We start from the raw sequence: 57,671 nt of genomic DNA on the forward strand, positions 1-57,671 counted from the left end.
CGCCCCGGACGACCCGCTCGACCAGCAGACACCGGTCGGCGGCACCGGCGCCCCGTCCGCGAGCCACTGGATGGGGCAGGACAGCCTCGGCCGGGACATCATGAGCCGGCTGATGTACGGCGCCCGCTGGTCGCTGGCCATCGGCCTGGGCGCCACCGCGCTCGCCCTCGTCGTGGGAGCGCTCCTCGGTGCGGTCGCCGCGACCTCGCGCAAGGCGGTCGACGAGACGCTGATGCGCTGCCTGGACGTCGTCATGGCGTTTCCGGGCATCGCGCTGGCCGCCGTCCTGGTCGCCGTGTTCGGCGGCGGGATCACGGTGCTGATCTGCGCGATCGCCTTCCTGTTCACGCCGTCGGTGGCGAGGATCGTACGGGCGAACGTCCTCGCCCAGTACGGCGAGGACTACGTCACCGCCGAGCACGTCATCGGTGCCCGCACCCCGCACATCGTCATCAGGCACGTGGCCGTCAACTGCGCCGCGCCGATCCTGGTGTTCTGCACCGTGCAGGTCGCCGAGGCCATCGTGTTCGAGGCCTCGCTGTCCTTCATCGGCGCGGGCGTCCGGCCCCCGGACCCGTCCTGGGGCAGCGTCATCGCGGACGGCAAGAACATGGTGCTGACCGGCGGCTGGTGGGCCACGGTCTTCCCGGGCCTGCTGATGCTGGTCACCGTACTGTCGCTGAACATCCTCTCCGAGGGCGTCTCGGACGCGTGGGCCGCGCCCGCCGCGCGAGACGTGCCGGCACGAGAGGCGAAGGACCGTCTTGAGGCCCCCGAGCCCGGCAGCGGCAAGGTCCTGGACCTGCCGGGGCTCTCGGAGGCCGCCGGGCGGCTGCGCAGCCGGGCCCGCCCCCTTCCCGAGGGTGCCCTGCCCGTCCTGGCCGTCGAGAACCTGGCCATCGGCTTCGATGCCCGCCACGGGGGTGTGGACATCGTCGACGGCATCAGTTTCGAGGTGCGGCCGGGTGAGGTGCTCGGGCTGGTGGGCGAGTCCGGCTGCGGCAAGTCGCTGACGGCGTTGACGGTGATGGGCCTGGAGCCGAAGGGTGCCCGGGTCCGGGGCCATGTGCGTTTCAACCAGCGGCAGTTGGTCGGCGAGCCGATGCGCGTGCGGCGCAAGCTGCTCGGCCACGAGATGGCGATGATCTACCAGGACGCGCTGTCGTCCCTGAACCCGGCGATGACGATCAGGTCCCAGCTGAAACAGGTCGTACGACGGGGCGGCCGACGCACTCCCGCCGAGCTCCTCGAACTGGTCGGCCTCGACCCCGAACGCACCCTGCGCAGCTACCCTCACGAGCTCTCCGGCGGCCAGCGCCAGCGCGTCCTGATCGCCATGGCGCTGTCCCGCGACCCCAAGCTCATCGTCGCCGACGAACCGACGACGGCCCTCGACGTGACCGTCCAGGCGCAGGTCATGGAGCTGCTGCTGCGACTGCGCGCCGAGCTGGACTTCGCGCTGATCCTCGTCTCGCACGACCTGGCGCTGATCTCGGCGGTCACCGACCGGGTGGTCGTCATGTACGGCGGCCAGATCGTCGAGGTCGGCGTGACCGCCGACCTGGTGGAGGAGCCGGCCCACCACTACACGCGCGGCCTCCTCGGCAGCGTCCTGTCCCTGGAGACGGCGGCCGAACGGATGACGCAGATCAAGGGCGTCGTCCCCTCCCCCGCGGACTTCCCGGCGGGCTGCCGCTTCGCCGACCGCTGCCCGATGGCGAGCGAACGGTGCCGCGACACCCCGCCCGACCTGCTGGGCAGCCGCTACCACCTGGCGGCCTGCCACCACCCGGCGATCGACCTGACGCCGGATCCGACCGAAAGCGAGGTCGTGAATTGAACGCGTCGGCTGGGGAAGGCGGAACCGTACGGTGAACGCGCTGGCTGGGGAAGGCGGGACCCTACGGTGAACGCGCCGACCGTCGAAGGCGGGGATGCCCCCGCGACGAACGCCTTGCTGACGCTCTCCGACGCCCATGTCGTCCACAAGGCCCGCACCGGTGGGCTGTTCTCGCGCGACCGGGTGTACGCCCTCACCGGCGCCGACCTCACCATCGCGCCCGGCGAGACGGTCGGCGTCGTCGGCGAGTCCGGCTGCGGCAAGTCGACGCTCGCCAAGGTGCTGGTGGGGGTGCAGCAGCCGACGTACGGGACGGTGACGTTCGGTGGCCGGGACCTGTGGTCGTTGAACCCCGCCGAGCGGCGCAAGGCCGTCGGCAGCAGCACCGGCATGATCTTCCAGGACCCGTCCACCGCCCTGAACCGGCGCCTGACGATCCGGCGGATCCTGCGGGACCCGCTGGACGTCCACAAGCGCGGTACGCCGGCCCAGCGCGAGGAGCGGGTCAAGGAGCTGATGGAGCTGGTCGGCCTGCCCCGCGTGCTGGCCGACGGCCTGCCGGGGCAGCTCTCCGGCGGCCAGCGCCAGCGCGTGGCCATCGCCCGCGCACTGGCTCTGGACCCCGACCTCGTCGTGGCCGACGAACCGACGAGCGCCCTGGACGTGTCGGTCCGCGCCCAGATCCTGAACCTCCTCCTGGACCTGAAGGAGCGCCTGGGCCTGGCCCTCGTCTTCGTCTCGCACGACATCCAGACGGTCCGCAGGATGAGCGACCGGGTGATCACGATGTACCTCGGCCGGATCGTCGAGGAGTCCCCGGCCCACGAGGTCACCGACAGCTCCCGGCACCCGTACACCCGGGCCCTCTTCTCGGCCACGCCCAGCCTCCTCGACCCCATCGACCCGATCCCCCTGGTGGGCCCCGTCCCCTCGGCGACCCGTCCGCCGTCCGGCTGCCCGTTCCGTACCCGGTGCTGGAAGGCGGACGAGGTGTGCGCGAGTGGCATGCCGGACTTCACGGCCGCGTCACGCCCCGATCACCGCTACCGGTGCCACCATCCTGTGGAGGAGGGCCAGTCCACGCGCGACCTGGTCGCGCAGGCGCTGTCCGCCTCGCCGGCCGCCGTCATGGCCGACGTCCCGTTCGAGCACCATCCCAGGGAGCCCTCATGACGATCCCCGCCCCGCTGACCGGTGTCGTTCCGCCCGTCTGCACGCCTCTGACACCGGCCCGCGAGGTGGACGTCCCCTCGCTCATCCGGCTCGTGGACCATCTGGTGGAGGGCGGGGTGCACGGTCTGTTCGTGCTCGGTTCGTCGGCCGAGGCCGCGTACCTCACGGACGCGCAGCGGCGGCTCGTCGTCTCCACGGTCGTCTCGCACGTCGGCGGACAGCTTCCCGTCCTTGCCGGGGCGATCGACATGACGACTCCGCGCGTACTCGACCACATCGGGTACGCGACCGCGGCGGGCGCCGACGCGGTCGTCGTGACCGCCCCCTTCTACACCCGTACTCATCCCGCCGAGATCGCCCGCCACTTCCGCGTCCTCGCCGCGCGGTCCTCCGTGCCCGTCTTCGCGTACGACATGCCGGTGTCCGTCCACACCAAGCTGAGCCCGGAGCTCGTCCTCGAACTCGCCGCCGACGGCGCCCTCGCCGGCCTGAAGGACTCCAGCGGCGACCTCGCCGGCTTCCGCTCCGTCGTCATGGGCGCCCGCTCGCACCCCGGCATCACCGGTTTCAGCGTCCTCACCGGCTCCGAACTCGTCGTCGACTCCGCGCTCGCGCTCGGGGCGGACGGGGTCGTGCCCGGGCTGGCGAACGTCGACCCCGAGGGGTACGTACGGCTGTACCAGCTCTGCCGGGAGGGCGACTGGGGGCGGGCTCGGGCCGAGCAGGAGCGGTTGTGTGCGTTGTTCGGGATCGTGGGGGTCGGCGATCCCGCCCGGATGGGGGGTAGTTCCGCCGGGCTCGGAGCCTTCAAGGCGGGGCTGTACCTACGGGGGATCATCGACTGCCCGGTCACGGCGGAGCCGCAGGCCGCGTTGTCGGAGGGGGAGATCGAGCGGGTGGGGAAGTACTTGGCGACGGCGGGGTTGCTGTAGGGGGTTTTTCGCCCCCTCCGCCCCTGCCCATTCCCGTCCCTTGGGGGCTCCGCCCCCAAAGCCCCGCTCCTCAAACGCCGGAGGGGCTGACCTCCAGCCCGTCCGGCGTTTGAGGACGAGGCCGTCCAGGCCGATGCGGGGGTCTGGGGGCGGCAGCCCCCAGAACGGGACGGGCAGGGGCGGAGGGGGCGAAACAAATCGCCCTCACCCCCGCAGGTCGGCGACCCGCACTCGCCGGAACTCGATCCCCTCGTACGTCCCCGCCGAACCCGTCTCGTAGAGAACCCCCACCCGGCTGGTCCCGAGCTGCACCAGGTCGGAGTACGCGGCCTGCCGCTGCGACAGCGTGATCGCCTTGGTGAAGGTCGAACCCCCGTTCGCGCTACGCCAGAGCGCCATCGCCCGCCGGGCGGTGGGCACGGAAGGCGCGGAGAAGAGCAGCACAGCCCCCGCCCCCCGGAGCTGAAGGACGCTGCCCTGGACGACGGGCGCGTCGTTCAGCGTGGGCTGGACGGCATACGGACGGTCCAGGGTCTCGCCGCCGTCGCTGGAGTAGGAGTCGAGCCGGTTGCCGGCACTCGTGCCGTTCTGGTCGCGGGAGCTGAAGTACACCCGCCCGTCGGGGAGTTCGGCCGCGACGCTCTCGTTCGCGTTGTCGACCCCGTCGTACGAGTCGTCGACGAACCCGAGCCGCCAGCTCACCCCACCGTCGTCGCTGTAGATGGCGTGCGCGCCGTAGTACTTGGGCTCCTGCCCGGTGTCGGCGGACCCGGCCGGCGGCGCGGCGGAGTGGTTGGCGGCGACCACAAGGCGCCCGGCATGCGGACCGTGCCGAAGGGCGACCGCGTGCCCGGGACCGGTGGCGTACCACCGCCAGTCCGGCAGCTTCACCTCTGCCGTGATGTCACGGGGGGCGGAGAAGCTGAGGCCGTCGTCCCGGCTCGTCTGGACGAAGACGCGCCGGCTCTGCGCCGCCGTGACCTCGCCGCGCATGATCTGCCCCTCGGTCACCGCCCCGCTGTTGTACGACGTGACAAGGACGATCCGGCCGCTACGAGGGTCCACGACCGGCGCCGGGTTGCCCCGGGTGTCGCCGTCCCCGGAAGCGACGACCCGCAGCGCGCCCCACGTACAGCCGTTGTCGTAGGAACGCCTCACGACGACGTCGATGTTGCCGGTGTCACCGGCGCCGCTGTGCCTCCCCTCGGCGAAGGCGAGCAGCGTGCGGGCCGGAGTCTTGACCGTGGCCGGGATGCGGTAGGTGTCGTAGCCGCCCTGGCCCGCGGTGTACGGCACGGAGGAGGTGCAGTCGGGCGAGGCCGGCGGGACGGTGGAGTCCCTGCCGGGGTCGGCGGCGGCCGTGAGGAGTGCGGTGGCTGCCGCGAACGCGGCCGTGCGGCTCATGACGGTCATGACACTCCCTGGACTGCGACGGACTGCGGCGGACGGTTGGCCATCGAGCGGACATGGGACATGAGACGTGGGACGTGGGATGTCCGGCAGAACCTAATCTGCCCGTTGGGACACCGTGATACGCACACCGCCGCGGCGTGTTGACGTGCCGTCAGCTCACAGCGCGCGCGGAGCGACCAGCCCCGACTCGTACGCCACGATCACCAGCTGGGCCCGGTCGCGGGCGCGCAGTTTGCCCATGATGCGGCTCACGTGGGTCTTCGCGGTGAGCGGGCTCAGCCCCAACGACCCTGCTATCTCCGTGTTGTTGAGGCCCCGCGCGACCAGCGTCAGCACCTCGCGCTCACGCTCGGAAAGCGCCTCGGGCCCGCCCGTCGCGGGGACCGAGGAGCTGCGCAGGAAACGGGCGATGAGCCGGGCGGTCGGGCCCGGCGAGAGCAGGGACTCGCCGGCGGCCACCGTGCGGATCGCGTCGAGGAGCTCGGCGGGCCTGGTGTCCTTCACCAGGAAGCCGGAGGCGCCCGCGCGCAGCGCCTCCGCGACGTGCTCGTCGGTGTCGTACGTGGTCAGGACCAGGACTCTGACCCCGGCCAGGTCCGCGTCGGCGGCGATGAGCCGGGTGGCCTCGATGCCGTCGAGGTCGGGCATGCGGATGTCCATGACGATCAGATCCGCCCGTGCGCTGCGGGCCAGCTCCACCGCCTCCCGGCCCGTGGCCGCCTGCCCGACGACCACCATGTCCCGCGCCGACTCGACGAGCATCGCGAACGCCGCCCGCACGAGGGTCTGGTCATCGGCGAGGACCACCCGGATGGTCATCGGGGCTCACCCGACCCGAGCTCGGCGACACGAACGGGTCCTGCTCCTCCCCTTGTGGGTTGCCCAGGCACCGCACCCCCCACCGGCTCCACCGACTCCACCGGCAACACCGCCACCACCTCGAATCCACCTCCCACCCGCATCCCCGCCTCCACCGTCCCGCCCACACTGCGCGCCCTCTCCCGCATCCCCACGAGCCCGAACCCGGGTGTGCTGCCCGCGTCGCCCACCCCGTCGTCCGTGACCGCGAGCCGCAGCGCGCCGCCCTCGGCACGCAGGTCCACGCGGACCGTCACACCGGGGCCCCCGTGCCGTACCGCGTTGGTGAGGGCCTCCTGGACGATCCGGTAGGCGGCGGCGCCGACCGCGGAGGGGACGCCGTCCGCGTGGACGGCGAGCTCGACCTCGGCGCCGGAGAGCCGGGCCGCCGCTGCCAGGTCCGGCACTCCGTCGAGCCCAGGTAGCGGGCCGCGCCGGTCTCCTCCGTAGGGGGACTCGCGCAGCACCTCCAGTGTGGTGCGCAGTTCGCCGCGGGCGCTGCGGCAGGTGCCGGAGATGTCGTCGAGGGCCTTGGCGACCGCCTCCCGGTCCAGGCGGTCGGGGTCGGCGGCCAGGACGTGTGCGGCGACGGATGTCTGCACGCCGATCAGGGTGATGCTGTGGGCGAGCAGATCGTGCAGGTCGCGGGCGATGCGCAGGCGTTCCTCGGCGACGCGGCGGCGGGCCTCCTCCTCGCGGGTCCGTTCGGCGCGTTCGGCGCGCTCGACGATCGAGGTGACGTACTGGCGGTAGAAGCGGACGTCGACGCCGAAGAAGAGCACGGCGACGACCCAGCCGGAGATACGCAGCAGTTCGATGGCCTGGTGGGTGTTGACGGTGAGCATCACGCTGACGGAGATGCCGACGACGGCCATGCCCACCAGCACGGTGCGCAGCGGGCGGCCGGTGACGGCGACGGTGTAGAGCGCGACGTACGAGGCCGGCGTCACCGCGAGGTGGTTGTTGTCGAGGGCGTGATAGGGCGCCACCATCGCCACCACGGCGGCCAGGACGAGCAGCGGGTGGCGGCGGCGCCACACCAGGGGCATATGGGCGGCGAGCAGCAGTACCCAGCCGAGTGTGTCCGGTTCACGGGCGTCGTCGGTGAGGAGCGCGAAGGTCGTGCCGATGACGGCGACCGCCAGGGCCAGCAGCGCGTCGTTGCGGAGCGCGTGCGGGGAGTCTCCGGGATCGCGGTTGATCGCCGCCATGACCCGCTCGCTGCGGCGGGGCCGCGCCGCCGTGGTGGTTTCCTGCACGGGTTCATCCTCCGTCTGCCTGAACGGTTCATCTTCCGCCGGAAGGCGCCCCTCCGACAGGGAGGGGCGCCCACGCGGTACTCAGCCGACGACGACGGGTTCCTTCCGGCGCGGCTCGGGGGGCTGCCCCTGCGCCGGTTCCCGCGACAACTGCCCTGGCCACCACACCTTCCGGCCCAGCGCGACGCTCGCGCTCGTCACCAGATACGTCCGTACGAGGAAGGTGTCGAGCAGCACCCCCACCGCGATCACGAATCCCAGCTGGACCAGCTGCACGAGCCCCATGTTCGTCAGCACGGCGAACGTCGCCGCGAGGACGAGCCCGGCGGAGGCGATGACACCCCCGGTGGTCCGCAGCGCGGTGAGCGCGGCCTCGGCGGGTTCGGCACCGGACAGCGACTCCTCCCGCATCCGGTGCATGAGGAAGATGCCGTAGTCCACGCCGAGGGCGACGAGGAACACGAACGACAGCAGGCCAAGTCCTGGATCCGTCCCCGCGAAGCCGAGGACCGGTCCGAAGAGCAGGCCGCCGATTCCGAGCGCCGCGCCCCACACCGCGATCACGGCGGCGACGAGCAGCAGCGGGGCGACCAGGCTGCGCAGCAGCACGAACAGGATCAGCAGGACGGACACGACGACGATCGGTACGACGATGAGCTGGTCCCGGGCGTTGGTGTCCTTGAGGTCGAGCTGTTCGGCGCTGGGTCCGCCGATGTAGGAGCCCTTCAGGTCGTCCCGCAGGGACTTGATGGTGGCGGTCTCCGCCGCCGACTGGGGCGCGCCCTTCGCGGTGACGGAGATCTCCGTCCAGCCGTTCCCGGTGCGTCCCCGTTCGACGGCGGCGACGCCCTGGTGGCCGCGGGCCGCGGCGAGGGTGGCGTCGGCCCGGTCGGCGGGGGTGATCACGGTGATGGGCTGGGTGCCCTGTTCGGGGTAGGCGGCGGCGAGGGTCTCCATCGCGGCGACGGCGTCGGGCTTGTCGACGAAGGAGTCCTGCTGCTTGAGCGCGCCGGGCAGGTTCAGTGTGCCGAGCGCCAGCGCGCCGAGGAGTACGGCTCCGCCCGCCAGGACGGCGTACGGCCGGCGTCCGGCCGAACTCCCCATCGCGGTGAAGAGGCTTCGGCGTTCCTTGGGCCGGCTCCCGAAGGCGGGGACGAGCGGCCAGAACACCCGGCGCCCGAGCAGGACGAGGACGGCGGGCAGCAGGGTCAGCATGGCGACGAGCGCGCACAGCACGCCGAGTGCGCCCAACGGGCCCATCCCGCGGCTGCTGTTGAGGTCGGCGGCGAGCAGGCACAGCAGTCCTACGGCGACGGTGCCGGAGGAGGCGAGCACGGCGGGCCCGCAGCCGCGCAGGGCGACCACCATGGCGTCGTACGGCCGCTCCACGCGCCGCAGTTCCTCCCGGTAGCGGGAGATGAGCAGCAGCGCGTAGTCGGTCCCGGCACCGAACACCAGGATGGTCATCACGCCCGAGCTCTGTCCGGAGATGGTGGTGCCGAACGCCTGATGGAGTCCGTAGGCGACGCCCATCGACAGATAGTCCGCGATGCCCGCGACGGCGAGCGGGACGAGCCACAGCAGCGGGCTGCGGTAGATGACGATCAGCAGGAGGGCGACGACGGCGACGGTGGTGTAAAGGAGCGGCCCGCCAAGGGAGTTGTAGACCTCGGCGGCGTCGGTGGCGAGCGCCCCCGGCCCGCCCACGTCGACGCTCAGGCCGTCCTCTCCCCGGGCGACATCGCGTACGTCGTTGACGAACGCGTCCCGCAGTTCCTCGTCGATCCCTGGCTCGGTACTGGCCACCGGGTACATCAGGGTGGTCCCGTCCCCGGACGGCACGCCCCGCGGTGTTCCGGTCAGCCGGTTCGCGGCCGCGATCGCGTCGACCTGCTGCGCCGCCGTCGTACGGTCGGCGGCGGTCAGCCCGCCGTCGCGGTGGTAGACCAGCACCAGTTCGGTGGTCTCGCCGCCGGGCAGCTGTTCCTGGATCTTGGCGACCTGGGTGGAGTCCGCGCTCGCCGGGAGATAGTCCGTGGGCCGGTCGTGCTGTACGTCGGCCAACTTGGCCGCGAACGGCGCGACGAAGGCGAGCAGGGCCACCCAGAGTCCGAGCAGCGCCCAGGGCACGGCCCTTCTCCGGGTACGCGTGGTGGTGTTTCCGGGCCCCATGGCGGGGTCCCCCCTCCTGGACGGTTCGTCTGGACACACACCAGACTTCCGGCGCGGAGAGGCCAATTCGTCGCACGGGAGGGCGAGTTCACGGGTACCGCGGCGGGCGTCCCGACGGCCGGACTACTCCCTGGGGAGTACGGGGAGTCAGGGAGCACCGCGAGTACGGGGGGGGGGACGGGGAGTACGGGGAGTACGGGGAGTACGGGGAGTACGGGGAGTACGACGGCGTACGGGGTATTACGACGGCGTGCGCGCCGCCGCCAGCAGCCGCGTCACGTCGTCCGAGCAGATCGTCAGTGCCGCGCCCACCGTCGACAGGACATCCCGCTCGGCGGGCGTGTACGGGCCGTCGGCCAGGGCGATACGCGCGCCCTGGAGGAGGATCGCCTCCCGGCCGGTGGGGGCGAGGTGCGGGGCCAGCGGGTCCAGGGCCTCGTGCAGCTCTATGGCCAGACTCGCGCCGCACGGTTCGCCGAAGACGCGCCCGGTGTCCGCGGCGAGCGCCTCGACGAGGGCGCCGAGCTGGTCCTCCGTGCAGTCGTCGAAGCCGGCCGAGCGGACGGCCGAGGCGGCGGTCTCCAGGGACGTACGGGCGCAGTTGGCGTCCGCGGCGAGCACGGCGAGGGCGACCGTGTGGACGGCGTCGCGGAGCATCGCGGAGAAGCGGGTGGTGGTGGGGTGGTCCAGGACGTCGGCGCCGTAGTGGTGGCGGCAGGCGGCGCATTCGACGACGGGCCCGGTCTCGCCGCGCGGGAGAACGGGAACGCCGAGGCAGGTGATGCGGCGCCGGCCGGTGAGCCGCTGGTAGTTGCGGTCACCTCCGCAGCCCGGGCAGAAGAACTCACCGTCGCCGACGGTGGTCCACGCGGTACGGGTGCCCAGGATCCGGGAAACCGGAACTGCACGACCGTTTCGTCCCCATCCTGGCAGCACGTCGCACACCTCCGTAACGCCGCGGCAACATCGCCGCGCTGGCGTGATGTTAGCCACATTGTTGATGTCGAGTCAGTACCCAGGACGAGACCCACCCGTGACCTGCACATGGAATGGCCGGTAAACGACACGGCCCCGCCCGCCTCAAAAGGCGGACGGGGCCGGGAAATGCCAGGTGAACGAGGTCAGCGGCCCGCGCGGTTGACGGCGGAGACCACGGCCTTCAGCGAGGCACGTGTCGTATTCGAGTCGATCCCGATTCCCCACAGAACCTTGTCGCCGATAGCGCATTCGATGTACGAGGCGGCCTGCGCGGAGGCGCCCTCGCTCATCGTGTGCTCCTGGTAGTCGAGCAGGCGCGCGTCGACGCCGATGGACTGCAGGGCGTCGAAGAAGGCGGAGATCGGACCGTTGCCGGTACCGGTCAGGACCGTGTCCTGGCCGTCCACCGAGGCCTCGACGGTCAGCGAGTCGATGCCGTCGCGGTCCGTCGTCGACTGCCCCGTCTTGACCTGGATACGGCCCCACGGGTTTCCGGAGTTCGGCAGGTACTCGTCCTGGAAGATCGCCCAGATGTCCTTCGGGGTGACCTCGCCACCCTCGGCGTCCGTCTTCGCCTGGATGATCCTGGAGAACTCGATCTGCATCCGGCGCGGCAGGTCCAGCTTGTGCTCGTTCTTCAGGACGTACGCGATACCGCCCTTGCCCGACTGCGAGTTGACCCGGATGACCGCCTCGTAGGAGCGGCCGACGTCCTTCGGGTCGATCGGCAGGTAGGGGACCGCCCACTCGATGTCGTCGACGGTGACGCCCTGGGCGGCCGCGTCGGCCTCCATGGCGTCGAAGCCCTTCTTGATGGCGTCCTGGTGCGAGCCGGAGAAGGAGGTGTAGACGAGGTCGCCGACGTACGGGTGACGGGGGTGGACCTCCATCTGGTTGCAGTACTCGGCGGTGCGGCGGACCTCGTCGATGTTCGAGAAGTCGATCTGCGGGTCGACGCCCTGCGAGAACAGGTTCATGCCCAGGGTGACCAGGTCGACGTTGCCGGTGCGCTCACCCTGCCCGAACAGACAGCCCTCGATGCGGTCGGCGCCGGCCATCAGCGCCAGCTCGGCCGCCGCGACCGCCGTACCGCGGTCGTTGTGCGGGTGGACGGAGACGCACACGTACGCGCGGCGGGAGAGGTTCCGCGACATCCACTCGAAGCGGTCCGCGTGCGTGGACGGGGTCGAACGCTCCACCGTGGCGGGCAGGTTGAGGATGATCTCGCGGTCCGGGCCCGGCTGCCAGACGTCCATGACGGCCTCGCAGACCTCCAGGGCGAAGTCCAGCTCGGTGTCGGTGAAGATCTCGGGGCTGTACTGGTAGCCGAACGTCGTCCGCTCGTCCAGCAGCTTCTCGGCGTACTCCATGACCAGCCGGGTGCCGTCGACGGCGATCTGCTTGATCTGGTCCTTGGAGCCGCGGAAGACGACCCGGCGGAAGACGGGTGCGGTGGCGTTGTACAGGTGGACGTTGGCGCGATGCGCGCCGACCAGGGACTCCACGGTCCGCTCGATCAGGTCCTCGCGGGCCTGGGTCAGTACGGAGATCGTGACGTCGTCCGGGATCGCGCCCTCTTCCTCGATGATCGAGCGCACGAAGTCGAAGTCGGTCTGGCCGGAGGCCGGGAAGCCGACCTCGATCTCCTTGTAGCCCATCTTCACCAGCAGGTCGAACATCTCGCGCTTGCGGGCGGGCGACATGGGGTCGATCAGGGCCTGGTTGCCGTCACGCAGGTCGGTGGAGAGCCAGCGGGGGGCGACGGTGATCCGGTTGTCCGGCCACGTACGGTCGGGGATGTCGACCTGGTCGTACGGGCGGTACTTGTGGACCGGCATGGAGGTGGGCTGCTGGCGGTTCGGACGGTGCTGGCTGTTCGCCATGATGCGACGGCTCCTCGAAGGTGTCCTGAAGGACGGCCGACGGCGCAACGCCAGACTCCGCGGGGAGGGGGTCGGCCTCGACTTACAGGCCCTCGCCGCGGCAGCTAAGGAGGAGCAGCCCGAAACGCATGATGCTCCGCATGTTAGCCGAGCCGCACCGGATGCGGGGGTCCGTATCAGTATGCGGGACCGCCCACCCATATCAGGCAAAAGGTGCGCCATACCACTTGGGGCAGGTCCGGTCGGCCCTTATTGTCACATTTCACCAATCATGGTTGCCGGTAGTGACAGAGTCATGACTCAGTGCAAATGTGCCCGGCATGACCGCCAATCCGTCAGGCTTCGAGCCTGTCTTCTGCACCATCGTGCCGCCCCACGTCCTCGACCGGCTGGCTCGCGCCGAGGACCCCGCGCTCGCCGGGCCCGCCCGCCGCACCCTGGAGCGCGACGCTCTCGAACGCACCCACCGCCGGCTGACCACGGTCGTCGGAGCGCCCGCCGTGGCCCCGGCCAGGGAAGCCGCCGACGACAAGCCGCACCGCACGATCTTCGACGCCCGCCACCGCACGGACCTGCCCGGCAGGAAGGTCCGCGGCGAGGGCGACAAGCCCGGCAAGGACGCCACCGTCAACCGTGCGTACGCCGGTCTCGGCGCGACCTTCGAGCTGTACCGGAACGCCTACCGACGCAACTCGATCAACGGCGAGGGCCTGCCGCTCGACGCGACCGTGCACTACGACGAGAACTACAACAACGCCTTCTGGAACGGCGAGCAGATGGTGTTCGGCGACGGTGACGGCGAGATCTTCCTCGACTTCACCATCCCGGTCGACGTCATCGGCCACGAGCTGACCCACGGCGTCACCCAGTACACCGCGAACCTCACCTACTTCGGGCAGCCCGGCGCCCTCAACGAGTCCCTCTCGGACGTCTTCGGCTCGCTCATCAAGCAGTACACACTCGGCCAGACCGCTGCCGAGGCCGACTGGCTGATCGGCGCGGGCCTGCTCGCCCCGCGCGTCACCGGCACCGCGCTGCGCTCCATGAAGGAGCCGGGCACGGCGTACGACGACGACGTGCTCGGCAAGGACCCGCAGCCCGCGACGATGGACGACTTCGTGAACACGGGCCGCGACAACGGCGGAGTCCACATCAACTCCGGCATCCCCAACCACGCCTTCTACCTGGCCGCCACCGCCCTCGGCGGCAACGCCTGGGAGCGGGCGGGCCAGATCTGGTACGACGTCCTCACCGGCGGCGAACTGGGCCAGCAGGCCCTGTTCTCCGACTTCGCCCGGCTCACGATCGCCGCGGCGCGCGCCCGTTTCAACGACGGCGAGGAACTACAGGCCGTCCTGAAGTCATGGGAACAGGTGGGCGTACCCAGCTCCTAGCCTCCCGCCCCGACTCGCACTAGACAGGACCCATGCGTATTCAGGTAAGGCGCACGGGCGGATTCGCGGGTATCGAGCGCCACGGCGAGGTCAACACCTCGGGACGCCCCGATGCCCACGAGTGGCACACCCTGGCCGAGCAGGCGCTCGCCACCGGCCGGGGCGCTGCCCCCCTCGGCGTTCCGGACGGTTTCAGCTACGAGATCACGGTGGACGGAAAGACGGTGTACGCGGCCGACCCGAAACTGACGGAGGAGCAACGGAGCCTAATTTCAAGGGTGTTGAAGGAGGGGGCATAGAAGATCGCGGGCCCGGGAGAGATGCCCAGGGGCACGGGGAACCGCGCGACCAGCCCCGACTGCCCGCAGTCGCCCAACCACAGCACCACCCCTCCCCCAAGGCGCCCCGCAAGCCGTAACGGCTAGTTCACACCGCCCCGTTGACTTCCGTTACTGCGAGTAAGGATGATCGCGCGCATGGCGACGAGTCCCCTCCCGCAGTTCCCGCCCAACTTCCTCTGGGGCGTATCCACCTCGGCCCACCAGATCGAGGGGGCCACGGACGAACGCGCCCCCTCGGTATGGGACACCTTCACCGCAGAACCAGGCCACGTGAAGGACGGCTCCACCGCCGAGGTGGCCTGCGACCACTACCACCGCTACCGCGAGGACGTCACGCTCCTGCGCAACCTCGGCGTGGACGCGTACCGCTTCTCCGTCTCCTGGCCCCGGGTGAACTCCCCCGGCGGCCTGGACTTCTACGACCGCCTGGTCGACGAACTCTGCGCGGCGGGCGTACGTCCGGTGCCGACCCTCTTCCACTGGGACCTGCCCGTCGACCTCGACTGGCTGGACCGCTCGACGGCGGAGCGCTTCGCCGAGTACGCGGCCGTCGTCGCCGCCCGCCTCAGCGACCGCGTCACCAAGTGGATCACCCTCAACGAGCCCGCCGAACACACCCTGTTGGGCCACGCGCTGGGCGCACACGCACCCGGCAAGAAGCTGCTCTTCGACGCCCTGCCGGTGGCACACCACCAACTTCTGGGCCACGGTCTGGCCGTACGGGCCCTGCGCGCGGCCGGAGTCACCGACATCGGGATCGCCAACTCGCACGGGCCGACCTGGGCGGCGTCGGACAGCACGGAGGACGTACAGGCCGCCGACTTCTACGACCTGCTCCTCAACCGCCTGTTCGCGGACCCGCTGCTGCTCGGCCAGTACCCGGAGGGCATCGCCGACCTGCTCCCCGGTGACGTCGAGTCCGACCTGAAGATCATCGCGGAGCCGCTGGACTGGTACGGCATCAACTACTACCAGCCGACCAAGGTGGGCGCCCCCGAGGGCGCGGAGATCGAGTTCGGCGGACTGACACTCCCCGCCGAACTCCCCTTCTCCGTACGCGAACTGGCGGGCTACCCGGTCACGGACTTCGGCTGGCCGGTGGTTCCCGAGGCGCTCACCGAGCTGCTCACCGGCTTCCACGAGCGCTACGGCGACCGGCTGCCCCCCGTGGTCATCACCGAGAACGGCTGTAGTTACGAGGGCATCGACGACCAGGAACGGATCACGTTCCTGGACGGTCATGTGCGGGCGCTGCACAAGGCGTTGGAGGCCGGCGTCGACGTACGCGGCTACTTCGTGTGGTCGCTCCTCGACAACTTCGAGTGGGCGGAGGGGTACACGCGCCGCTTCGGCCTCGTGCATGTCGACTACCAGACACTGAAGCGGACACCGAAGGCGTCGTACGCGTGGCTGCGCGACGCTCTTCGGGCGCGCTGACGACGGCAGCTCCGGCCGGCGCCCACGGCCTACAGCGCGCCCGCGTCCAGGGCCGTCCAGACAGACGGATAGAGCGGGCGGTAGCCCAGTTCGCGGCGGATGCGGGCCGTGGACGTGATGCAGAGCCACGGGTCGGGGTCCGTACGGTCGTAGAGGGCCGGGGGGAGGTCGATGCGGTTGAGCTGGTGGAGGTCCACGGCCGTGACGGGGGTGTCGTCGGCGATGTTGTAGACACGGCCCTCGGCTCCCGGGGCGTGCAGGAGCCGCAGCAGGCCCTGGGCCGCGTCCGCGTGGTGGACCATCTGGAGGCGCTGCGTGGCCGCCCAGTCGCCCGCCCACATCATCGACTGGGCGAGATGGGGATCGCCCTCGCCGTAGACGAAGGCCAGGCGGCCGACGCGGACGTCCAGGTTCTCCAGGGACAGCAGGGCCCGCTCCGCCTGCGCCTTCGACTCCGCGTAGGCGCCCCACATCAGGCCACCTGGGACGGTCGGGTCCTCCTCGGTGAGGGGGCGGCCACGGCCCGTTCCATAGACCACGACCGTGCTGACCTGGACGAAGCGGCGTACGCCAGAGGCCACCGACGCGCGGCCCAGTTCGAGCGCGGCGTCGTGGTTGACCGCCCATGCCTCCTCGTCGGACACCCCACGGAACGCGGCCGCGATGTTCACCACGGCGTCCACACCTGCCAGGGCCTTGCCGAGCGCGTCGTCGTCGCGCAGGTCCCCGATCACGACCTGGGCCCCGAGCTCGGCGAGCCCGGACGCCTTCGACCCGTCGCGGACCAGGATCCGTACCTGATCCCCCGCCTGCGCCTGCCGCAGCAGCCGCGGTACGAAACGGCTGCCCACCTGACCCGTTGTACCGGTCACCAACGTCAACATCATGTGCTCCCTTTGTTGCCAGCAGCGTGGGGCGTCGCCGGGTTCCGCGGGAGAGACCTCTCGATCCTGGGATCGGCAGGCCCTGGCTAAGCCGGGCGCGTTCGGCCAGGCTGGAAGCGTGGACCGAACCGAACTCGCCGATTTCCTGCGTCGCAGCCGGGCCCGCCTCGATCCCTCCGACGTGGGACTCGCGGCCGGTGCCAGGCGCCGTACGCCAGGACTGCGGCGCGAGGAGGTGGCGGCGCTCGCGGGCATGTCCGTGGACTACTACACGCGCCTTGAGCAGTCCCGCGGCCCTCGCCCGTCGCGCCAGATGCTGGCCGCCCTGGCACGGGCACTGCGGTTCACGGGCGACGAGCGGAACCATCTCTTCCACCTGGTGGGTGAGGAGCCGCCGCGTACGGACGGCGTCTCCGGCCACGTGCGCCCGGGTCTGCTGCTGATCCTCGACCGGCTGTACGACGCGCCGGCGCAGGTCATGACGGACTACGGCGACGTGCTCGCCCAGAACGCGATGGCGGTGGCCCTGGGGGGCGAACCGACCGTCGGCCGCAACGTCATACGGCGGTTCTTCACCGAGCCACGGGTGCGCGCCCTGTTCCCGCCCGAGGACCACCCCGAGCTGGCCCGCTCGCATGTGGCCAACCTTCGCGCGGTCGCCGCGGCCCGCCCGGACGACCCGGAGCCGGCCCGCCTGGTGACCGAACTCCGCGCGGCGAGCGAGGAGTTCGCCCGGCTGTGGGAGTCACACGAGGTGGCGGTGCGGCGCGCCTCGACGAAGAGGTTCCGGCACCCGGCCGTGGGGCTGCTGGAGCTGGGCTGCGAGGTCCTGCTCAACCCGGCCCACGACCAACTCCTGATCGTCCACACCGCCCGCCCGGGCACGGAGTCCCACGAACGCCTCCAACTCCTACGAGTGGTAGGCCTCCAGGACCTGTCCCCTAGCGCCGACCGACCCTGATTTCCCTCGCCCCCTCAGAACCCCAGCTTCCGCAGCTGCCGAGGGTCCCGCTGCCAGTCCTTGGCGACCTTTACGTGGAGGTCGAGGAAGACCGGCGTACCGAGGAGCGCCTCGATCTGCTTGCGGGACTTGATGCCGACTTCCTTCAGCCGCTTGCCCTTGGGGCCGATGATGATGCCCTTCTGGCTGGGCCGCTCGATGTAGACGAAGGCGTGGATGTCGAGGAGCGGCTTGTCCGCGGGCCGGTCCTCGCGGGGCAGCATCTCCTCCACCACGACGGCGATGGAGTGCGGCAGTTCGTCCCGCACACCTTCGAGCGCGGCCTCCCGGATCAGCTCCGCGACCATGACCTGCTCGGGCTCGTCGGTGAGGTCGCCCTCCGGGTACAGCGCGGGTCCCTCCGGCATGAGCGGCACGATCAGGTCGGCCAGCAGACCCACCTGGTCGTCCCCGACCGCCGACACCGGCACGATCTCCGCCCACTCGAACCCGAGCTCCGTACCGAGCTGGTCGATGGCGATGAGCTGCTCGGCGAGCGTCTTGCTGTCCACCAGGTCGGTCTTCGTGACGATCGCGATCTTCGGCGTCTTCTTGATGGACGCCAGTTCCTTCGCGATGAACCGGTCACCGGGACCGAGCTTCTCGTTCGCGGGCAGGCAGAAGCCGATGACATCGACCTCGGCCCAGGTGGTCCGCACGATGTCGTTCAACCGCTCACCGAGCAGCGTGCGCGGCTTGTGGAGCCCGGGGGTGTCCACCAGGATCAGCTGCGCGTCGGGCCGGTGCACGATGCCCCGTACCGTGTGCCGCGTCGTCTGCGGCTGGTTCGCGGTGATCGCCACCTTCTGGCCGACCAGAGCATTCGTGAGCGTGGACTTGCCCGCGTTGGGGCGGCCCACGAAGCAGGCGAAGCCGGCGCGGTGGATGGCCTCGGACGGCTCGGATGACTCGGTACGAACACTCATGGCGCCCATTGTCCCTGATCATCGGAGCCCCGCCGTACGACAAAGGAAAGCGGCGGCGGTCGGAACCCCCACCGTGCGGCTCCGGAAAGCCCCACGCGCACCACGAGCGGACCCGCCGGACCTTACGGCGCACGCCCACGACGGCCTACGATCACGAGGTCCCGGGCCACGGCGCCCCGGTCCCGCCATCCCTCCCCGCCCCACCGCCCAGAAGGTCAAGGCATGAAGCTCATCACCGCGATCGTCAAGCCGTACCGCCTCGACGAGGTCAAGACCGCTCTCCAGGAACTCGGCGTGCACGGTCTGACCGTCACGGAGGCCAGTGGATACGGGCGCCAGCGCGGCCACACCGAGGTGTACCGCGGCGCCGAGTACCAGGTCGACCTCGTCCCCAAGATCCGTATCGAGGTCGTCGTCGACGACGCCGACTCCGAGGCGGTCCTCGACGCGGTCGTGCGGGCCGCGCGGACCGGGAAGATCGGCGACGGCAAGGTGTGGGTGGTGCCGGTGGAGACGGTGGTGCGGGTACGGACGGACGAGCGCGGCCCCGACGCGCTCTGAGGCGTCCCCCGACACCCCTGGACGCACGAGGACCGGTGCCGCTGCGCGCGGGCGGCACCGGTCTTTCGCGCACGTGGGGTTACGCGTACTCGTTGGTCCTACTCGTTGGTCCTACTCGAACACGAACGGCCCCGGGGACTGCGGGCCGCCCGCCGTGCAGGTGATGGTGATCCCGAAGACCACGATCTGGAGGGAACCGCCGTACGCCTCCAGGCTGTCACCGGAGGCGACCGTGCCGTCCAGGGGGCCCACCGTGACGCCGCCGCCCGCCGGGATGGCGGGGTTCTTCGTGCCGCTGAAGGCGGTGGTGCCCCCGCTCGCGTTCACCAGGGTCAGCGTGGAGCTGGCCGAGTCCTGGGCCACGGCGAGCGGGGTGGTGATCTCGGTGGAGCTGAGGGTGACCGTCGCGGCCGTGCCGGTCTGGGTGGCCGTGAGGGTGGCCGCACCACTGCCGCCGATACTGCAGGTCGCGGCGATGGTGGCCGTCTGTGGGGTGACGGCCGCGGCGGTCGGCGCGAAGGCCAGGCCGGTCGCGGCGAGGGTGCCGGCGGCTATCGCCGCGGCACTTCCGAGTCGCATACGTGTCATCGGATTCCCTTCCCTTGTACGGGAATTGCCATGTGGGGATGGAGGGACGGTGCCGTCCTGCGCCGGGCACACGGAGGCGTCACCGGTACGCCGGTGAAGGTGCGGAGTGGTGTGTACGCGGACCGTTCCGCGAGCGGCGACAGATCTGACGGACCGTCGGAACTGACGGTTCCATTGAGGCGCGAGCGGCCGGGTATTGCAAGGGACTGCCCCTGGATTGCCTCCGGGGGTCAGCAAAAGTGGCCGAAGTTACCCCGGGTAAGGCCGATTTTCGGCCTGTCTCACGCTTGATGACCGAGCAGACGCGGCTGTCCAGGCCGAAAAGTGGGGGTCTGGGGCAACAACCCCCAGAAGCGGAACGGTTAGGGCAGAGGGGGCGAAGAACTCAGCCCGCGACAACCCTCACCCGCACAACCCCGTCAGGCCCGGCCACCAGTACCGGCGTCCCGGCCCCGCCGAGCTCCCGTACGGCCGCCAGATCCTCCGCGGCCGCCGACTCCGCCTCGGTCACCACCGCCGCCGCCTCCAGCGACTTCGCCCCCGACGCCACGGCCATGGCCACAGCCGTCCGCAGCGCGCTCAGCCGCAACGAGGGCAGCTCCACGCTCCCTGCGACATACGTACGCCCCGTCTCGTCCCGCACGGCCGCCCCCTCGGGCACACCGTTGCGGGCCCGGGCCGAGCGGGCCAGGGTGACGATCTTGCGGTCCTCGGGATCGAGGGCGGAGTTCTCGGTCATGGACGGAGCTTATCGAGCCCCCTGGCCCCCGCTTTCGTCCGCCTGTCCAGCGACTTCCGTACGCCTATCCCGCAACCGGATACATCGACCCCCGCCGCCCCTCAGGCGAGGCCAGCCACTCCAGCTTCGCCGCGGTGTTCGCCTCCGGCAACGGCGTGTGCAGGACGACGGTGAGGTCGGGCCGCGCGGGCACCTTCATCGCGGTGGACTCGACGGCCAGCAGCCCGACCACCGGATGGTCGAGCTCCTTGCGGATCTGCCCCGCGTCCTGGATGTCCCGCCGCTCCCACAACGCGGTGAACTCGCCACTTGCCGCCCGCAGCCGGGCGAGCACGTCCTGGAACCCCTCGTCGTCGGGGGCGGCGGCACAGGAGGCACGGAACTGGGCGACCACCGTCTGAGCGTTCAGCTCCCAGGTGCGCGAACGCCCCCGGTAGAGCGGGTCGATGAAGAAGTCGACAATGCAGTTCTGGGTGTTCTCGGGGCGCATGCCGAGAACCACGGCGGCGGCGGCGTTGTACATCACGCAGTTGTAGTACTGGTCCATGATGTGCGCCGGATACGGCATCCACGTGTCGATCAGCCGCCGCAGCCCGTCGCACATGTCCCGCACCTCGGGCGCCACTTCGGGCGCGGGCGGGTTCAGTCGGGCGAGCATGTACAGATGGCGTCGCTCGGCATTGCTCAGCCGCAGCACCCGGGACACCGCGTCGAGGACCTGCGGCGAGACGGAGATGTCCCGCCCCTGCTCCAGCCACTGGTACCAGGACGCGCCGACACCCGCGAGCACGGCGACCTCCTCGCGGCGCAGACCCGGCGTACGGCGCCGGGCGCCGCCGTCCGGCAGCCCCGCCTCGGACGGGGTGACCCGCGCACGGCGGCTCATCAGGAACTCGCGCAACTCGCGCAGCCGGTGCATCTTGAGCGCCGCGTCTTCAGCCACGTACGAATCCCCCTCCTGGTGACTGGTGGTGCGACCACCAGCATAAGTTCCCGCTCCCCACGGTTATTCCGGCCGCTGCAAGCTCTTGTCCATGCCGACCGACACGACCTCAAGTCCCGTGACAGAGCCGCAGCAGCACCTCCTCAACGCCCGCCTGTCGACCCGCGACAAGCTTGTCCTCTTCGTCCTCTGCGCGGCCCAGTTCATGGTCGCGCTCGACTTCTCCGTACTGAACGTGGCACTGCCCGTGCTCGGCGCCGACCTGGGCATGAGCCAGTCCGCCCTCCAGTGGGCGGTCACCGCCTTCGCGCTGCCGTCGGGCGGATTCCTGCTCCTCTTCGGCCGCATCGGCGATCTGTACGGGCGCCGCAGGCTGTTCCTGACCGGCCTCGCCCTGTTCGGGTCGGCCTCGCTCTTGGCGACCGTCGCCTGGGACCCGGCGTCGTTCCTGACCGCGCGGGCGCTACAGGGTCTTGGTGCGGCGGCGATCGTGCCGACCGGCATGTCCCTGCTGACGACGACGTTCCCGGAGGGCCCGGCGCGCGACCGCGCCCTGGGCATCTCCGGCACGCTTCTCTCGCTCGGCTTCACGGTCGGCATGGTGGCGGGCGGCGTCCTGACCGACGTACTGAGCTGGCGCTCCACGATGGGCCTGCTCGCGCTCTTCGCGGTGATCGTGCTGCCGCTGGCTCCCGGCCTGCTGCCGGAGTCGCGCACCCCGGACCGCCCGCGCCTGGACTTCCCGGGTGCCGTCACGGTCACCGGCGGTCTGCTGGCCCTGATCTACTCGCTCTCCACGGCGGCCGTGCGCGGCTTCGGCGGCGCCGACGTCATCGTCACCCTCATCGCGGGCGTCGCACTGCTCGCCGCCTTCGTGTACGTCGAGTCGCGCGCCGCGGCTCCGCTGGTCAGCCTGCCCATGCTGCGCCGCCGCACGGTGGCGTGGGGCAACCTGGGCGGTCTGGTCACCTTCTCGATGATGTCGACGGTGATCTTCGTGCTGACCCTGTACCTCCAGGAGACCCTGGACCTCTCGGCGTTCGAGACAGGCCTGGTCTTCGGCGTGCAGGGCGTCCTGTCGGCGGTCGCCGGGGTGTACGCCTCCAAGGTCATCGGCCGCTTCGGCGCCCGCCGTACGCTGGTCGGCTCGCTGGCGGGCCAGGGTGTCCTCACCGGCGCGCTGCTCGGCCTCGGCGCGGGCGGCTGGTCGGTCTGGCTGGCCACCGCGGCGGTCTCGCTGGCCAGCATGTGCCACCTCGGCGCGATCATCTCGTACGGCCTGACCGTCACCTCGGGCGTCCCCGACGAGGAACAGGGCCTGGCCACCGGCCTGGTGACCTCCACCCAGCAGGTCGGTATCACCATCGGCATCCCGATCCTGGGCGTCCTGGCCACCACCTCCACCGACCTGCTGTCCGGCGTCCACACGGTGCTGACCCTGGACACGGGCATCCTGCTGGTGGCGGCGGTGCTGGTCGGGGTGGGTCTGCGCCGGAGCCGCCCGGAGGCCTCAGGGGCGGTCGAGGCGGAGGCGGTCGGCCTTCGGTAGACCGGCGACGACGAGGTCGTACGAGTCCTCGACGAGCTCCCGGACCAGGCGGTCCGGGAGCCCACCGTCGACGGTCACGGTGTTCCAGTGCCGCTTGTTCATGTGCCAGCCGGGGATGATCAGCCCCGGATACTCCTCGCGCAGCCGTACCGCGTCGTCCGGATCGCACTTGAGGTTGACGGTCAGCGGCCGCGCGCCCAGGTTCGCCAGCGCGAACAGCTTCCCCAGCACCTTGAAGACCGAGGTGTCCGGATTGAAGGGGAAGTCCTCGACGGTCGCGTTGAAGGACAGACAGAACGCGCGCAGCCGCTGCGGAGTCACTCCGGCTTCTCCTCCTCGGCGGGATCCGCGGGGACCACCGGCTCGACCAGCACCGTGACGATCTTGTTCCGGCGTCCGGCGGCGGCCTCCGCCGTCAGGCGCAGTTCCCTGCCGTCCGGCAGCTCGACCAGCGCCGACGCCCCGGCGATCGGAACGCGCCCGAGCGCTTTCGCGAGCAGCCCGCCGACCGTCTCCACGTCCTCGTCGTCGTACGCCTCGAAGCCGTACAGCTCGCCGAGGTCGCCGATGTCGAGGCGGGCGGTGACGCGGTAGCGGTCGTCGCCGAGCTCCTGGACCGGCGGCAGCTCACGGTCGTACTCGTCGGTGATCTCGCCGACGATCTCCTCGAGGATGTCCTCGATGGTGACGATGCCGGCCGTGCCGCCGTACTCGTCGATGACGACCGCGACGTGGTTGCGCTCCTGCTGCATCTCGCGGAGCAGGTCGCCCGCGTTCTTGGTGTCGGGTACGAAGGTGGCGGGCCGCATGGCCGTGGACACCAGCTCGCTCTCGGCCTCGCGGCTGATGTGCGTCTTGCGGACCAAGTCCTTCAGGTACACCATGCCGACGATGTCGTCCTCGCTCTCCCCGGTGACGGGAATGCGCGAGAAACCGGAGCGCAGCGCCAGGGTGAGCGCCTGCCGGATGGTCTTGGAGCGCTCGATGACGACGAGGTCCGTCCGCGGCACCATCACTTCCCGTACGAGGGTGTCGCCGAGCTCGAAGACGGAGTGCACCATGCGGCGCTCCTCGTCCTCGATGAGGGACTCCTTCTCGGCGAGGTCGACCAGCGCGCGCAGCTCGGCCTCGGAGGCGAACGGGCCGCGCCGGAAGCCCTTGCCGGGTGTGAGGGCGTTGCCGATGAGGATGAGCAGCGGCGGGATCGGGCCCATGATCCGCGCGAGCGGAAGCAGGACGTACGCCGCCGCCGTCGCCGTGTTCAGCGGGTGCTGGCGGCCGATGGTGCGGGGCGAGACGCCGACCGCGACGTACGAGACGAGGACCATGACGCCGATGGCGACCGCGAGGGCCTGCCAGGTCGCGTCGAACTGCTGGAGGCACGCGTACGTGACGAGCGCGGCGGCGGCCATCTCGCAGGCGACGCGCACCAGCAGCGCGACGTTCAGATAGCGGGTCGGGTCGGCGGCGACCCGGGCGAGCTTCGCGCTGCCGCGCCGCCCGGAGCGTACGGCCTCCTCCGCGCGGAAGCTGGAGACGCGCGCGAGGCCCGCCTCCGCGCAGGCGGCGAGCCAGGCGACGACGACCAACAGGATGGCGCCGGCGACGAGTTGGGGGCTCATGAAACGGTCGGGGCCGGCGAGGGACCCGTCATGCCCTTTTCCGCGCGCCAGCCGTCCACGATGGCCGCCTGGAGGCCGAACATCTCGGCCTTCTCGTCGGCCTCCTCGTGGTCGTACCCGAGCAGGTGCAGCACTCCGTGGACGGTCAGGAGCTGGAGCTCCTCGTCCATGGAGTGCTGCGTCTCGGCTTCCTTGCCCTGCCGCTCGGCGACCTCCGGGCAGAGCACGATGTCGCCGAGCAGACCCTGCGGCGGTTCGTCGTCGTCCTTGGACGGCGGCCGCAGCTCGTCCATGGGGAACGACATGACGTCCGTCGCCCCCGGCAGGTCCATCCACTGGATGTGCAGCTGCTCCATGGCGTCGGAGTCCACGACGATCACCGAGAGCTCGGAGAGCGGGTGGATGCGCATCCGCGCGAGCGCGTAGCGGGCGATGTCGAGGATCGCCTGCTCGCCGACCTCGGTTCCGGACTCGTTGTTGACGTCGATCGACATGGTCTTGCTGGTCTACTTCCCTGTATGCCCGCGGCCCTTGTGGGAGCCGTTCTCGGTGCCGTTCTCGCTGTCGTACTTCTCGTACGCGTCGACGATACGGCCGACCAGCTTGTGCCGTACGACATCGCTCGACGTGAGCCGCGAGAAGTGCACGTCCGGAACACCCTCCAGGATGTCCTGGACCTGACGCAGACCCGACGTCGTCCCGTTCGGCAGGTCGACCTGCGTCACGTCACCCGTGATCACGATCTTCGATTCGAAGCCGAGGCGGGTCAGGAACATCTTCATCTGCTCGGCGCTGGTGTTCTGGGCCTCGTCCAGGATGATGAAGGCGTCATTGAGCGTACGGCCACGCATATAGGCCAGCGGCGCCACCTCGATCGTCCCCGCCGCCATCAGGCGCGGGATCGAGTCAGGGTCGAGCATGTCGTGCAGCGCGTCGTACAGCGGGCGCAGGTACGGGTCGATCTTGTCGTAGAGCGTGCCCGGGAGGAATCCCAGCCGCTCTCCCGCCTCCACCGCCGGGCGGGTGAGGATGATGCGGCTGACCTGCTTGCTCTGGAGCGCCTGTACGGCCTTCGCCATCGCGAGGTACGTCTTGCCGGTACCGGCGGGGCCGATGCCGAACACGATCGTGTTCTTGTCGATGGCGTCGACATAGCGCTTCTGGTTGAGCGTCTTGGGGCGGATGGTGCGGCCCCGCGAGGACAGGATGTTCTGCGTGAGGACCTCGGCAGGGGTCTCCTGGCCGTCGCCCTCTCCGTTCTCGCTCGCTCTGAGCATCGCGATCGAGCGTTCCACGGCGTCCTCCGTCATCGGCTGCCCGGTGCGGAGCACCAGCATCATCTCGTCGAACAGGTGCTGGACGAGGGCGACTTCACCGGCGTCGCCGACCGCGCTGATCTCGTTGCCCCGGACATGGATGTCGGCCGCCGGGAAGGCCTTCTCGATCACGCGCAGGAGGGCGTCGCCGGATCCCAGCACGGTGACCATGGGGTGGCTCGCGGGGACCGTGAAATGCGCTCGTGCCTGCCCCTGTGCGGGGGTCTGTGCTGTGGGTGTCTGAGTCATGGGCCGGCTCTGAGGCCTGCTTTTCCTCCTCGATCGGCACGCTTGCCACTGGGGCAGCCTTGCGATTCCAAGAGTACGACCCCGCACTGACAAGTCCGTAGGAGTTTTCGCCGTGCCGTGCGGTGGCGTCGTCAGCGCCAGTGCGGGGCGCCCGCTCCCCCGCCGGGGGTCGTGGCCTCGATCTTGGCCCGGATCTCGCGCATGACCGTGATGATCCGGTCCTCGTGGGCGGGGTTCAGCCGGACGACGGGGACCGAGCAGCTGATGGCGTCCTGGGCGGGAACGTCGTACCGCAGCGCGAAGCCGAAGCCGACGATGCCCAGGACGCCCTCCTCCCGGTCGACGGAGTAGCCACGGGCGCGGGTACGGGCCAGGTCCGCCGCGAGGGCCTCGCGGTGGGTGTGGGTGCGCGGGGTGGCGGGAGCGTACGGGCCCTCGGGCAGCTCCTCGTCGGGGCGTTCGGCCAGCAGGGCCTTGCCCAGGGCGCCCACATGGGCCGGAAGCCGGCGGCCGACCCGGCTGATGGTGCGCAGGTACTCGTGCGATTCGCGGGTGGCGAGGTAGGCGACGTCCGCGCCGTCCAGGCGTCCCATGTGGACCGTCTCGCCGAGTGCCTGCGACGCCTCGTCGAGGTAGGGGCGTACGGCGCCCACGCGGGGGTCCGAGTCCAGGTAGCTGGTGCCCGTCAGCAGGGCGTGGATCCCGATCCCGTACAGCGAACCCGTGACGTCCGTGCGTACCCAGCCTCGGCCGATCAGGGTCTGGAGCAGGGCGTACATCGAGCTGCGGGGCACCCCGAGCGCGTCGGCGAGCTCCTGGAGGCGCGCGGGACGGTCGCCGCGCTCGGCCAGCAGTTCCAGCAACCCGACCGTGCGCGCGGCGGACTTCACCTCGCGTACTCCGCGCTCGTCAGTGGCTTCCGGCATGTGCAGATCGTAAGCGTGTCGGCCGGAACCATTGACGACTCTTGTTCGCTTGCCTAATGTCCATCTTCATACGTAGACGGTATCTACATACGGAGATGGTGACGGGGATGACCGCGGACCTAGACAGCGAGGCCGTCGTGGAGCGGCTGCGCGACGGGATGGCACACGGGGTGCTGTCGTTCCCACTCACCAGCTTCCACGACGACGGCTCCCTCGACCTCGACGGCTTCCGTACGCACGTGGCGGCGCAGATCTCCGCCGGTCCCGGCGCGGTCTTCCCGGCCTGCGGCACCGGCGAGTTCTTCTCGCTGGACGAGGACGAGTACCGCGAGGTCGTCACCGCGACGGTCGCGGTGGCCGGGGGGCGCGTTCCCGTCGTCGCGGGGATCGGGTACGGCTGGGCCCAGGCCGCCCGGTTCGCACGCATCGCGGAGGAGGCCGGCGCCGACGCGCTGCTCGTACTGCCGCACTACCTCGTCGCGGCACCGCAGGAGGGCCTCGTCGCGCAGGTGGAGCAGATCGCCGCACGTACCCGGCTGCCGCTCATCGTCTACCAGCGCGGCCAAGTCGCCTTCAGCGTCGAGTCGTTGAAGCGCCTCACCCGCGTCCCCGGCGTCATCGGGCTCAAGGACGGCCACAGCGACCTCGACCGGCTGCAGCGCCTCACGCTCTCCGCACCCGAGGGGTTCCTGTTCTTCAACGGGGCCGCCACCGCGGAGATCCAGGCCCGCGCGTACGCCGCTGTCGGCGTCCCGGCGTACTCGTCGGCCGTGCACGCGTTCGCGCCCGAGATCGCCGACGCGTTCTTCGCGGCTCACCGGGACGGTGACGACGCCGCCATGGACAGGCTGCTGCGCGACTTCTACATCCCCTTCGTCGAACTCCGCGACCGCCGAACGGGATACGCCGTCTCCCTCGTGAAGGCGGCCGCCCGACTGCGCGGCCGCCCGGTGGGCCCGGTCCGCGCCCCGCTCACCGACCCGTCCCCCGCGGACCTGGCCGACCTGGAGAAGCTGCTCGCGACCGGACTGGCCCTCGTCCCCGCCCCCGCCGCCTCCGTAGGAGCCGCTCTGTGACCCACGACCTCACCATCACGGACATCCGGCTGACGCCGATCCTGGTGGCCGACCCGCCGCTGCTCAACACGCAGGGCGTGCACCAGCCGTACACCCCCCGGCTGATCGTGGAGGTCGTCACGGCGGACGGCGTGACGGGCGTCGGTGAGACCTACGGCGACAGCAAGTACCTCGAACTCGCCCGCCCGTTCGCCGAAAAGCTGGTGGGCCGCCAAGTCTCCGACCTCAACGGGCTGTTCACCGTCGCCGACGAGGTGGCCGTCGACCAGGGCCGGGTCGACCACCAGATCGACGTCGGCGGGCTGCGCGGCGTCCAGAGCGCCGACAAGCTGCGCCTGTCCGTCGTCTCCGGCTTCGAGGTGGCCTGCCTGGACGCACTCGGCAAGACGCTCGGACTGCCGGTGCACGCACTGCTCGGCGGCAAGGTGCGCGACGCGGTGGAGTACAGCGCGTACCTCTTCTACCGGTGGGCCGAACACCCCGCCGGGGTCGAGAGCGAGAAGGACGACTGGGGTGCGGCCGTCGACCCGGCCGGAGTCGTCGAGCAGGCGAGGAAGTTCACCGAGCGGTACGGGTTCACCTCGTTCAAGCTCAAGGGCGGCGTCTTCCCGCCCGACGAGGAGATCGCCGCCGTACGAGCCCTGGCCGAGGCCTTCCCCGGGCACCCGCTCCGTCTGGACCCCAACGGCGCCTGGTCCGTGGAGACTTCGCTGAAGGTCGCCGAGGAACTGGGTGACGTACTCGAATACCTGGAGGACCCGGCGCTCGGCACGCCTGCCATGGCGGAGGTGGCGGCGCACACGTCCGTCCCGCTGGCCACCAACATGTGTGTGACGACCTTCGCGGAGATCCAGGAGGCCTTCTCGAAGGGAGCCGTGCAGGTCGTCCTGTCCGACCACCACTACTGGGGCGGACTGCGCAACACGCGTGAACTGGCCGCCATCTGCCGCACGTTCGGCGTGGGCGTGTCCATGCACTCCAACACCCACCTGGGGATCAGCCTCGCCGCGATGACCCATGTCGCCGCGACGGTCCCCGACCTCCACCACGCCTGCGACTCGCACTACCCCTGGCAGTCCGAGGACGTACTGACGCAGCGCCTCACCTTCGAGGACGGCTCGGTCAGGGTCTCCGACGCGCCCGGCCTCGGTGTGGAACTCGACCACGACAAGCTGCGGTTCCTGCACCAGCGGTGGCTCGACGACGACGGCACGCTGCACGACCGCGACGACGCGGCCGCGATGCGGATCGCCGACCCGGAGTGGGTCACACCGGCGGTCCCCCGCTGGTGACCACGGCGACCGAATCCGGACGCGCCACAAGCCGGCGGGGCGACCGCGGCACGGACGACCACACCCTCCGCGGACCTGCGAGAACGTGTCCCACCGGACCCTGAGGCGACGGACGGTGCGGGCGTGCTCAGCGCCCCTGCGCACACCGCGTGGTGCAGACTGGCGTGAATCCGCACCACGTCAGGGAGCGCAACGTGATCGCATCCAACGGAGAGCGACCGTACCGCCACGCGCACGTCGACCCGCTCGTCGGGCTGCGCACGCCCCAGGATCCGCCCTGGGACGTCTACCTCACGGGCACCGTGTTCCTCGACATCGTCTTCACCGGGCTCGACTCCGCCCCGGTGCGCGGGACCGAGTCCTGGGCGCGCGGGATGGGTTCGAGCCCCGGCGGCGTGGCGAACATGGCGACGGCGCTGGCCCGACTCGGCCTGAAGACCTCGCTGGCGGCGGCCTTCGGGGACGACCACTACGGGGAGTACTGCTGGGACGCCCTGGAGCAGGGCGAGCACATCGACCTCTCCCCCTCCCGCACCGTGCCCGGCTGGCACTCGCCGGTCACCGTGTCGATGGCGTACGAGGGGGAGCGCACGATGGTCTCCCACGGCCACGAGCCTCCCCCGGAGGAGCCGGCCCCCGACTGCCCGCCGAGCGCGCGTGCCGCCGTCGCCGCCCTCACGCCCGGCAAACCCGCGCCCTGGATCGCGCAGGCCGCGAGCAAGGGCACCCGGATCTTCGCGGACGTCGGCTGGGACGACACGGGGGCCTGGGATCTGGCGGGGCTGCCCGACCTCGCGCACTGCGAGGCGTTCCTGCCCAACGCCGAGGAGGCGATGCGCTACACCGGCGCGTCCTCCCCGCGTGCCGCGGCGCACGCGCTGACCGAGCATGTGCCGGTTGCCGTGGTCACCCTCGGTGCGGAGGGGGCGTACGCCGTGGATGCGCGTACCGGGGAGCGTGCCGAGGTGCCCGCCATCGCCGTCGAGGCCATGGACCCCACCGGTGCGGGGGACGTCTTCGTCGCCGGCTTCGTCATGGGCACCCTCGCCGACTGGCCCCTCGCCGACCGCCTCGCCTTCGCCGGCCTCACCGCCGCCCTCTCCGTCCAGGAGTTCGGCGGGTCCCTCTCCGCCCCCGGCTGGTCCGAGATCGCCGCGTGGTGGCGCCGCGTGCAGTCCGTAGCCGACCAGGACCCCACCGCGCTCCGGCGCTACGCCTTCCTGGAATCCCTGCTCCCCGAATCCTCCCGCCCCTGGCCCCTCCGCCGAGCCATCCCCACCATCGGCTTCGGCCGCACGACCTGACCCCACCCCGCCGCGACCTCTCCCACCCGGGTTGAGCAAAGGCATTTTTTTCGCCCCCTCCGCCCCTACCCGTTCCCGTACCTGGGGGCTGCCGCCCCCAGACCCCCGCTGTCGGCCTGAACGGCCTCGTCCTCAAACGCCGGACAGGCTAAAAGATCTCCAACGGGTGGGAGCGCGGGTGGGTGGGGGATCGGGACCGCACCACCCCCACCCTCTCGTGCGGGACGGGCCCCCGCGGGCGGGCGAGGGATCGGGACGGGACCACCCCGCCCTCTCCTCCCGGACGGGCTGAAAACCGAGAGATGCCCACCGGCGGAAGGGGCCGGGGGCCGGTACATCACATGCCCGTCGCGTACGTTCGCGTCACCGGACGGCCCCGTATTCGCCCAAGGTCTGATCCGACGGCGACGGGCGGATGTACCGGCCCCCGGCCCCGACCCACCCACCGGCGCAGCCACCGCCCCGCCTACTCGAACTCGTACGCCTCGACTTCCGCGACGTACCGAGCCCGCCGCTCCTCGTCATGCTCCAGGAACGACGCCTCGAACGAGTTGCGGGCCAGCTCACGCAACCGCTCCTGACCGAGCCCCAGCGCCTCGCGCACGGCGTGGAAGGTATCCCCGACGTACCCCCCGAAATACGCGGGGTCGTCGGAGTTCACCGTGCACAGCAGCCCGGCGTCCATCATCGCGACCAGCGGATGGTCCTCCAGCACGTCGACGGCCCGCAGCCGCACGTTCGACAGCGGACACAGCGTCAACGGCACCCGCTCCCGTACGAGCCGCTCAACCAGCACGTCGTCCTCCATACACCGCAGCCCGTGGTCGATGCGCTCGACACCGAGCACGTCCAACGCCTCGGTGATGTACGACGGCGGCCCTTCCTCCCCCGCGTGCGCGACCCGCCGCAGCCCAAGCGCCGCTGCGGCCTCGTACACCTCACGGAACTTGCCCGGCGGATGCCCGACCTCGGCGGAGTCGAGACCGACGCCGACGATCCGGTCGAGATACGGCTCCGCGGCCGACAGGGTCGCCAACGCCGACTCGGCGGACTCGTCCCGCAGGAAGCACATGATCAGCTGCGTGGAGACCCCGTGCGTCTCCTCGCTGCGCGCCAGCGCACGGGAGAGCCCCTCGACGACGGTCCCCATGCCGACGCCTCGCGCGATGTGCGCCTGCGGATCGAAGAAGATCTCGGCGTGCCGCACCCCCTGCGCGGCGGCCCGGGCGAGGTACCCGTCAGCGAGGTCGGCGAAGTCCTGTTCCGTCCGCAGGACGGCCATGAGCTCGTAGTACAGGTTCAGGAACGTCTGGAGATCGTCGAAGAGATACGCCTTGCGCAGCTCATCGGTGTCCGCGTACGGCAGGCTCACGCCGTTGCGCGCGGCAAGCGCGAAGGCCAGCTCGGGTTCGAGGGTGCCTTCGATATGGAGGTGCAGCTCAGCTTTGGGGAGGGCCATCAAATCATCGTAAAGCCGATCGACAACCACCCCAGAACCAGCACACGTACCCACACACGTACCCACACCCGCACCCGCACCCGCACCCGCACCCGCACCCGCCCCACGGTCACCGCCGCTTAGGCACAGGCACCCGCACCAAATCGTGCGCCACAGTCAGCTCCCCCTCGAACCCGGCAGCTCGAGCCTGCCGCTCGAACTCATCAGGCTCGGAGTACCGCTGACTGAAGTGCGTCAGCACAAGATGCCGTACACCTGCCTCCTTGGCGACCGCCCCCGCCTGACCGGCCGTCAAATGCCCATGATCCAAGGCCAGTTGCCGATCCTCGTCAAGAAACGTCGACTCGATGACCAGCATGTCGCACCCCTCGGCGAGCGCGTACACCCCGTCGCACAGCCGGGTGTCCATGACGAACGCGAACCGCTGCCCGCGCCGCACCTCACTCACGTCGGCGAGGGACAACCCGGGCAGGGAGCCCTCCCGCTGCAGCCGCCCGACATCGGGCCCCTTGATGCCCCGCTCGGCAAGGAGTTCAGGCAGAATCCGCCGCCCGTCGGGCTCGACGAGCCGGTAGCCGTACGACTCGACGGGATGGGAGAGCCGACGGGCCTCCAGGGTGTACGAAGCACGCACGGCAAGCACTCCATCGGCATCGACCGGCGCCTCCGTGAGCGCGACGGTCTCGCGGTAGGCCGTCGCGTACCGCAGTCGGTCGAAGAACCGCTGCCCGGAGAGGGGATAGTGCGCGGTCACCTCGTGCGGCACCCGGTCGAGGTTGATGCGCTGGATCACCCCGGCGAGCCCGAGCGAGTGGTCGCCGTGGAAGTGGGTGACACAGATCCGGTGCAGATCGTGAGCCGCGACCCCGGCACGCAGCATCTGCCGCTGCGTGCCCTCGCCGGGATCGAACAGCAGCCCCTCCCCGTCCCAGCGCAGCAGGTAGCCGTTGTGGTTGCGATGGCGGGTGGGAACCTGGCTGGCGGTGCCGAGGACGACCAATTCACGTACGGACAAGGTCGGTTACCCCGGCGGCCACTGCATACCGCGGCCGCCCAGGACGTGGGCGTGCGCGTGGAAGACGGTCTGCCCGGCGCCGCTGCCGGTGTTGAACACGATGCGGTAGCTCTTGAGCTTCTCCTCGCCCGCGACCTGGCCGGCCTCGCGCAGCAGGTCCGCGGCGATGGCGGGCTCGGCGGCGGCCAGCGACGCCGCGTCCGGGTGGTGCACCTTGGGAATGACCAGGACGTGGGTGGGCGCCTGGGGGCTGATGTCCCGGAACGCGAGGGTCGTCTCGGTCTCCCGGACCACGTCCGCCGGGATCTGCCCCGCGGCGATCTTGCAGAACAGGCAGTCGTCCTGCGGCTCTCCCACCATGCGTGTGCCTCCTCGCGCGGTCCGGTCAGTACACCGGCATCGTATCGGCCCCGTTGATCGCCGCAGGCGCGCACCCGCACCACAACGCACCCGCAGGGGCAGCGGCAGCCGCACCCGAGGCACCCGCCGCACCCGCACCCGCACCCGCACCCGCACCCAAGATCAAAGACCCCACAGCCAGGACCAAAGCCCCCGCACCCAGCATCAAAGCGACGGCAACCCGGGCGCAGCCTTCGCCGGGTTCTCCGCCAGCGCGGCCAGCGCGATCCGGATCGCCTCGTCCAGTTGGGTGTCACGCCCGGCGGCGTAGTCCTGCGGAGCCTGGACGATCTCGACGTCCGGGTCGACGCCGTGGTTCTCGACGCCCCACCCGTAACCCTCCAGCCAGAACGCGTACTTGGGCTGGGTGACGAGCGTGCCGTCGACGAGCCGGTAGCGGCTGTCGATGCCGATGACGCCGCCCCAGGTCCGGGTGCCGACCACGGGACCGATACCCAGCGCCTTGATCGCCGCGTTCACGATGTCGCCGTCGGAGCCGGAGAACTCGTTGGCGACGGCGACGACGGGCCCGCGCGGCGCGTCCTCGGGGTAGCTGTAGGGCCGCATGCCGCGCGGCAGGTCCCAGCCCACGATCCGGCGCGCGAGCTTCTCGATGATCAGCTGGGAGGTGTGGCCGCCACGGTTCTCGCGGACGTCCACGACGAGTCCCTCGCGGGCCACCTCGACGCGCAGGTCGCGGTGGATCTGGGCCCAGCCGGGCGCCTGCATGTCGGGCACGTGCAGATACCCGAGCCGCCCGCCGGACCGCTCGTGGACGTAGGCCCGCCGGTCGGCGACCCACGCGTGGTAACGCAGCGGCTCCTCGTCGGACACCGGGACCACGACGGCGTGGCGGGGATCGCCGCCGCCGGACGGGGAGACGGTCAGCTCGACCGGCTTGCCCGCGGTGCCGACGAGCAGCGGTCCTGGCCCGGCCACCGGGTCCACCGGCCGCCCCGCGACCGCGACGATCGCGTCCCCGGCGCGGACGGCGACCCCGGGAGCGGCGAGCGGCGCCTGCGCGTCGGGGTCGGAGGTCTCCGACGGAAGGATCCGGTCGATACGCCAACTGCCGTCCTCGTGACGGGAGATGTCGGCCCCGAGCAGCCCCTGCGCCCGATCGCCGCCGCTCCATCCGCCGCCGCGCGGCATGACGTACGCGTGGGAGGTACCGAGCTCGCCGTGCACCTCCCACAGGAGGTCCACGAGGTCGTCGTGGGTGGCGACGCGTTCGAGCACCGGCCGGTAGCGTTCCAGGACGCCGTCCCAGTCGACGCCGCCCAGGTCGGGCCGCCAGAAGTTGTCCCGCATGATCCGGCCGGTCTCGTCGTACATCTGCCGCCATTCGGCAGTCGGGTCGACGATCTGCCGTACCCGCGAGAGGTCGACGGTGATGTTCGTGTCGCTCTCGTCGTCGTTCGAGGCGCGCCGGTCGCTGGGGACGACCTTGAGCTTGCCGTCGGTCCACAGCAGGACGCGTTTGCCGTCGCCGCTGACGGCGAAGTGGTCGGCGTCGGCGGCGAGATGCTCGATGCGCTGCTGGACGAGGTCGTACCGCTCCAGCTCGGTCTTCGGGTCCGGGTCGTCGGGGGTGGCGCGGGAGGAGCCGAGCACGCCGCGGACCGGGTGCCGCAGCCACAGGAGTCCGTCCTTGGCGGCACGGAGGCCGGTGTAGCGGGCGGCCTCGACGGGGAACGGCACGATCCGGTCGGCGAGTCCGTCGAGGTCGATCCGGGTCGCGGGGGTGCCCTCGCTGTCGGGGGTCTCGTCCTTGTCGGGCGCTTCGAAGGGGCGGCCGTGGCGCTGCGGTCCGAAGGGGGACGGGGTGGTCGCGGCGAGGGTGATGAGGTGCGGCCGGGAGCCGCCCACGAAGGCGAGGTCGAAGACGTGCTCGTCGTAGACCGGGTCGAAGGAGCGGGCCGAGAGGAAGCCCAGGTGCTTGCCGTCGAGGGTGAACGCGGGCGCGTAGTCGCGGAAGCGGAGCGGGGTCGCCTCGGTGACCGACAGGTCGGTGGTGTTGGCGAGTTTGAGCTGGCGCAGCGGGCGCGGGCCGGGGTGCGACCAGGCGAGCCAGGCGGAGTCGGGCGAGAAGGCGAGCCCGCTGACGTCGCCGTTGTCGCTGCGGTCGACCTCGCGCACCTCGCCGGTCTCGCGCTCGACGAGCAGGACGCGTCCGTCGTGCGAGGCGACGGCGGCGCGGCTGCCGTCGGGTGCCATGGCGAGGGCGAGGACCCGTCCGAGCTGTCCGGCGGCGAGCCTGCGGGGTGTCGCTCCGGGGGCGACCCCGGTCGCGGGGGCGAACTCCAGGGCGTCGTCGCCCTCGGCGTCCGTCACCCACACCACGTGTTCCTCGCCCTCCGCCCGGAAGGTGCGGGGCAGCCGGGCCCGTACGCCGGGTTCGGCGGCGAGCGCGCGGGCCGGGCCCGAGCGGTGGGTGACCCAGTGGACGGAGCCGCGTACGGAGATCGCGCTGCCGCGTCCGGTGTGGTCGGGCGCGGCGGCCCCGAACCAGCGGGACGCGCTGACGGAGTGCGGCTGGAGGTCGACGCGCTGTCCGCCGAGCCGCAGGTCGAGCCGGCGCGGCTCGGCGCCGTCCAGGTCGTCGAGGAGCCACAGTTCACCGGCGGACGCGTACACGACGCGGGTGCCGTCGCTCGCGGCGTGCCGGGCGTAGAAGCCGTCGATCGGTGTGTGCCGCCGCAGGTCGGACCCGTCCGCGAGAGACGAGTACAGCGCCCCGACGCCTTCGTGGTCGGACAGAAATGCGACGCGCTCCCCCACCCACAAGGGGTACTCGAGGTTCCCGTCGAGCTCTTCATGCAGCCGTACGAATTCCCCGGCTCCCTCTTCGCCCGCGGCCGTCCGGTCGATCCACAGCTTGCCCGCTGTACCGCCCCGGTACCGCTTCCACCAGGCGGCCTCGCGCCCCATGGGAGCGGACAGCAGGAGCACGCCGGGCTCACCGTGGGCGACATCGCCGACGGGGCCGTACGGAAGGGTGGTCGCCGGGCCGCCGTCGAGCGGGATCGCCCGCGCCCAGCTGCGCCGCAGGCTCGCCTGCCCCTGCGTACTGAGTGCGAGCACCTGCCCGTCGGGGGTCCAGCCACGCACCTGGGTCTTCGAACTGCCCCAGTACGTCAGCCGTTTGGACGGCCCGCCGTCCAGCGAGGCGGCATGCACCTCGGGGGCGCCGTCACGGCTGGACGTCCAGGCGACGGTCGTGCCGTCGGGGGAGATACGCGGATGGTTCACCGGCACGTTGTCTGCGCTGACCCGCCAGGCGCGGCCGCCACCGTCCAGCGGGGCGACCCAGATGTCGTCCTCGGCGGTGAAGGCGACCAGATCGCCGTGCAGATGCGGAAACCGGAGATACGCGGAGGGTGCGGGCTCTGTCACCCGATCACCTTAGGCAGCGATCACGCCCCCGGACAGGGGTTTCGATCACTTACCTCCTTCCTCCTCCACCTCCCCGCACCGCGCGCGTCACTTGCCCTCGGGCCAGCAGGTGGGGTCACCCTGGCACCAGATGGTCCTGGTGACGGTCACCGTGACGGTGGGGCCGGGCTGTTGGGGCTGGTTGTTGACGGGCGGGGTGTACCCGGGTGTGCTGGGGGCGTCGCAGTTGCCGAGTCCGGTCACGTGGAACCACTGCTTGCCGTCGATCCTGGCGGTCAGATCACCGCGTACGCACCGGCCGTCGACGGCCCGGGTGACCTTGCCCGTGACGGTGATCTCCTTCCCGTCCGAGGTCTCCCCCGTACAGTCGACGTCCGCCACGGTGTCCTCGGTCGGCGAGGGCGTCTGCCCGGGTGTGTAGGCCTTGTTGCCGCCGTCGAACGACGCCGTGCAGCTGAGCCAGGCGACATCCGCCTTCTGCCGCTCCAGCTCCTTCGTCACGGTCTGGTCGGTCGTGTACGCCACGGAGGCGGAGCTCAGCCCGCCGGGGTCGCACGCGACGACACCGCCCACGGCGACGGCCGCGAGACCGGCCATCGCCACTGTCCGCCGCTGTCCGGTCCGTCGCAGAACCCGTCTCAAAGCCCCCATGGACGGCAGCGTGCCACCGTCCCGGGCGGCGCGGAAGACCGCATGCGGCCACTCCGCCATCGCGCCCGCCATACTCGAACGCATGCGCAATGACCGCACGCCCAGGCGGCTCGTCGTGGACGAGCAGACCACCTATGTGTGGACCGTGCGGCACAAGCACGGCGACGGTGACGTCTGCCGAGAGGTGCTCTCCCTGCACCGGGACGGTGTCCGCACCCTGATCGTCTTCCGGGCGGGCGAGGGGCGCCACGTCGCCGACGGGCTCCAGCACTCGGGCTCAGCCGCCGACGGGCGGGGCAACCTGATCAACCTGCGCGAGCCGCGTATCGTACGCGCTCTCATCGACGAGGCGCGGGAGCGTGAACTGCTGCCGGGGCCGCGGGAGTTGGACGGCTGGACCCTGTTTCCCGCCGTCATCAGCCGCGCAGCAGCAGCCATTCCTGCAGCTCCACCAGGTTCCCTTCCGGGTCCTTGAGGTGGGCGGCGCGCATCCGGTCGGTCATGGGAGCCGGTTCGTGCAGGAGGGTCGCACCGCGGGAGGTGATCTGCGCGCAGTACGCGTCCAGGTCGTCCACCCGCAGCACCACCAGTGAGCGGTGTCCCGACACCGAGTCGCCCAGTTCGCCCAGCATCCGGGCCATCATCGCGCGGTCCTGGAGAGCGATGCCCGCCGAGCCGGTGACGGGACTGAACTTCTCGTACGGCCCCCCGGTCGCGCCCGACTGCGGCTTGAGGCCGAGGACCTCGGCGTAGAACCGGTAGCAGGCCGGGAAGTCGGAGACGAGCAGGCGTACTTGGGCGAGTTCCAAGGCGATCTCCAGTGGTCTGAGGGGTGTCGTCCGGATCACCTCGGGTCCGCGACGCTGGCACGGCACCTCGCCGCGTTGCCGCATCACCCGAGCACGCCCGGTACGCGGGTCACGCTCCGCCCTGCGACGCACCGCACCACGCACCGCGACCTGATCCGAGGTGATCCCCGACACCCTCTAGGACCAGCGACCGGTACGGCCGAGCAGCAGCGCCGCCGCCGCGGTCCCGGCGGTCGAGGTGCGCAGCACGCTGCGCCCCAGGCGGTACGCCCGTGCGCCGGCCTCGGTGAAGAGCGCCAACTCCTCAGGAGAGACGCCTCCTTCGGGGCCGATCACGAGCACGATCTCGCCGCGCGCGGGGAGTTCGGCGGTGGCGAGGGGTTCGTCGCCGCTCTCGTGCAGTACGGCGGCGAGATCGGCTTTGGCGAGAAGTGCGGCAACCTGCCTGCTCGTCATCGCGTCCGCGACCTCGGGGAAGCGGACGCGGCGGGACTGCTTGCCGGCCTCCCGGGCCGTGGCCCGCCACTTGGCGAGCGCCTTCACGCCCCGCTCGCCCTTCCACTGCGTGATGCAGCGGGAGGCCGCCCAGGGGACGACGGTGTCGACGCCGGTCTCCGTCATGGTCTCGACGGCGAGTTCGCCTCGGTCGCCCTTGGGGAGGGCCTGGACGACGGTGATGCGGGGTTCTTCCTCCGGCTGCTCGGCCACCGAGTCCAGCCGGACGATCAGCCGGTCCTTGCCCTCGGTGTCCAGCACCACGCAGTCCGCCCACCGCCCGGCGCCGTCGGTGAGGACGACTTCCTCACCGGCCCGCAGTCGCTTCACGGAGACCGCGTGCCGCCCCTCGGGACCGTCGAGGACATAGCGCCCGCCGTCACCCGTACGGAAATGCTCCACCACGAACACCGGAGCCGTCATCGGACCGCGCCCCCTTCAGGGAACCCCGACAACGCTGTCTTCGCAGCCGCGAGTTCGGCGCTCAGTACCTCCACCAGCTGCGCCGCGGGCAGTTCGCGGGCCATCCGGTGCCCCTGGCCGGCCCACAGTGCCATGCCCTGCGCGTCGCCCGCCCTGGCCGCCGCCTTGCGCAGCGGCGAGGTGAGGTGGTGGACCTCGGGGTAGGCGGCGGGCGCGTACGGGCCGTGCTCGCGCAGGAAGCGGTTGACGAGTCCGCGCGCCGGGCGCCCGGAGAAGGCTCGTGTCAACTCCGTACGGACGAAGAGGGGGTTGGTCAGCGCCTGCTTGTGCACGGCGTGCGCGCCGGACTCGGGGGTGGCGAGGAACGCCGTGCCGAGCTGGGCCGCGTTCGCGCCCGCCGCGAGCACCGCGGCGATCTGGCTGCCGCGCATGATGCCGCCGGCCGCGACGATCGGGATCTGCACGCTCTCGCGGACCTGCGCGATCAGCGAGAGCAGTCCGACGCCGGTGCCGTCCGTCTCCGGGTTGTCGCGGTGGGTGCCCTGGTGGCCGCCCGCCTCGACGCCCTGCACGACGACCGCGGCGGCGCCGGCCCGCTGCACGGCGAGTGCCTCCTCGGCCGTGGTCGCGGTCACCAGGGTGAGCGTGCCGGCCTGGGCGAGGGAGTCCAGGACCTCGCGGGTGGGGATGCCGAAGTGGAAGGAGACCACCGGCACCGGATTGTCGTGGAGGACCGCGAGCTTGGCGTCGTAGCCGTCGTCGCGGCCGCTGTCCGGTTCGCCGAGTTCGGTCTCGTACCAGGCGGCCTCACCGGCGAGCTGGTGGGCGTACACCTCGACCGCCGCCTTGTCCGCGTACTCGGGCTGCGGCATGAAGAGGTTCACGCCGAAGGGGCGGCTCGTGATCCCGCGCAGCTGCTTGATCTCTTGATACATGCCGTCGGCCGTCTTGTACCCGGCGGCGAGGAACCCGAGCCCACCGGCCTCGGACACGGCGGCCGCGAGATGCGGAACGGACACTCCGCCCGCCATGGGGGCCTGCACGATCGGGTGTGGGAAAAGATCGGTCAGCGCGGAGGACATGACGGCATGTTGTCACGTCCTCCGAACAAGTCCGAATCGAGTCATCCGCGTGGCATAGGCCACTCGCACCCTCCCGCCCGGGCCGCTCCGGCCCAGGGCGAGAAGGCGCACTTCAGAGGCCCGGCAGTCGGTCCTCAGCGACCGTTGAACGCGTCCTTGAGCCGCGAGAAGAGCCCCTGCTGCCCCGGCTGGAACTGCCCGATGGGCCGTTCCTCGCCGCGCAGCACGGCCAGTTCGCGCAGCACGCGCTCCTGCTCGGCGTCGAGCTTCGACGGTGTCATCACCTCGACGTGCACGATGAGGTCACCGCGCCCGCCGCCCCGCAGGTGCGTGATGCCGCGCCCGTGCAGCGGGACCGACTGCCCGGACTGCGTGCCCGGACGGATGTCGATCTCCTCCATGCCGTCGAGCGTCTCCAGCGGCACCTTGGTGCCGAGGGCCGCCGCGGTCATCGGGATGGTGACCGTGCAGTGCAGGTCGTCGCCGCGGCGCTGGAAGGTGGAGTGCGGGAGCTCGTGGATCTCGACGTACAGGTCGCCGGCGGGGCCGCCGCCGGGGCCGACCTCGCCCTCGCCCGCGAGCTGGATCCGGGTGCCGTTGTCGACACCGGCCGGGATCTTGACGGTCAGCGTCCGACGCGACCGCACGCGACCGTCGCCCGCGCACTCCGGACACGGGGTCGGGACGACGGTCCCGAAACCCTGGCACTGCGGGCAGGGCCGCGAGGTCATGACCTGGCCTAGGAAGGACCGCGTGACCTGCGACACCTCACCGCGACCGCGGCACATGTCACAGGTCTGCGCCGAGGTCCCCGGCGCCGCGCCCTCACCGCTACAGGTGGTGCAGACGACGGCCGTGTCGACCTGGATGTCCTTCGTGGTGCCGAAGGCCGCCTCGTCCAGCTCGATCTCCAGCCGGATCATGGCGTCCTGGCCACGGCGCGTACGCGACCGCGGGCCACGCTGCGACGCCGTACCGAAGAAGGCGTCCATGATGTCCGAGAAGTTGCCGAAGCCGCCGGCGCCGAAGCCACCGGGGCCGCCCGCGCCGCCCGCCTGGGACAGCGGGTCGCCGCCGAGGTCGTAGACCTGCTTCTTCTGCGGGTCCGACAACACCTCGTAGGCGGCGTTGATCTCCTTGAAGCGCTCCTGCGTCTTCGGATCGGGATTGACGTCCGGGTGCAGCTCGCGAGCGAGCCTCCTGAACGCCTTCTTGATCTCGTCCTGGGACGCGTCGCGGCGCACGCCGAGCACGGCGTAGTAGTCCGTGGCCACTTAGGACTCCGCCAGGATCTGTCCGACGTACCGTGCCACCGCTCGTACCGCTCCCATCGTGCCGGGGTAATCCATGCGGGTCGGTCCGACCACGCCGAGTTTCGCTACTGCCTCGTCGCCCGAACCGTAGCCGACGGAGACGACGGACGTGGAGTTGAGTCCCTCATACGCGTTCTCATGACCGATCCGTACGGTCATGCCCGAATCCCCCGCCTCACCAAGCAACTTGAGAAGCACGACCTGCTCCTCCAGTGCTTCGAGTACGGGCCGGATCGTGAGAGGGAAGTCATGTCCGAAGCGGGTGAGATTGGCGGTACCGCCGATCATCAGCCGCTCCTCGGTCTGCTCGACGAGCGCCTCCAGCAGGGTGGAGAGCACCGTGGTGACCGTACCGCGGTCCTCCGCCTCGAAGGCGTCGGGCAGGTCCTGCACCAGTTGCGGAACGTCCGAAAACCGACGCCCGGCGACCCGGCTGTTGAGCCGTGCGCGCAGATCCGCCAGAGACGTCTCCCCGAACGGCGCCGGGCAGTCGATCAAGCGCTGCTCGACCCGGCCGGTGTCCGTGATCAGGACGAGCATCACGCGGGCCGGAGCCAGCGACAGCAGCTCGACGTGCCGCACGGTCGACCGCGTGAGGGACGGGTACTGCACGACGGCGACCTGCCGCGTGAGCTGCGCAAGCAGCCGTACCGTACGCCCCACCACATCATCGAGATCGACGGCGCCGTCGAGGAAGTTCTGGATGGCCCGCCGCTCCGGCGCGGTCATCGGCTTGACGCCCGCGAGCTTGTCGACGAAGAGCCGGTAGCCCTTGTCGGTGGGGATGCGCCCGGCGCTGGTGTGCGGCTGGGCGATGTACCCCTCGTCCTCCAGGGCGGCCATGTCGTTGCGGACCGTCGCCGGGGAGACCCCGAGTTGGTGCCGCTCGGTGAGGGCCTTGGAACCGACCGGCTCCTCCGTCCCCACGTAGTCCTGGACGATGGCGCGCAGCACTTCGAGCCTGCGTTCGCTGAGCATCGCGCACACCTCCAGATGTCGTCGCCGTGGTCTCCCGGACTGATCCCGGACTCTCCCCCTGGCACTCAGCGCATGCGAGTGCCAACGTCTCCCCGGCCAGTGTACGGCGGGAAGGTACGCCCCCGGCAAGGGCGGACCCGCTCGGTCGTGCCGACGGGGTCCTCGCCGTCGGTACCTGTCCGACCATTTCCGTCGTTGCCCGGAGGGCGGCCTCGCGACGCCAGGTGCCTGGTGCTCTCGACGTGCCGTGCGCGGACCCTCGTACCGGACGTACTTGGGCCTGCGCCCGAGGTGGCGAGAGGGCATGGGGCATGTAGGGCGCCGCGGGGCAGACGGGAATGGCCGTACAGGCACTAGCGTCTGCCCATGAGCGTGACTTGGGAAGAGGCGGGGTGGGAGAGGGTGGCGCCGCGGGTCGGGCGGCGGCGGCTTCCTGGCTGGGACTGCACGGTCGGGCTCGTGGCCGGCGAGGGGGCCGCCCTGCTGATCGACGCGGGGTCGAGCCTGCGGGAGGGCGCGCAGTTGCGTTCCGAGGCACGGCGGCTGCTGGCGGGTACGCAACCTGATGCCGAGGCGCGGCACGTGCCAGGTGGCGATCACCGGGTGACGCACCTCGCGCTCACCCACGCACACTTCGACCACGTGTTCGGCGCGGCCGCCTTCCCCGGTGTCGAGGTGTTCGGGGCGGTCGGCCTGGATACGGTCCTCGCGCACGGCCATGAGGAACTGCGCGCGGACGCCGTACGCAACGGCCTGGACCCGCTGGAGGCGGCCGAGGCCGCCGATCTGCTGGTCCGCCCCCGTCACCAGGTGTCCGGCGAGCGGACCCTGGACCTGGGCGGCGGCACACAGGTCCGGCTCGCGGACATCGGCCCCGGCCACACCGCCCACGACCTGGTGGTCCTCGTCCCAGGTTCGCCGCCTTGGCCGCAGATCGTCTTCTGCGGCGACCTGGTGGAGGAGTCCGGCGAACCCCAGGCGGGCCCCGACGCCGTCCCGTCCCACTGGCCGGCGGCGCTGGACCGACTGCTCGACCTGGGCGGGGAGGACGCGGTGTACGTTCCCAGCCACGGTGCGGTGGTGAATGCGGCGTTTGTCCGGGCCCAACGCGACACGCTGGCGGCCCGCTTCGGCGTGTCGTAGGAGGCCGTACGACACGGAGGCCCGGCTTCTCCTATCGTCATCCGAATGCGCCAGTACTCTCCGGACCTGACCCCGCCGTGGAAGAAGCCCAAGCCCGTGCCGGAGGTCCCCGCGGACCCCGGTCTGGTGGTCGAGGAGCCCGGCACCGGCTTCTGCGGTGCGGTGATCCGCTGCGAGGCGGGCACGGTGACGCTGGAGGACCGCTTCGGCAAGCACCGGGTGTTCCCGCTGGAGCCGCGCGGCTTCCTCCTGGAGGGCAAGGTGGTGACGCTGGTCCGCCCGGCGGCGGGGGCGCCCGTACGTCCCTCCCGCACCGCCTCCGGTTCGGTCGCGGTGCCGGGTGCGCGGGCGCGGGTGGCGCGGGCCGGGCGGATCTACGTGGAGGGCCGGCACGACGCCGAGCTCGTCGAACGCGTCTGGGGCGACGACCTGCGCATCGAGGGCGTCGTCGTCGAGTACCTGGAGGGCATCGACGACCTGCCCGCGATCGTCGCCGACTTCGCCCCGGGCCCGGACGCCCGCCTCGGCGTCCTCGTCGACCACCTGATCCCCGGCACCAAGGAATCCCGCATCGCCGACTCGGTCACCAGCAACCACGCCCTGGTCGTCGGCCACCCGTACATCGACATCTGGGAGGCCGTGAAGCCGTCCTCCGTCGGCATCCCGGCCTGGCCCCGCGTCCCCCACGGCCAGGACTGGAAAACAGGCGTCTGCCGCGCCCTGGGCTGGCCCGAGAACACCGGCGCGGCCTGGCAGCACATCCTGTCCCACGTACGCTCCTACAAGGACCTGGAGCCGGAACTCCTGGGCAGGGTGGAGGAGTTGATCGACTTCGTGACGGCACCAGAGACTGCTTGACGCGTCCGGCGCTGGAGATCTTTCAACCTGTCCAGCGCCGGAGATCTTTCAGCCCGTCCGGCGCTGGAGATCGTTCAGCCCGTCCGGCGTTTGAGGACGAGGCCGTTCAGGCCGAAGCGGGGGCCCGGGGGCGGCAGCCCCCGGAGACAAGGGACGGGTAGGGGCGGAGGGGGCGAAAACCCCCCACCTCAGTCCACCAGATCCCGCACCACCGCATCCGCCAACAACCGCCCCCGCAAGGTAAGAACGGCCCGCCCGTCGTCGTACGGCCCGTCCTCCAGAAGCCCCTCGGACAGCGCCCGCCGCGAGGCGGACAGCCCCTCCGGCCGGAGCAACGACAACGGACACCCCTCCCGCAACCGCAGCTCAAGAAGAATCCGCTCCACCCGCCGGTCCTCCCCGGAAAGCAGCTCACGCCCCGCCCCGGGCGACCTCCCCGCCGCCAGCGCCCCGGCATACGCCCCCGGATGCTTCACGTTCCACCACCGCACCCCGCCCACGTGACTGTGGGCGCCCGGCCCGGCGCCCCACCAGTCGGCACCACGCCAGTACAGCTCGTTGTGGAGGCACCGCCCGGCATCGGAGGTGGCCCAGTTGGACACCTCGTACCAGTCGAACCCCGCCCCCGCGAGCACCTCGTCGGCGATCAGATACCGGTCCGCGTGGACATCGTCGTCCGTCATCGGCACCTCCCCACGCCGGATCCGCCGGGCAAGCTGCGTACCCTCCTCGACAATGAGCGCGTACGCGGAAATGTGATCGGGCCCGGCCCCGAGGGCCGCTTCCAGCGAGGCGCGCCAGTCGTCGTCGGACTCCCCCGGGGTGCCGTAGATCAGGTCGAGGTTGACATGGTCGAAGCCCGCCGCGCGGGCCTCGGCGACACAGGCCTCGGGCCGCCCGGGCGTGTGCGTGCGGTCGAGCACCTTCAGCACGTGCTGCCGGGCGCTCTGCATACCGAAGGAGATCCGGTTGAAGCCCCCGGCCCGCAGGGTCGCCAGGTACGCCGGGTCGACGGACTCCGGGTTCGCCTCGGTGGTGATCTCCGCGTCGTCCGCGAGCCCGAACTCGGCACGGATCGAGGCGAGCATCCGTACGAGATCGTCGGCGGGCAGGAGAGTGGGCGTACCGCCGCCGACGAACACCGTACGGACGGGACGCGGGTCATCGCCGAGCACCTTGCGGGCGAGACGGACCTCGTCGATCAGCGTCTCGGCGTAGTTGTCACGGGAGGCGAGCACGCCTCCGGTGCCCCGCAGCTCGGTCGCCGTGTAGGTGTTGAAGTCGCAGTAGCCGCAGCGGGTCGCGCAGTACGGCACGTGGAGATAGAACCCGAGGGGGCGGTCGGCGGCCCCGGCCAGGGCGTGGGCGGGCAGCGCCCCGTCGTCGGGGACGGGCTCACCGTCGGGGAGTGCGGAAGGCATGCCTTCCATTGTCCCGTACGCCCGCCGGAACTCCGTACGGCCGACTGGTCCACGTTCCCCGCAGCCGGCTGGTCCGCATTCCTCACAGCCCGCTATTCCGCCTGGAGGACCAGCAGCGCCATGTCGTCCTCCGGCGGCTTGGCGCCGAACTCGTGGACCAGCCTGCGGATCCGTTCCGCGATGAGTTCCGCGCTCAGGCCGGTGCAGCCGACCAGGGCCTCGGCGAGGCCGTCGTCGTCATCGAACTGGCGCGGCCCGCTGCGGCGCTCGGTCACGCCGTCCGTGACGCACAGCAGGGTGTCGCCGGGGTACAGCTCGAAGGTCTCGGAGACGTAGGTCGCGTCCTCGAAGACGCCGAGGAGGGTCTGGGGGCAGGCCACCTCGTGTACGTCGCCGTCGGGGCCGAGCAGCAGCGGCAGCGGATGCCCGGCGGAGGCGAGGGTGCAGCGCACTCCACCGTCGAAGGGCACCAGTTCGCCGTACAGCATGGACAGGAAGCGTGTCTGCGGTCCGGGGTCGGCGCCGAGCCCGGGCCCGCCCGCTGCCACCAGCGCGCGGGCCGCCGCGTCCGCCGCCTCCGTCGCGTCGTCGAGCAGGAGCCTGTTGAGGCGGTCCAGGACGTCGGCGACCTCGTACCCCTCGCGGGCCAGCAGCCGCAGCCAGGGCCGGGCAAGGCCGATCACCACGGCGGCCTCGGGCCCCTTGCCCTGTACGTCGCCCACGACGAAGCACCAGCGCCCGTCACCGGCCGGGAACAGGTCGTAGAAGTCGCCGCTGGGGCCGCCCTTGTCGAGCGGCTCGTAGACGAGGGCGCTGCGCACCCCGGGGATCTCGGCGACCGCCCCGGGCAGCAGGCCGCGCTGGAGGACCCGGCTGATGGTGGCCTGGCGCGCGTACTGGCGGGCCGCGCCGATGGCGAGCGCGATCCGTCGACTGAGGTCCTCGACGAGGCCCGTGATCTCGTCGGCGAAGCCGGTCACTCCGGCCCGCCCGATGACGAGCGTGCCCAGCGGCCGCCCACCCGCGATCAGCCGGTACGCGAGCGCCGCCCCACTCACACCGGGACCGCTCACCCCCCTCCCGAGACCGGCCCCACTCGCCCCCGGCCCACTCCCGAGACCGGCCCCACTCGCCCCCGACCCATTCCCGAGACCAGCCCCACTCACCCCACTCCCGAGACCGCCTCCACTCGCCCCCGACCCACTCCCCAGACCAACCCCACTCACACCGCTCGCCAGGTCTGCCCCACTCGCGCCCGGCTCATCTGCCCCACTCCTGGGACCCGGTCCGCTCCCACCCGACCCACTCGCCGGACCTGCCCCGCCTGCCCTGCCTACCTCACTCGCCCCGCCAGCCCCGGTAACCTCACTCGCCCCGCCTGCCCTGCTGACCACACCCGCCCCACGCGGCCCACCCGCCCCACGAACCCCAGCACTCGCCCCGCCCACCCCACTCGCCCCGTGCCCCCCACCCGAAGCCAACGCCTCCCCCGGCCAGGGCACGGGCACGGCGCGGGAACGTATCGAGTCGGGCAGCCGGGGCGGGTCCTTCTCCAGGGCGCGGCGCAGGTCCTCGATGCGGTTCTCGCTGCCGTGCCAGACGCGGGCCAGGCGCGGCCCCAGGGCGAGACCGAGACCGCCGGCCCGGTCGGTGGCCTCGTCCTCCAGCCACACCGCGCACCAGTCGGCGAGGCGCGGCACGATCAGCTGCCCGGCGAGCGCGGCGACGAGGTCCTCGTCGAGTTGCCCGGCGAGCAGGTCGGAGGCCTCCGCGAGGAAGGAGAGGGCGCCGCGGTCGAGCCAGTCGTGCTCCTGCTGCGCGCTGCGACTCGACTCAGGGGCGAGTGTTTCGGCCACCCGCAGCCCGCGCTCCAGGGGCTGTTCACCGGCGTACGCCTCTGCCCTCTCGCCGTCTTCCACGATCCTTTCGACCTTGTCGACCTTGTCGATCCTGTCGACCTTGTCGACGTCCGAGATCGCCTCGCCGCCCACGCCGAGGCCGCTTCCGCCCACCGGCAGCCGCGCCCAGACGGTCTTGATTCCGGTGCGGTAGGTGATCCCCCAGGCGTCGGAGAGCGCGGAGACCAGCCGCAGACCGCGCCCGTACTCCGGTGTACCGTACGGCCGTTCGACGCAGTCGTCGCGTATCGCGCGCGCCGCGTGATGGTCGGACACCTCGATGATCAGCGAGCCCGGCGAGCCGTCGTCCATGCTTTCCATGCCGCATGCCAGCTCAACGTCGGTGCCCGCGTGCACAACGGCGTTGGTGACGAGTTCGCTGACGACCACGACGGCGTCATCGGTGAGCCGGTCGTCGATCATCTCGGCTCCGTGCGGGACGAGTTCGGCCCACTCGGCGAGAGCGGCACGCACGAACTCCCGGGCGGCTCCGGGCGCGAGCGGGGTGCCCGCCAGTGAAGTGCGGGCGACCTTTTCGTGGCCGGCGCGGTAGTGCGCGGGCGCGTCGGGCGCACGCGCCTTGGACTCCCGTTGCGTCGGAATGGCCCCCACGGTGCGGCTCCCTGAGCAGTTCGGACGAATAGGCCTCAGCCGATGCGGACACAGTGACAGACTGACTGTGCCCATAAGCGCCGAGTTACCGAAGTGGGCCGCCATGGCTGAGAACAGTGGTATGCGTGGGCTCGAAGACGGTCGGATCGACGGTCGTGTCGACGATCGGATCGACGGCCATGTCGACGGCCGGATCGCCGATCGGATCGACGGCCGGATTCAGGCATCGGATCTGCGCCCGCTGCTCGCCGCGATGACCGCCGCCCGGGATGGTGACTTCAGCAAGGTGCCGGAGACCGGCGACGGTGTGGTGGCCGATCTCTGCGCGATGTTCAACCAGATCATGGACCGCAGCTCCCACTTCAACTCCGAGGCGCAGCGGGTCCGCCGGGACCTGGTGCGGCACGGCCGCCTGGACGAGCGTCTCTCGGCGAGTCCGGGCCAGGGCAACTGGACGGCGCGGGTCAACGACGTGAACCAGTTGCTCGACGCCCTGGTCGCGCCCGCCGCGAACGCGACCCGCGTCCTCGACGCGGTGGCCGGCGGCGATCTGACCCAGCGGGTCGACCTGCACGACGGTAATCGTCAGCTCCGGGGCGACTTACGCCGGTTGGGGCGCGCCGTGAACAAGATGGTGGACCAGCTGTCCCTGTTCACCGGCGAGGTGACCCGGGTCGCGCGCGAGGTCGGCACGGAGGGGCGGCTCGGTGGTCGCGCCAAGGTGACGGGTCTGTCCGGGAGTTGGCGGGACGTGACCGAGGCGGTCAACACCATGGCGTCCCGGCTGACCGCCCAGGTCCGGGACATCGCGCTGGTGACGACGGCGGTGGCCCGCGGCGACCTGACCCGCACGGTGACCGTCGAGGCGACCGGTGAGCTGCTCGAACTGAAGCTCACCGTGAACACGATGGTCGACCAGCTCTCCGCCTTCGCCGACGAGGTGACGCGCGTCGCCCGCGAAGTCGGTACGGAAGGGCAGCTGGGCGGTCGGGCGCAGGTGCGCGGCGTGTCGGGGGTCTGGAAGGACCTCACCGACAACGTCAACTTCATGGCCTCGAACCTGACCTCCCAGGTCCGCAACATCGCTCAGGTCACCACGGCCGTGGCCAACGGCGACCTGAGCCAGAAGATCACGGTCGACGCGCAGGGCGAGATCCTCGAACTGAAGTCGACGATCAACACGATGGTCGACCAGCTCTCCGCCTTCGCCGACGAGGTCACCCGCGTCGCCCGCGAGGTCGGCACCGAGGGCAACCTCGGCGGCCGCGCCCAGGTCCGCGGCGTGTCCGGGGTCTGGAAGGACCTCACCGACAACGTCAACTTCATGGCGGACAACCTGACTTCACAGGTCCGCAACATCGCCCTGGTGTCCACAGCGGTGGCCCAGGGCGACCTCGGCAAGAAGATCACCGTCGAGGCGAAGGGCGAGATCCTGGAGCTCAAGTCGACCATCAATACGATGGTCGACCAGCTCTCCGCCTTCGCCGACGAGGTCACCCGCGTCGCCCGCGAGGTCGGCACCGAGGGCAACCTCGGCGGCCAGGCGCAGGTGCGCGGCGTGTCCGGCGTATGGAAGGACCTCACGGACAACGTCAACTTCATGGCCCTGAACCTGACTTCGCAGGTCCGCAACATCGCGCAGGTGACCACGGCCGTCGCGAACGGCGACCTCTCCAAGAAGATCACCGTCGACGCCCGAGGCGAGATCCTGGAGCTGAAGGACACCGTCAACACGATGGTGGAGCAGCTGCGCGCCTTCGCCGACGAGGTCACCCGCGTCGCCCGCGAGGTCGGCACGGACGGCCGGCTTGGCGGCCGCGCCCAGGTCCTTGGCGTCTCCGGTGTCTGGCGCGACCTGACCGACAACGTCAACTACATGGCCGACAACCTGACTTCGCAGGTGCGGAACATCGCGCAGGTCGCCACCGCCGTGGCCCAGGGCGACCTCTCCAAGAAGATCGACGTGGACGCCCGCGGCGAGATCCTGGAGCTGAAGACGACGATCAACACGATGGTCGACACCCTCTCCTCCTTCTCCTCGGAGGTCACCCGGGTGGCCCGCGAGGTCGGCTCCGAAGGCCAACTCGGCGGCCAGGCCAGGGTCGAGGGCGTGTACGGCACCTGGAAGCGCCTGACGACGAACGTGAACGAGCTGGCGCTGAACCTGACCACCCAGGTCCGCGCCATCGCCGAGGTCGCCTCCGCGGTGGCCCAGGGCGACATGTCCCGTGCCATCACGGTGGAGACCAAGGGCGAGGTCACCGAGCTGAAGAACAACATCAACCTGATGGTGGCCAACCTGCGCGAGACCACCCGCGCGAAGGACTGGCTGGAGTCGAACCTCGCCCGCCTCGCCGCGCTGATGCAGGGCCACCGCGACCTGATGGAGGTCGCCGACCTGATCCTGCGCGAGCTGACCCCGCTGGTGAACGCGCAGTACGGCGCCTTCTACCTGGCCGACCCCGAGGAGGAGACCCTGCGGACCGCCATCCCCGCCAAGGGGCTCGCCTTCATCGCCGGGTACGGCTCGGCGCAGGGCGCGACCGTCGACACGGGCGGCATGCCGGTGCACGGGCTGGTCCGGCAGGCCGCGCGCGAGAAGAAGCGGATCCTGGTGGAGGAGGTCCCGCCGGACTACATCAAGATCAACAGCGGTCTGGGCGAGGCCGCTCCAGCGAGCGTCGTCATCATCCCGATCCTCTTCGAGGACAAGCTTCTCGGCGTGATCGAACTGGCCTCGTTCTCCCGCTTCTCAGACGTCCACCTGGCCTTCTTCGACCAGTTCGTGAACACCATCGGCGTCGCGATCAACACGATCATCGCCAACTCCCGCACCGAGTCCCTGCTCGGCGAGTCCCAGCGCCTGGCGATCCAGCTCCAGGACCGCTCGGACGAACTCCAGTCGCAGCAGGCGGAGTTGCAGCGCTCGAACGCGGAACTGGAGGAAAAGGCAGCCCTGTTGGCGACGTCTTCGCAGTACAAGTCGGAGTTCCTGGCGAACATGTCGCACGAACTGCGCACCCCGCTGAACTCTCTGCTGATCCTCGCCCGCCTGTTGTCGGACAACCCGGACGGCCGTCTCTCCGACCAGGAGGTGCAGTTCGCGACCACGATCCACCGATCGGGCTCCGACCTGCTCCAGCTCATCAACGACATCCTCGACCTCTCGAAGATCGAGGCCGGCCGGATGGACGTACGCCCCAAGAAGCTCCCCCTCATCAAACTGCTCGACTACGTCCACGCCACCTTCCGCCCGCTCACCCTCGACCGGGGGCTCGCCTTCGAGGTGACCGTCCGCGAGGACGTACCGCGCGAGGTGTGGTCGGACGAGCAGCGGCTCCAGCAGATCCTGCGCAATCTGCTCTCCAACGCGATCAAGTTCACCGCGACCGGCCGGGTCGAGTTGCGCGTCAGGCGCGTCAAGGACCCGGACCACATCTACTCCCGCGAGAACAGCGACGACGTGATCGCCTTCGCGGTCTCCGACACCGGCATCGGCATCGCCCCGGGGAAACTCCCGGTGATCTTCGAGGCGTTCCAGCAGGCCGACGGCACCACCAACCGCAAGTACGGCGGCACGGGCCTCGGCCTGTCCATCAGCCGGGAGATCGCCGGGCTGCTCGGCGGCCGGATCATCGCCGAGAGCAAGCCCGGCCAGGGTTCCACCTTCACGCTGTACGTCCCTGTCGTCAGCCCCGGGCACGCGGCGACCGGACGCACCCACGAGGACCACGAGCTGCCCGTACCGGAGCTGTCCACCGATCCGTACCCCGCTCACGAAGCGGACGACACCTGGCCCACGCCCACCAAACTGGAGGCGTGGAAGGCCGGCCGGGCGGGACAAGTCCTGCCGGGGCGGCGGGTGTTGATCGTGGACGACGACATCCGCAACGTCTTCGCACTCACCCATGTCCTGGGCCGCGTCGGCATGCCCGTCCTGTACGCGGAGAACGGCCGCGAGGGCATCGAGACGCTGGAGCGCAACCCCGACGTCGAACTCGTCCTGATGGACATCATGATGCCGGAGATGGACGGCTACGAAACGATCGCCGCCATCCGCCACACCCCTCGCTGGACGGGCCTGCCCATCGTCGCGCTCACCGCGAAGGCGATGCCGGGAGACCGCGACAAGTCCATCGCGCAGGGCGCCAACGACTACGTAACCAAGCCGGTGGACGTCGACCAACTGCTCACCGTCGTCTGCGCGCTTCTCGACCCGCAGACCACAGCGGGCTCCGGATCCGCGGGCATCCCGGTTGTGCCGGAGAACCCGGGGAACCCGGGGCGCGCGAACGAGGACCGGCGGCCGGACGCCGCCACAGAGACTGCTGTACCCGTTGTACCGGGACCGAGCACATCAGGGGAGCCCGCGATCCCGCCGACGACTGAGTGAGGCACAGTCACCATGAGCGCTGAGGAAACAACCGACGAGCGCGCCAGCATCCTCCTGGTGGACGACATGGAGGACAATCTGATCGCCCTTGAGGCCGTCCTGGGATCTCTCAACGAGCCGCTGGTGCGCGCGCGTTCGGGCGAGGAGGCGATGAAGGCCCTGCTGCGGCAGCGGTTCGCCGTCGTCCTGCTCGACATCCGGATGCCGGGCATGGACGGCTTCGAGACGGCCGCGAACATCAAGCGGCTCGACCAGACCAAGGACGTCCCCATCATCTTCCTGACCGGCACCGACGCCGACGCGGGCTACGCCTTCCGCGGGTACGCGACCGGAGCCGCCGACTATCTGACGAAGCCCTTCGACCCTTGGGTACTGCGCGCCAAGGTCACCGTCTTCCTCGACCTCCACCGCAAGAACCAGCAGCTGGAACGCATGCTCGCCCGCGAACAGGAACAGTTCGACGAACTCTCGGGCTGCCTGAAGAAGATCGAGACGCACATGTCGGCCGGCAGCCTGCAGGACGTGTCCGAACTGCGCCATCAGGTACGGCAGATGGAGGGGCTGCTGCGGGAGATGCGAAGAGGGCGAGGCCTGTGACTCCCCGCCCCCTCGGGGGACTCATGCCTCGCGCGACCCCGCGTACATCTCATCGATCAGGTGCTTGTACTCGCGTTCGACAACCGGCCGCTTCAGCTTCAGGCTCGGCGTGACCTCGCCGTGCTCGACGTCGAGGTCACGGGGCAGCAGCCGGAACTTCTTGATGGTCTGCCAGCGCTGGAGACCCTCGTTGAGCTCCTTGACGTAACCCTCGACGAGGCTGACCGTGGCGGACGCGGCGACGACATCGGCGTACGACTTGCCCTCCAGGCCGTTCTCCGCGGCCCAGCCCAGAATTGACGGCTCGTCAAGTGCGATCAGCGCGGTGCAGAAGTTCCGGTCGGCGCCGTGCACGAGGATGTTGGAGACGTACGGGCACACGGCCTTGAAGTGGCCCTCGACCTCGGCGGGCGAGATGTACTTGCCGCCCGAGGTCTTGATGAGGTCCTTCTTGCGGTCGGTGATGCTGAGGTAGCCGTCCGGAGACAGCTCGCCGATGTCACCGGTGTGGAACCAGCCGTCGGACTCGAGCACCTCGGCGGTCTTCTCGGGCAGCCCGTGGTAGCCCTCCATGATGCCGGGGCTGCGCAGCAGAACCTCGCCGTCGTCCGCGATGCGCACCTCGGTGCCGGGCAGCGGCTTGCCGACGGTGCCGGTGCGGTAGGCCTCACCGGGGTTCACGAAGGAGGCGGCGGAGGACTCCGTGAGGCCGTAGCCCTCCAGGATGTGGATGCCGGCGCCGGCGAAGAAGTAGCCGATCTCGGGCGCGAGCGCGGCGCTGCCCGAGACACAGGCGCGCAGTTTGCCGCCGAAGGCCTCGCGGATCTTGGCGTAGACGAGCGCGTCGGCGACCTTGTGCTTGGCGCCGAGCGCGAAGGGCACGGAGGCGACGCCGGTGCGGCGGAAGTTGTCCTGGCTGGCCTTCGCGTACTCGCGCGAGACCTCGGCCGCCCACTGGAAGATCTTGTACTTGGCGCCGCCGCCGGCCCGCGCCTTGGCCGCGACCCCGTTGTAGACCTTCTCGAAGATGCGGGGCACGGCCGCCATGTACGTCGGCTGCACCACCGGAAGATTCTCGATGATCTTGTCCACTCGGCCGTCCACGGCGGTGACGTGCCCGATCTCGATATGGCCGGACGTGAGCACCTTGCCGAAGACGTGCGCGAGCGGCAGCCACAGGTACTGCACGTCGTCGGGGCCGAGCAGCCCGGTCGCGGCGATGGCCTTCGCCATGTACGACCAGTTGTCCTGCGGCAGGCGGACGCCCTTGGGGCGGCCCGTGGTGCCGGAGGTGTAGATCAGCGTCGCAAGCTGGTCGGAGGTGATCGCGCCGACCTTCTCCTTGATCAGGTCGGGGTTCTTCTCCAGGTACGCGGCGCCGCGGCTCTCCAGCTCGGCGAGTGTGAGAACCCAGTCGCTGCTCTCGACGCCCGCCGGGTCGATCACCACGACATGCGTCAGCTCGGGAAGGTCGGCGCGCTTCTCCACCGCCTTGGCGAGCTGGGCCGCGTCCTCCGCGATCAGGACCTTGCTCCCGGAGTCCGAGAGGATGAACGCCGACTCCTCGGCGTTCGTCTGCGGGTACACGGTCGTGGTGGCCGCGCCCGCGCACAGGATGCCGAGGTCGGCGAGGATCCACTCGACCCGGGTGGAGGAGGCGAGCGCGACGCGCTGCTCGGGCTGTACGCCCAGTTCGATCAGACCGGCCGCCACGGCGAAGACCCGCTCGGCGGCCTGGGCCCAGTTCAGCGACTTCCAGTCGTCCGGGCCCTCGCCCGAGGCGGCGGGCACCGGGTAGCGGTAGGCCTCGGCGTCCGGCGTGGCCGCCACACGCTCCAGGAAGAGGGCCGCGACGGACGGCGGACGGTTCTCGATCAGGGTCTGTGTGTCGCTCACGACATCCTCCGGAGCCCGCGACAGCGCGGCTGGCTCAATGGTGCGGCTGTTGTTTAACTCGCGAGTAACTATCGAGCAGAGATCAGAGTAAAGCCCGTCCGGCCACGGCGTAAGAGTCGGCGGCCTGTCACTTCCTACAGAGCGCGACCGGACGCATGCGCAGGGGCCCGCCGCGCCGGAGCACAGCGGGCCCTTGAGAACAGCCGGGAACAACGGCGTACCGCGCGGCTACTTCTTCCCCTTGCCCGAGCCGCTGTCCTCGTCGCTGGAGAGCACGGCGATGAAGGCCTCCTGCGGAACCTCCACAGAGCCCACCATCTTCATCCGCTTCTTGCCCTCCTTCTGCTTCTCCAGCAGCTTCCGCTTACGGGAGATGTCACCGCCGTAGCACTTGGCGAGGACGTCCTTGCGGATGGCGCGGATGGTCTCGCGGGAGATGACCCGCGACCCGATGGCCGCCTGGATCGGCACCTCGAAGGCCTGCCGCGGGATCAGCTCACGCAGCTTGGCGACGAGCCGCACCCCGTACGCGTACGCCGCGTCCTTGTGCGTGACCGCCGAGAAGGCGTCGACCTTGTCGCCGTGCAGCAGGATGTCGACCTTGACCAGGCTGGAGGCCTGCTCGCCGGTGGGCTCGTAGTCGAGCGAGGCGTACCCGCGGGTCTTGGACTTCAACTGGTCGAAGAAGTCGAAGACGATCTCCGCGAGCGGCAGCGTGTAACGGATCTCGACCCGGTCCTCGGAGAGGTAGTCCATGCCGAGCAGGGTGCCGCGCCGGGTCTGGCACAGCTCCATGATCGAGCCGATGAACTCGGAGGGCGCAAGGATCGTCGCCCGCACGACCGGCTCGAAGACCTTGTCGATCTTCCCCTCGGGGAACTCGCTCGGATTGGTGACGACGTGCTCGCTGCCGTCCTCCATGTCGACGCGGTACACCACGTTCGGCGCGGTCGCGATGAGATCGAGCCCGAACTCGCGCTCGAGCCGCTCCCGGACCACGTCGAGGTGCAGCAGCCCGAGGAACCCGACGCGGAACCCGAAGCCGAGGGCGGCGGAGGTCTCCGGCTCGTAGACGAGCGCGGCATCGTTGAGCTGCAACTTGTCGAGGGCCTCGCGCAGCTCGGGGTAGTCGGACCCGTCGAGCGGATACAGCCCGGAGAAGACCATGGGCTTGGGGTCCTTGTACCCGCCGAGCGCCTCGGTCGCCCCCTTGTGCAGGGTGGTGATGGTGTCACCGACCTTGGACTGCCGGACGTCCTTCACCCCGGTGATGATGTAGCCCACCTCACCGACACCCAGCCCGTCGGCCGCGGTCATCTCGGGGGACGAGACGCCGATCTCCAGCAGCTCATGGGTCGCTCCGGTGGACATCATCCGGATCCGCTCACGCTTGTTGAGCTGCCCGTCGATGACACGCACATACGTCACGACACCGCGGTAGGAGTCATAGACGGAGTCGAAGATCATCGCGCGAGCGGGGGCGTCCACGACACCGATCGGGGCGGGGATCTCGGCGACCACCTTGTCCAGCAGCGCCTCGACGCCCAGCCCGGTCTTGGCGGAGACCCTCAGCACGTCCTCGGGGTCGCAGCCGATGAGGTTGGCGAGCTCCTCGCCGAACTTCTCCGGCTGCGCGGCCGGCAGGTCGATCTTGTTGAGTACGGGGATGATCTTGAGGTCGTTCTCCATCGCCAGGTAGAGGTTGGCGAGAGTCTGCGCCTCGATGCCCTGGGCGGCGTCGACGAGGAGCACGGTCCCCTCGCACGCGGCAAGCGACCGGGACACCTCGTACGTGAAGTCCACGTGCCCGGGGGTGTCGATCATGTTGAGGATGTGGGTCTTGCCCGGATCCTCGGACGATGCCCAGGGCAGCCGGACCGCCTGGGACTTGATCGTGATGCCACGCTCGCGCTCGATGTCCATACGGTCGAGGTACTGAGCGCGCATCTGCCGCTGGTCCACCACCCCGGTCAGCTGGAGCATGCGGTCGGCGAGCGTGGACTTGCCGTGGTCGATGTGCGCGATGATGCAGAAATTGCGGAGCAGCGCCGGGGCGGTACGGCTCGGCTCGGGCACATTGTTAGGGGTCGCGGGCACGCAGGGTCCTGTCTCTTGAGGCGCCTGTCGCCTCGGGTCGGATCGATACGTAGGCTCCATGGTCCCACGGGCGGAGAGCTG

47 protein-coding genes (1 of these 47 running past the window's edge) are annotated in these 57,671 nt (G+C 70.6%); 17 read left to right on the top strand and 30 right to left on the bottom strand.

Features of this window, described 5'->3' with window-relative positions; genetic code table 11:
* The 3 genes from ACIPC1_RS03670 to ACIPC1_RS03680 form a co-directional block, all read left to right on the top strand.
* Positions 1–1,840, top strand: partial view of a dipeptide/oligopeptide/nickel ABC transporter permease/ATP-binding protein gene (locus tag ACIPC1_RS03670; protein WP_402512900.1) — the 3' portion only. It extends 152 nt beyond the left edge of the window; the window shows 1,840 of its 1,992 coding nt (coding positions 153–1,992); its start codon lies beyond the left edge, outside the window; it ends in the stop codon at positions 1,838–1,840.
* 66 nt (positions 1,841–1,906) lie between these two features.
* Positions 1,907–3,013 carry an oligopeptide/dipeptide ABC transporter ATP-binding protein gene (locus ACIPC1_RS03675; RefSeq protein WP_402512902.1) on the top strand — a complete coding sequence of 369 codons (1,107 nt, stop codon included), beginning with the start codon at positions 1,907–1,909 and terminating at the stop codon, positions 3,011–3,013.
* The gene (locus ACIPC1_RS03680) at positions 3,010–3,945 is read left to right on the top strand and encodes a dihydrodipicolinate synthase family protein (RefSeq protein ID WP_402512904.1); all 936 of its coding nucleotides are present in this window, start codon (positions 3,010–3,012) and stop codon (positions 3,943–3,945) included. The genes ACIPC1_RS03675 and ACIPC1_RS03680 overlap by 4 nt, the downstream gene beginning before the upstream one ends.
* A gap of 204 nt (positions 3,946–4,149) precedes the next feature.
* Here ACIPC1_RS03680 and ACIPC1_RS03685 read toward each other — a convergent pair whose 3' ends face one another.
* The 6 genes from ACIPC1_RS03685 to leuA all read right to left on the bottom strand — a co-directional run bounded on the left by ACIPC1_RS03685 (position 4,150) and on the right by leuA (position 12,508).
* Positions 4,150–5,358: an exo-alpha-sialidase gene (locus ACIPC1_RS03685; RefSeq protein WP_402512906.1), complete on the bottom strand. Its 1,209-nt coding sequence runs from the start codon at positions 5,356–5,358 to the stop codon at positions 4,150–4,152.
* Between the two features lie 156 nt (positions 5,359–5,514).
* Positions 5,515–6,177 carry a response regulator gene (locus ACIPC1_RS03690; RefSeq protein ID WP_402512907.1) on the bottom strand — a complete coding sequence of 221 codons (663 nt, stop codon included), beginning with the start codon at positions 6,175–6,177 and terminating at the stop codon, positions 5,515–5,517.
* Complete coding sequence (locus ACIPC1_RS03695; RefSeq protein WP_402512909.1) at positions 6,174–7,475, bottom strand: sensor histidine kinase; 1,302 nt, start codon at positions 7,473–7,475, stop codon at positions 6,174–6,176. The genes ACIPC1_RS03690 and ACIPC1_RS03695 overlap by 4 nt, the downstream gene beginning before the upstream one ends.
* An 81-nt stretch (positions 7,476–7,556) precedes the next feature.
* A complete protein-coding gene (locus ACIPC1_RS03700) occupies positions 7,557–9,647 on the bottom strand; it encodes an MMPL family transporter (protein ID WP_402512911.1) in 2,091 nt (696 codons plus the stop codon).
* A gap of 240 nt (positions 9,648–9,887) precedes the next feature.
* The gene (locus ACIPC1_RS03705; protein WP_402512912.1) at positions 9,888–10,583 is read right to left on the bottom strand and encodes a TerB family tellurite resistance protein; all 696 of its coding nucleotides are present in this window, start codon (positions 10,581–10,583) and stop codon (positions 9,888–9,890) included.
* A gap of 185 nt (positions 10,584–10,768) precedes the next feature.
* Positions 10,769–12,508: a 2-isopropylmalate synthase gene (gene leuA, locus ACIPC1_RS03710; RefSeq protein WP_402512913.1), complete on the bottom strand. Its 1,740-nt coding sequence runs from the start codon at positions 12,506–12,508 to the stop codon at positions 10,769–10,771.
* A gap of 320 nt (positions 12,509–12,828) precedes the next feature.
* Here leuA and ACIPC1_RS03715 point away from each other — a divergent pair, with 320 nt between their 5' ends.
* From ACIPC1_RS03715 to ACIPC1_RS03725, 3 genes are all read left to right on the top strand, one after another.
* Entirely contained in the window at positions 12,829–13,902 is a 1,074-nt protein-coding gene (locus ACIPC1_RS03715; RefSeq protein ID WP_402512915.1) for a M4 family metallopeptidase, read from the top strand.
* Between the two features lie 32 nt (positions 13,903–13,934).
* The gene (locus ACIPC1_RS03720; protein ID WP_402512916.1) at positions 13,935–14,201 is read left to right on the top strand and encodes a protealysin inhibitor emfourin; all 267 of its coding nucleotides are present in this window, start codon (positions 13,935–13,937) and stop codon (positions 14,199–14,201) included.
* Positions 14,202–14,366: 165 nt separating this feature from the next.
* Positions 14,367–15,680, top strand: coding sequence for a GH1 family beta-glucosidase (locus ACIPC1_RS03725; RefSeq protein ID WP_402512917.1), 1,314 nt, complete (start codon positions 14,367–14,369; stop codon positions 15,678–15,680).
* Between the two features lie 29 nt (positions 15,681–15,709).
* On the opposite strand, the gene ACIPC1_RS03730 is transcribed toward ACIPC1_RS03725, so the two are convergent.
* Positions 15,710–16,564, bottom strand: a complete 855-nt coding sequence (locus ACIPC1_RS03730; protein ID WP_402513401.1) for an NAD-dependent epimerase/dehydratase family protein — start codon at positions 16,562–16,564, stop codon at positions 15,710–15,712.
* A 118-nt stretch (positions 16,565–16,682) separates the two neighbouring features.
* Here ACIPC1_RS03730 and ACIPC1_RS03735 point away from each other — a divergent pair, with 118 nt between their 5' ends.
* Entirely contained in the window at positions 16,683–17,525 is an 843-nt protein-coding gene (locus ACIPC1_RS03735; protein ID WP_402512919.1) for a helix-turn-helix transcriptional regulator, read from the top strand.
* 14 nt (positions 17,526–17,539) lie between these two features.
* Here the strand turns inward: ACIPC1_RS03735 and era are convergent, their stop codons facing one another.
* Positions 17,540–18,499 carry a GTPase Era gene (gene era, locus ACIPC1_RS03740; RefSeq protein WP_402512920.1) on the bottom strand — a complete coding sequence of 320 codons (960 nt, stop codon included), beginning with the start codon at positions 18,497–18,499 and terminating at the stop codon, positions 17,540–17,542.
* A 213-nt stretch (positions 18,500–18,712) separates the two neighbouring features.
* Here era and ACIPC1_RS03745 point away from each other — a divergent pair, with 213 nt between their 5' ends.
* Entirely contained in the window at positions 18,713–19,051 is a 339-nt protein-coding gene (locus ACIPC1_RS03745) for a P-II family nitrogen regulator (RefSeq protein WP_402512921.1), read from the top strand.
* Between the two features lie 111 nt (positions 19,052–19,162).
* Here ACIPC1_RS03745 and ACIPC1_RS03750 read toward each other — a convergent pair whose 3' ends face one another.
* The 3 genes from ACIPC1_RS03750 to ACIPC1_RS03760 all read right to left on the bottom strand — a co-directional run bounded on the left by ACIPC1_RS03750 (position 19,163) and on the right by ACIPC1_RS03760 (position 21,297).
* Positions 19,163–19,639 (bottom strand): hypothetical protein, encoded by a 477-nt coding sequence (locus ACIPC1_RS03750; protein WP_402512923.1) that lies wholly within the window; start codon positions 19,637–19,639, stop codon positions 19,163–19,165.
* Positions 19,640–20,024: 385 nt separating this feature from the next.
* The gene (locus ACIPC1_RS03755; protein WP_402512925.1) at positions 20,025–20,378 is read right to left on the bottom strand and encodes a cytidine deaminase; all 354 of its coding nucleotides are present in this window, start codon (positions 20,376–20,378) and stop codon (positions 20,025–20,027) included.
* A gap of 64 nt (positions 20,379–20,442) precedes the next feature.
* Positions 20,443–21,297, bottom strand: coding sequence for a helix-turn-helix transcriptional regulator (locus tag ACIPC1_RS03760; RefSeq protein ID WP_402513403.1), 855 nt, complete (start codon positions 21,295–21,297; stop codon positions 20,443–20,445).
* Between the two features lie 115 nt (positions 21,298–21,412).
* Between ACIPC1_RS03760 and ACIPC1_RS03765 the strand changes: the two genes are divergently transcribed.
* Positions 21,413–22,870: an MFS transporter gene (locus ACIPC1_RS03765; RefSeq protein ID WP_402512927.1), complete on the top strand. Its 1,458-nt coding sequence runs from the start codon at positions 21,413–21,415 to the stop codon at positions 22,868–22,870.
* On the opposite strand, the gene ACIPC1_RS03770 is transcribed toward ACIPC1_RS03765, so the two are convergent.
* The 5 genes from ACIPC1_RS03770 to ACIPC1_RS03790 all read right to left on the bottom strand — a co-directional run bounded on the left by ACIPC1_RS03770 (position 22,832) and on the right by ACIPC1_RS03790 (position 26,983).
* Complete coding sequence (locus ACIPC1_RS03770; protein WP_402512928.1) at positions 22,832–23,191, bottom strand: MmcQ/YjbR family DNA-binding protein; 360 nt, start codon at positions 23,189–23,191, stop codon at positions 22,832–22,834. The genes ACIPC1_RS03765 and ACIPC1_RS03770 overlap by 39 nt on opposite strands.
* On the bottom strand, positions 23,188–24,492 hold the full coding sequence (locus tag ACIPC1_RS03775) for a hemolysin family protein (protein WP_402512930.1): 1,305 nt from the start codon (positions 24,490–24,492) through the stop codon (positions 23,188–23,190). Before ACIPC1_RS03775 ends, ACIPC1_RS03770 begins: the two co-directional genes overlap by 4 nt.
* A complete protein-coding gene (ybeY, locus tag ACIPC1_RS03780; protein ID WP_384392443.1) occupies positions 24,489–24,986 on the bottom strand; it encodes an rRNA maturation RNase YbeY in 498 nt (165 codons plus the stop codon). Before ybeY ends, ACIPC1_RS03775 begins: the two co-directional genes overlap by 4 nt.
* A gap of 12 nt (positions 24,987–24,998) precedes the next feature.
* Positions 24,999–26,057, bottom strand: a complete 1,059-nt coding sequence (locus tag ACIPC1_RS03785; RefSeq protein WP_384392446.1) for a PhoH family protein — start codon at positions 26,055–26,057, stop codon at positions 24,999–25,001.
* A gap of 131 nt (positions 26,058–26,188) precedes the next feature.
* On the bottom strand, positions 26,189–26,983 hold the full coding sequence (locus ACIPC1_RS03790; RefSeq protein ID WP_402512932.1) for an IclR family transcriptional regulator: 795 nt from the start codon (positions 26,981–26,983) through the stop codon (positions 26,189–26,191).
* Positions 26,984–27,090: 107 nt separating this feature from the next.
* On the opposite strand from ACIPC1_RS03790, the gene ACIPC1_RS03795 reads away from it, so the two are divergent.
* The 3 genes from ACIPC1_RS03795 (at position 27,091) to ACIPC1_RS03805 (ending at position 30,655) form a co-directional block, all read left to right on the top strand.
* Positions 27,091–28,059 carry a 5-dehydro-4-deoxyglucarate dehydratase gene (locus ACIPC1_RS03795; RefSeq protein WP_402512934.1) on the top strand — a complete coding sequence of 323 codons (969 nt, stop codon included), beginning with the start codon at positions 27,091–27,093 and terminating at the stop codon, positions 28,057–28,059.
* Entirely contained in the window at positions 28,056–29,351 is a 1,296-nt protein-coding gene (locus ACIPC1_RS03800) for a glucarate dehydratase family protein (protein ID WP_402512935.1), read from the top strand. Before ACIPC1_RS03795 ends, ACIPC1_RS03800 begins: the two co-directional genes overlap by 4 nt.
* A gap of 194 nt (positions 29,352–29,545) precedes the next feature.
* Positions 29,546–30,655, top strand: coding sequence for a carbohydrate kinase family protein (locus ACIPC1_RS03805; RefSeq protein ID WP_402512937.1), 1,110 nt, complete (start codon positions 29,546–29,548; stop codon positions 30,653–30,655).
* Between the two features lie 466 nt (positions 30,656–31,121).
* Here the strand turns inward: ACIPC1_RS03805 and ACIPC1_RS03810 are convergent, their stop codons facing one another.
* The 5 genes from ACIPC1_RS03810 to ACIPC1_RS03830 all read right to left on the bottom strand — a co-directional run bounded on the left by ACIPC1_RS03810 (position 31,122) and on the right by ACIPC1_RS03830 (position 37,575).
* The gene (locus ACIPC1_RS03810) at positions 31,122–32,114 is read right to left on the bottom strand and encodes an adenosine deaminase (protein WP_402512939.1); all 993 of its coding nucleotides are present in this window, start codon (positions 32,112–32,114) and stop codon (positions 31,122–31,124) included.
* A gap of 109 nt (positions 32,115–32,223) precedes the next feature.
* Complete coding sequence (locus tag ACIPC1_RS03815; RefSeq protein WP_402512941.1) at positions 32,224–33,129, bottom strand: ribonuclease Z; 906 nt, start codon at positions 33,127–33,129, stop codon at positions 32,224–32,226.
* Positions 33,130–33,135: 6 nt separating this feature from the next.
* The gene (locus ACIPC1_RS03820; RefSeq protein ID WP_402512943.1) at positions 33,136–33,489 is read right to left on the bottom strand and encodes a histidine triad nucleotide-binding protein; all 354 of its coding nucleotides are present in this window, start codon (positions 33,487–33,489) and stop codon (positions 33,136–33,138) included.
* Positions 33,490–33,693: 204 nt separating this feature from the next.
* Entirely contained in the window at positions 33,694–36,924 is a 3,231-nt protein-coding gene (locus ACIPC1_RS03825; RefSeq protein ID WP_402512945.1) for a S41 family peptidase, read from the bottom strand.
* Positions 36,925–37,011: 87 nt separating this feature from the next.
* Positions 37,012–37,575, bottom strand: coding sequence for a hypothetical protein (locus ACIPC1_RS03830; RefSeq protein WP_402513405.1), 564 nt, complete (start codon positions 37,573–37,575; stop codon positions 37,012–37,014).
* 82 nt (positions 37,576–37,657) lie between these two features.
* Between ACIPC1_RS03830 and ACIPC1_RS03835 the strand changes: the two genes are divergently transcribed.
* On the top strand, positions 37,658–38,050 hold the full coding sequence (locus ACIPC1_RS03835; protein ID WP_402512946.1) for a hypothetical protein: 393 nt from the start codon (positions 37,658–37,660) through the stop codon (positions 38,048–38,050).
* On the opposite strand, the gene ACIPC1_RS03840 is transcribed toward ACIPC1_RS03835, so the two are convergent.
* The 5 genes from ACIPC1_RS03840 to hrcA form a co-directional block, all read right to left on the bottom strand.
* Positions 37,992–38,384, bottom strand: a complete 393-nt coding sequence (locus ACIPC1_RS03840) for a VOC family protein (protein ID WP_402512948.1) — start codon at positions 38,382–38,384, stop codon at positions 37,992–37,994. The two genes, ACIPC1_RS03835 and ACIPC1_RS03840, sit on opposite strands and share 59 nt — an antisense overlap.
* Before the next feature lie 177 nt (positions 38,385–38,561).
* A complete protein-coding gene (locus ACIPC1_RS03845) occupies positions 38,562–39,302 on the bottom strand; it encodes a 16S rRNA (uracil(1498)-N(3))-methyltransferase (RefSeq protein ID WP_402512950.1) in 741 nt (246 codons plus the stop codon).
* On the bottom strand, positions 39,299–40,384 hold the full coding sequence (locus tag ACIPC1_RS03850) for a nitronate monooxygenase (RefSeq protein ID WP_402512952.1): 1,086 nt from the start codon (positions 40,382–40,384) through the stop codon (positions 39,299–39,301). Before ACIPC1_RS03850 ends, ACIPC1_RS03845 begins: the two co-directional genes overlap by 4 nt.
* A 134-nt stretch (positions 40,385–40,518) precedes the next feature.
* Positions 40,519–41,658 (bottom strand): molecular chaperone DnaJ, encoded by a 1,140-nt coding sequence (gene dnaJ, locus ACIPC1_RS03855; RefSeq protein WP_402512954.1) that lies wholly within the window; start codon positions 41,656–41,658, stop codon positions 40,519–40,521.
* Complete coding sequence (gene hrcA / locus ACIPC1_RS03860; RefSeq protein ID WP_402512955.1) at positions 41,659–42,675, bottom strand: heat-inducible transcriptional repressor HrcA; 1,017 nt, start codon at positions 42,673–42,675, stop codon at positions 41,659–41,661. It lies immediately after the preceding gene.
* Between the two features lie 366 nt (positions 42,676–43,041).
* On the opposite strand from hrcA, the gene ACIPC1_RS03865 reads away from it, so the two are divergent.
* Both ACIPC1_RS03865 and ACIPC1_RS03870 read left to right on the top strand, forming a co-directional pair.
* Entirely contained in the window at positions 43,042–43,818 is a 777-nt protein-coding gene (locus tag ACIPC1_RS03865) for an MBL fold metallo-hydrolase (RefSeq protein ID WP_402512957.1), read from the top strand.
* 45 nt (positions 43,819–43,863) lie between these two features.
* Entirely contained in the window at positions 43,864–44,676 is an 813-nt protein-coding gene (locus ACIPC1_RS03870) for a DUF3097 domain-containing protein (RefSeq protein ID WP_402512959.1), read from the top strand.
* Positions 44,677–44,864: 188 nt separating this feature from the next.
* Here ACIPC1_RS03870 and hemW read toward each other — a convergent pair whose 3' ends face one another.
* Positions 44,865–46,097: a radical SAM family heme chaperone HemW gene (gene hemW / locus ACIPC1_RS03875; RefSeq protein WP_402512961.1), complete on the bottom strand. Its 1,233-nt coding sequence runs from the start codon at positions 46,095–46,097 to the stop codon at positions 44,865–44,867.
* A gap of 92 nt (positions 46,098–46,189) precedes the next feature.
* The gene (locus ACIPC1_RS03880; protein WP_402512962.1) at positions 46,190–48,607 is read right to left on the bottom strand and encodes a SpoIIE family protein phosphatase; all 2,418 of its coding nucleotides are present in this window, start codon (positions 48,605–48,607) and stop codon (positions 46,190–46,192) included.
* 253 nt (positions 48,608–48,860) lie between these two features.
* On the opposite strand from ACIPC1_RS03880, the gene ACIPC1_RS03885 reads away from it, so the two are divergent.
* Both ACIPC1_RS03885 and ACIPC1_RS03890 read left to right on the top strand, forming a co-directional pair.
* Complete coding sequence (locus ACIPC1_RS03885) at positions 48,861–53,000, top strand: HAMP domain-containing protein (RefSeq protein WP_402513407.1); 4,140 nt, start codon at positions 48,861–48,863, stop codon at positions 52,998–53,000.
* Positions 53,001–53,012: 12 nt separating this feature from the next.
* Positions 53,013–53,597, top strand: a complete 585-nt coding sequence (locus ACIPC1_RS03890; RefSeq protein WP_402512964.1) for a two-component system response regulator — start codon at positions 53,013–53,015, stop codon at positions 53,595–53,597.
* 21 nt (positions 53,598–53,618) lie between these two features.
* Here the strand turns inward: ACIPC1_RS03890 and ACIPC1_RS03895 are convergent, their stop codons facing one another.
* Positions 53,619–55,493 (bottom strand): AMP-dependent synthetase/ligase, encoded by a 1,875-nt coding sequence (locus tag ACIPC1_RS03895; RefSeq protein ID WP_402512965.1) that lies wholly within the window; start codon positions 55,491–55,493, stop codon positions 53,619–53,621.
* A gap of 228 nt (positions 55,494–55,721) precedes the next feature.
* Entirely contained in the window at positions 55,722–57,590 is a 1,869-nt protein-coding gene (gene lepA, locus ACIPC1_RS03900) for a translation elongation factor 4 (protein ID WP_365441779.1), read from the bottom strand.
* Positions 57,591–57,671 lie beyond the last annotated feature (81 nt).

Origin of the sequence: Streptomyces sp. NPDC087263, assembly GCF_044744645.1 — a bacterium.
Lineage (GTDB): Bacteria > Actinomycetota > Actinomycetes > Streptomycetales > Streptomycetaceae > Streptomyces.

Bases quoted from the DNA above. Each gene is read 5' to 3' on its own strand.
- ACIPC1_RS03680 (WP_402512904.1), top strand. From the start codon at position 3,010: ATGACGATCCCCGCCCCGCTGACCGGTGTCGTTCCGCCCGTCTGCACG.
- ACIPC1_RS03685 (WP_402512906.1), bottom strand. From the start codon at position 5,358: ATGACCGTCATGAGCCGCACGGCCGCGTTCGCGGCAGCCACCGCACTC.
- ACIPC1_RS03690 (WP_402512907.1), bottom strand. From the start codon at position 6,177: ATGACCATCCGGGTGGTCCTCGCCGATGACCAGACCCTCGTGCGGGCG.
- ACIPC1_RS03700 (WP_402512911.1), bottom strand. From the start codon at position 9,647: ATGGGGCCCGGAAACACCACCACGCGTACCCGGAGAAGGGCCGTGCCC.
- leuA (WP_402512913.1), bottom strand. From the start codon at position 12,508: ATGGCGAACAGCCAGCACCGTCCGAACCGCCAGCAGCCCACCTCCATG.
- ACIPC1_RS03715 (WP_402512915.1), top strand. From the start codon at position 12,829: ATGACCGCCAATCCGTCAGGCTTCGAGCCTGTCTTCTGCACCATCGTG.
- ACIPC1_RS03720 (WP_402512916.1), top strand. From the start codon at position 13,935: ATGCGTATTCAGGTAAGGCGCACGGGCGGATTCGCGGGTATCGAGCGC.
- ACIPC1_RS03725 (WP_402512917.1), top strand. From the start codon at position 14,367: ATGATCGCGCGCATGGCGACGAGTCCCCTCCCGCAGTTCCCGCCCAAC.
- ACIPC1_RS03730 (WP_402513401.1), bottom strand. From the start codon at position 16,564: ATGTTGACGTTGGTGACCGGTACAACGGGTCAGGTGGGCAGCCGTTTC.
- era (WP_402512920.1), bottom strand. From the start codon at position 18,499: ATGGGCGCCATGAGTGTTCGTACCGAGTCATCCGAGCCGTCCGAGGCC.
- ACIPC1_RS03745 (WP_402512921.1), top strand. From the start codon at position 18,713: ATGAAGCTCATCACCGCGATCGTCAAGCCGTACCGCCTCGACGAGGTC.
- ACIPC1_RS03750 (WP_402512923.1), bottom strand. From the start codon at position 19,639: ATGACACGTATGCGACTCGGAAGTGCCGCGGCGATAGCCGCCGGCACC.
- ACIPC1_RS03755 (WP_402512925.1), bottom strand. From the start codon at position 20,378: ATGACCGAGAACTCCGCCCTCGATCCCGAGGACCGCAAGATCGTCACC.
- ACIPC1_RS03760 (WP_402513403.1), bottom strand. From the start codon at position 21,297: ATGCACCGGCTGCGCGAGTTGCGCGAGTTCCTGATGAGCCGCCGTGCG.
- ACIPC1_RS03765 (WP_402512927.1), top strand. From the start codon at position 21,413: ATGCCGACCGACACGACCTCAAGTCCCGTGACAGAGCCGCAGCAGCAC.
- ACIPC1_RS03775 (WP_402512930.1), bottom strand. From the start codon at position 24,492: ATGAGCCCCCAACTCGTCGCCGGCGCCATCCTGTTGGTCGTCGTCGCC.
- ybeY (WP_384392443.1), bottom strand. From the start codon at position 24,986: ATGTCGATCGACGTCAACAACGAGTCCGGAACCGAGGTCGGCGAGCAG.
- ACIPC1_RS03785 (WP_384392446.1), bottom strand. From the start codon at position 26,057: ATGACTCAGACACCCACAGCACAGACCCCCGCACAGGGGCAGGCACGA.
- ACIPC1_RS03790 (WP_402512932.1), bottom strand. From the start codon at position 26,983: ATGCCGGAAGCCACTGACGAGCGCGGAGTACGCGAGGTGAAGTCCGCC.
- ACIPC1_RS03795 (WP_402512934.1), top strand. From the start codon at position 27,091: ATGACCGCGGACCTAGACAGCGAGGCCGTCGTGGAGCGGCTGCGCGAC.
- ACIPC1_RS03810 (WP_402512939.1), bottom strand. From the start codon at position 32,114: ATGGCCCTCCCCAAAGCTGAGCTGCACCTCCATATCGAAGGCACCCTC.
- ACIPC1_RS03820 (WP_402512943.1), bottom strand. From the start codon at position 33,489: ATGGTGGGAGAGCCGCAGGACGACTGCCTGTTCTGCAAGATCGCCGCG.
- ACIPC1_RS03830 (WP_402513405.1), bottom strand. From the start codon at position 37,575: ATGGGGGCTTTGAGACGGGTTCTGCGACGGACCGGACAGCGGCGGACA.
- ACIPC1_RS03835 (WP_402512946.1), top strand. From the start codon at position 37,658: ATGCGCAATGACCGCACGCCCAGGCGGCTCGTCGTGGACGAGCAGACC.
- ACIPC1_RS03845 (WP_402512950.1), bottom strand. From the start codon at position 39,302: ATGACGGCTCCGGTGTTCGTGGTGGAGCATTTCCGTACGGGTGACGGC.
- ACIPC1_RS03850 (WP_402512952.1), bottom strand. From the start codon at position 40,384: ATGTCCTCCGCGCTGACCGATCTTTTCCCACACCCGATCGTGCAGGCC.
- hrcA (WP_402512955.1), bottom strand. From the start codon at position 42,675: ATGCTCAGCGAACGCAGGCTCGAAGTGCTGCGCGCCATCGTCCAGGAC.
- ACIPC1_RS03865 (WP_402512957.1), top strand. From the start codon at position 43,042: ATGAGCGTGACTTGGGAAGAGGCGGGGTGGGAGAGGGTGGCGCCGCGG.
- ACIPC1_RS03870 (WP_402512959.1), top strand. From the start codon at position 43,864: ATGCGCCAGTACTCTCCGGACCTGACCCCGCCGTGGAAGAAGCCCAAG.
- hemW (WP_402512961.1), bottom strand. From the start codon at position 46,097: ATGCCTTCCGCACTCCCCGACGGTGAGCCCGTCCCCGACGACGGGGCG.
- ACIPC1_RS03885 (WP_402513407.1), top strand. From the start codon at position 48,861: ATGACCGCCGCCCGGGATGGTGACTTCAGCAAGGTGCCGGAGACCGGC.
- ACIPC1_RS03890 (WP_402512964.1), top strand. From the start codon at position 53,013: ATGAGCGCTGAGGAAACAACCGACGAGCGCGCCAGCATCCTCCTGGTG.